At 60.1% G+C, this 56,629-nt stretch carries 56 protein-coding genes and 1 pseudogene; 26 read left to right on the top strand and 31 right to left on the bottom strand.

The features are described from left to right. Positions 1–110 precede the first annotated feature (110 nt). From urtD to T18_RS21610, 5 genes are all read right to left on the bottom strand, one after another. Positions 111–872: an urea ABC transporter ATP-binding protein UrtD gene (gene urtD / locus T18_RS21585; RefSeq protein WP_003513917.1), complete on the bottom strand. Its 762-nt coding sequence runs from the start codon at positions 870–872 to the stop codon at positions 111–113. A gap of 7 nt (positions 873–879) precedes the next feature. Then, positions 880–2,058 carry an urea ABC transporter permease subunit UrtC gene (gene urtC / locus T18_RS21590; RefSeq protein ID WP_003513919.1) on the bottom strand — a complete coding sequence of 393 codons (1,179 nt, stop codon included), beginning with the start codon at positions 2,056–2,058 and terminating at the stop codon, positions 880–882. Continuing rightward, complete coding sequence (gene urtB / locus T18_RS21595; RefSeq protein WP_025594332.1) at positions 2,055–3,668, bottom strand: urea ABC transporter permease subunit UrtB; 1,614 nt, start codon at positions 3,666–3,668, stop codon at positions 2,055–2,057. The genes urtC and urtB overlap by 4 nt, the downstream gene beginning before the upstream one ends. A 283-nt stretch (positions 3,669–3,951) precedes the next feature. Then, positions 3,952–5,241, bottom strand: coding sequence for an urea ABC transporter substrate-binding protein (urtA, locus tag T18_RS21605; RefSeq protein ID WP_003513924.1), 1,290 nt, complete (start codon positions 5,239–5,241; stop codon positions 3,952–3,954). Between the two features lie 341 nt (positions 5,242–5,582). Then, complete coding sequence (locus T18_RS21610; protein ID WP_019565109.1) at positions 5,583–5,789, bottom strand: DUF2735 domain-containing protein; 207 nt, start codon at positions 5,787–5,789, stop codon at positions 5,583–5,585. A 481-nt stretch (positions 5,790–6,270) separates the two neighbouring features. Between T18_RS21610 and T18_RS21615 the strand changes: the two genes are divergently transcribed. The 5 genes and pseudogenes from T18_RS21615 to T18_RS21635 all read left to right on the top strand — a co-directional run bounded on the left by T18_RS21615 (position 6,271) and on the right by T18_RS21635 (position 13,387). Then, positions 6,271–7,305 carry a glutamine synthetase beta-grasp domain-containing protein gene (locus T18_RS21615; RefSeq protein ID WP_003510168.1) on the top strand — a complete coding sequence of 345 codons (1,035 nt, stop codon included), beginning with the start codon at positions 6,271–6,273 and terminating at the stop codon, positions 7,303–7,305. Positions 7,306–7,523: 218 nt separating this feature from the next. Continuing rightward, positions 7,524–8,294, top strand: coding sequence for an SDR family oxidoreductase (locus T18_RS21620; protein ID WP_038492026.1), 771 nt, complete (start codon positions 7,524–7,526; stop codon positions 8,292–8,294). A gap of 43 nt (positions 8,295–8,337) precedes the next feature. Further along, the gene (locus T18_RS21625; protein ID WP_025594335.1) at positions 8,338–11,733 is read left to right on the top strand and encodes an ATP-binding protein; all 3,396 of its coding nucleotides are present in this window, start codon (positions 8,338–8,340) and stop codon (positions 11,731–11,733) included. Next, entirely contained in the window at positions 11,730–12,659 is a 930-nt protein-coding gene (locus tag T18_RS21630; RefSeq protein WP_038492029.1) for a response regulator, read from the top strand. The genes T18_RS21625 and T18_RS21630 overlap by 4 nt, the downstream gene beginning before the upstream one ends. Before the next feature lie 196 nt (positions 12,660–12,855). Continuing rightward, a pseudogene (locus T18_RS21635) lies at positions 12,856–13,387 on the top strand (AAA family ATPase). A gap of 203 nt (positions 13,388–13,590) precedes the next feature. On the opposite strand, the gene T18_RS21640 reads toward T18_RS21635, so the two are convergent. The 6 genes from T18_RS21640 to T18_RS21665 form a co-directional block, all read right to left on the bottom strand. After that, a complete protein-coding gene (locus T18_RS21640; protein WP_003513936.1) occupies positions 13,591–14,709 on the bottom strand; it encodes a branched-chain amino acid ABC transporter substrate-binding protein in 1,119 nt (372 codons plus the stop codon). Between the two features lie 118 nt (positions 14,710–14,827). Beyond that, positions 14,828–15,181, bottom strand: a complete 354-nt coding sequence (locus T18_RS21645; RefSeq protein ID WP_003513938.1) for a DUF6867 family protein — start codon at positions 15,179–15,181, stop codon at positions 14,828–14,830. Positions 15,182–15,352: 171 nt separating this feature from the next. Next, entirely contained in the window at positions 15,353–16,081 is a 729-nt protein-coding gene (locus T18_RS21650; protein WP_003513939.1) for an ABC transporter ATP-binding protein, read from the bottom strand. Beyond that, complete coding sequence (locus tag T18_RS21655; protein WP_038492032.1) at positions 16,081–16,959, bottom strand: ABC transporter ATP-binding protein; 879 nt, start codon at positions 16,957–16,959, stop codon at positions 16,081–16,083. Before T18_RS21655 ends, T18_RS21650 begins: the two co-directional genes overlap by 1 nt. Further along, entirely contained in the window at positions 16,959–18,311 is a 1,353-nt protein-coding gene (livM, locus tag T18_RS21660) for a high-affinity branched-chain amino acid ABC transporter permease LivM (protein WP_370647612.1), read from the bottom strand. The genes T18_RS21655 and livM overlap by 1 nt, the downstream gene beginning before the upstream one ends. A 49-nt stretch (positions 18,312–18,360) precedes the next feature. After that, positions 18,361–19,263, bottom strand: coding sequence for a branched-chain amino acid ABC transporter permease (locus tag T18_RS21665; protein WP_038492036.1), 903 nt, complete (start codon positions 19,261–19,263; stop codon positions 18,361–18,363). 335 nt (positions 19,264–19,598) lie between these two features. Here T18_RS21665 and cysQ point away from each other — a divergent pair, with 335 nt between their 5' ends. From cysQ to T18_RS21685, 4 genes are all read left to right on the top strand, one after another. After that, entirely contained in the window at positions 19,599–20,393 is a 795-nt protein-coding gene (cysQ, locus tag T18_RS21670) for a 3'(2'),5'-bisphosphate nucleotidase CysQ (protein WP_038492040.1), read from the top strand. Positions 20,394–20,794: 401 nt separating this feature from the next. Beyond that, complete coding sequence (locus tag T18_RS21675) at positions 20,795–21,838, top strand: DUF2793 domain-containing protein (RefSeq protein WP_038492042.1); 1,044 nt, start codon at positions 20,795–20,797, stop codon at positions 21,836–21,838. Between the two features lie 191 nt (positions 21,839–22,029). Beyond that, positions 22,030–22,305: a DUF1153 domain-containing protein gene (locus T18_RS21680; protein ID WP_003513963.1), complete on the top strand. Its 276-nt coding sequence runs from the start codon at positions 22,030–22,032 to the stop codon at positions 22,303–22,305. A gap of 229 nt (positions 22,306–22,534) precedes the next feature. Beyond that, a complete protein-coding gene (locus T18_RS21685) occupies positions 22,535–22,816 on the top strand; it encodes a GNAT family N-acetyltransferase (protein ID WP_003513965.1) in 282 nt (93 codons plus the stop codon). A 210-nt stretch (positions 22,817–23,026) separates the two neighbouring features. Here T18_RS21685 and T18_RS21690 read toward each other — a convergent pair whose 3' ends face one another. Further along, positions 23,027–23,230: a DUF1059 domain-containing protein gene (locus T18_RS21690; protein WP_038492045.1), complete on the bottom strand. Its 204-nt coding sequence runs from the start codon at positions 23,228–23,230 to the stop codon at positions 23,027–23,029. 312 nt (positions 23,231–23,542) lie between these two features. Next, positions 23,543–23,893 (bottom strand): flagellar export protein FliJ, encoded by a 351-nt coding sequence (locus tag T18_RS21695; protein WP_013636730.1) that lies wholly within the window; start codon positions 23,891–23,893, stop codon positions 23,543–23,545. A 481-nt stretch (positions 23,894–24,374) separates the two neighbouring features. On the opposite strand from T18_RS21695, the gene ctrA reads away from it, so the two are divergent. Both ctrA and T18_RS21705 read left to right on the top strand, forming a co-directional pair. Beyond that, positions 24,375–25,079, top strand: a complete 705-nt coding sequence (gene ctrA / locus T18_RS21700; protein ID WP_003491823.1) for a response regulator transcription factor CtrA — start codon at positions 24,375–24,377, stop codon at positions 25,077–25,079. A gap of 82 nt (positions 25,080–25,161) precedes the next feature. Next, positions 25,162–25,677, top strand: a complete 516-nt coding sequence (locus tag T18_RS21705; RefSeq protein ID WP_038492047.1) for a GNAT family N-acetyltransferase — start codon at positions 25,162–25,164, stop codon at positions 25,675–25,677. 50 nt (positions 25,678–25,727) lie between these two features. Here T18_RS21705 and T18_RS21710 read toward each other — a convergent pair whose 3' ends face one another. From T18_RS21710 to chpT, 3 genes are all read right to left on the bottom strand, one after another. After that, complete coding sequence (locus T18_RS21710) at positions 25,728–26,774, bottom strand: alpha/beta hydrolase family protein (RefSeq protein WP_038492051.1); 1,047 nt, start codon at positions 26,772–26,774, stop codon at positions 25,728–25,730. Between the two features lie 122 nt (positions 26,775–26,896). Beyond that, complete coding sequence (locus tag T18_RS21715; RefSeq protein WP_013636733.1) at positions 26,897–27,424, bottom strand: GNAT family N-acetyltransferase; 528 nt, start codon at positions 27,422–27,424, stop codon at positions 26,897–26,899. 86 nt (positions 27,425–27,510) lie between these two features. Further along, entirely contained in the window at positions 27,511–28,158 is a 648-nt protein-coding gene (chpT, locus tag T18_RS21720; RefSeq protein WP_003513974.1) for a histidine phosphotransferase ChpT, read from the bottom strand. A gap of 250 nt (positions 28,159–28,408) precedes the next feature. Between chpT and T18_RS21725 the strand changes: the two genes are divergently transcribed. Next, complete coding sequence (locus tag T18_RS21725; RefSeq protein ID WP_003513975.1) at positions 28,409–29,005, top strand: DUF1134 domain-containing protein; 597 nt, start codon at positions 28,409–28,411, stop codon at positions 29,003–29,005. A gap of 143 nt (positions 29,006–29,148) precedes the next feature. After that, positions 29,149–30,348, top strand: a complete 1,200-nt coding sequence (locus T18_RS21730; RefSeq protein WP_038492054.1) for a hypothetical protein — start codon at positions 29,149–29,151, stop codon at positions 30,346–30,348. A 213-nt stretch (positions 30,349–30,561) separates the two neighbouring features. Here the strand turns inward: T18_RS21730 and T18_RS21735 are convergent, their stop codons facing one another. After that, entirely contained in the window at positions 30,562–31,434 is an 873-nt protein-coding gene (locus tag T18_RS21735; RefSeq protein WP_038492057.1) for a TrmH family RNA methyltransferase, read from the bottom strand. Beyond that, positions 31,424–31,816: a hypothetical protein gene (locus T18_RS21740; protein ID WP_038492060.1), complete on the bottom strand. Its 393-nt coding sequence runs from the start codon at positions 31,814–31,816 to the stop codon at positions 31,424–31,426. The genes T18_RS21735 and T18_RS21740 overlap by 11 nt, the downstream gene beginning before the upstream one ends. 38 nt (positions 31,817–31,854) lie before the next feature. Here T18_RS21740 and T18_RS21745 point away from each other — a divergent pair, with 38 nt between their 5' ends. The 4 genes from T18_RS21745 (at position 31,855) to rpoH (ending at position 35,054) form a co-directional block, all read left to right on the top strand. Continuing rightward, positions 31,855–32,877 (top strand): RluA family pseudouridine synthase, encoded by a 1,023-nt coding sequence (locus T18_RS21745; RefSeq protein ID WP_003513979.1) that lies wholly within the window; start codon positions 31,855–31,857, stop codon positions 32,875–32,877. Between the two features lie 2 nt (positions 32,878–32,879). Beyond that, positions 32,880–33,128 carry a hypothetical protein gene (locus T18_RS21750; RefSeq protein ID WP_038492062.1) on the top strand — a complete coding sequence of 83 codons (249 nt, stop codon included), beginning with the start codon at positions 32,880–32,882 and terminating at the stop codon, positions 33,126–33,128. 33 nt (positions 33,129–33,161) lie between these two features. Then, a complete protein-coding gene (locus T18_RS21755) occupies positions 33,162–33,986 on the top strand; it encodes a class I SAM-dependent methyltransferase (RefSeq protein WP_025594353.1) in 825 nt (274 codons plus the stop codon). A gap of 165 nt (positions 33,987–34,151) precedes the next feature. Then, positions 34,152–35,054, top strand: a complete 903-nt coding sequence (gene rpoH, locus T18_RS21760; RefSeq protein ID WP_003491840.1) for an RNA polymerase sigma factor RpoH — start codon at positions 34,152–34,154, stop codon at positions 35,052–35,054. 253 nt (positions 35,055–35,307) lie between these two features. On the opposite strand, the gene T18_RS21765 is transcribed toward rpoH, so the two are convergent. After that, positions 35,308–37,611 carry a hypothetical protein gene (locus T18_RS21765; protein WP_038492066.1) on the bottom strand — a complete coding sequence of 768 codons (2,304 nt, stop codon included), beginning with the start codon at positions 37,609–37,611 and terminating at the stop codon, positions 35,308–35,310. A gap of 70 nt (positions 37,612–37,681) precedes the next feature. Continuing rightward, positions 37,682–38,980, bottom strand: a complete 1,299-nt coding sequence (locus T18_RS21770) for an adenylosuccinate synthase (protein WP_003513983.1) — start codon at positions 38,978–38,980, stop codon at positions 37,682–37,684. Between the two features lie 240 nt (positions 38,981–39,220). Here T18_RS21770 and T18_RS21775 point away from each other — a divergent pair, with 240 nt between their 5' ends. Then, entirely contained in the window at positions 39,221–40,108 is an 888-nt protein-coding gene (locus T18_RS21775; RefSeq protein ID WP_013636740.1) for a DMT family transporter, read from the top strand. A gap of 53 nt (positions 40,109–40,161) precedes the next feature. Here T18_RS21775 and T18_RS21780 read toward each other — a convergent pair whose 3' ends face one another. After that, positions 40,162–40,695: a transglutaminase-like cysteine peptidase gene (locus tag T18_RS21780; protein WP_013636741.1), complete on the bottom strand. Its 534-nt coding sequence runs from the start codon at positions 40,693–40,695 to the stop codon at positions 40,162–40,164. A 682-nt stretch (positions 40,696–41,377) separates the two neighbouring features. Between T18_RS21780 and T18_RS21785 the strand changes: the two genes are divergently transcribed. Beyond that, positions 41,378–41,962, top strand: coding sequence for a transglycosylase SLT domain-containing protein (locus T18_RS21785; RefSeq protein ID WP_013636743.1), 585 nt, complete (start codon positions 41,378–41,380; stop codon positions 41,960–41,962). 117 nt (positions 41,963–42,079) lie between these two features. On the opposite strand, the gene T18_RS21790 is transcribed toward T18_RS21785, so the two are convergent. The 5 genes from T18_RS21790 to T18_RS21810 form a co-directional block, all read right to left on the bottom strand. Then, positions 42,080–42,694 carry an alpha/beta hydrolase gene (locus T18_RS21790; protein WP_038492068.1) on the bottom strand — a complete coding sequence of 205 codons (615 nt, stop codon included), beginning with the start codon at positions 42,692–42,694 and terminating at the stop codon, positions 42,080–42,082. A gap of 169 nt (positions 42,695–42,863) precedes the next feature. Continuing rightward, positions 42,864–43,808: a VOC family protein gene (locus T18_RS21795; protein WP_038492070.1), complete on the bottom strand. Its 945-nt coding sequence runs from the start codon at positions 43,806–43,808 to the stop codon at positions 42,864–42,866. A gap of 165 nt (positions 43,809–43,973) precedes the next feature. Beyond that, positions 43,974–45,050: a siderophore-interacting protein gene (locus T18_RS21800; protein WP_038492073.1), complete on the bottom strand. Its 1,077-nt coding sequence runs from the start codon at positions 45,048–45,050 to the stop codon at positions 43,974–43,976. 120 nt (positions 45,051–45,170) lie between these two features. Then, on the bottom strand, positions 45,171–45,863 hold the full coding sequence (gene ung / locus T18_RS21805; protein WP_038492076.1) for a uracil-DNA glycosylase: 693 nt from the start codon (positions 45,861–45,863) through the stop codon (positions 45,171–45,173). A gap of 14 nt (positions 45,864–45,877) precedes the next feature. Next, positions 45,878–46,273, bottom strand: coding sequence for a VOC family protein (locus T18_RS21810; protein WP_003514001.1), 396 nt, complete (start codon positions 46,271–46,273; stop codon positions 45,878–45,880). A 259-nt stretch (positions 46,274–46,532) separates the two neighbouring features. Between T18_RS21810 and T18_RS21815 the strand changes: the two genes are divergently transcribed. Next, entirely contained in the window at positions 46,533–46,889 is a 357-nt protein-coding gene (locus T18_RS21815; protein WP_003514002.1) for a YbaN family protein, read from the top strand. A 71-nt stretch (positions 46,890–46,960) separates the two neighbouring features. Here T18_RS21815 and T18_RS21820 read toward each other — a convergent pair whose 3' ends face one another. The 3 genes from T18_RS21820 to T18_RS21830 are packed head-to-tail and all read right to left on the bottom strand — an operon-like array spanning position 46,961 to position 49,718. After that, positions 46,961–47,743 carry a heme ABC transporter ATP-binding protein gene (locus T18_RS21820; RefSeq protein ID WP_038492079.1) on the bottom strand — a complete coding sequence of 261 codons (783 nt, stop codon included), beginning with the start codon at positions 47,741–47,743 and terminating at the stop codon, positions 46,961–46,963. Continuing rightward, the gene (locus T18_RS21825; protein ID WP_038492083.1) at positions 47,740–48,828 is read right to left on the bottom strand and encodes a FecCD family ABC transporter permease; all 1,089 of its coding nucleotides are present in this window, start codon (positions 48,826–48,828) and stop codon (positions 47,740–47,742) included. The genes T18_RS21820 and T18_RS21825 overlap by 4 nt, the downstream gene beginning before the upstream one ends. Further along, positions 48,825–49,718 carry a heme/hemin ABC transporter substrate-binding protein gene (locus tag T18_RS21830; protein WP_038492086.1) on the bottom strand — a complete coding sequence of 298 codons (894 nt, stop codon included), beginning with the start codon at positions 49,716–49,718 and terminating at the stop codon, positions 48,825–48,827. Before T18_RS21830 ends, T18_RS21825 begins: the two co-directional genes overlap by 4 nt. A gap of 196 nt (positions 49,719–49,914) precedes the next feature. Here T18_RS21830 and T18_RS21835 point away from each other — a divergent pair, with 196 nt between their 5' ends. The 5 genes from T18_RS21835 to T18_RS21860 all read left to right on the top strand — a co-directional run bounded on the left by T18_RS21835 (position 49,915) and on the right by T18_RS21860 (position 53,241). After that, positions 49,915–50,262 (top strand): antibiotic biosynthesis monooxygenase family protein, encoded by a 348-nt coding sequence (locus T18_RS21835; protein WP_003514016.1) that lies wholly within the window; start codon positions 49,915–49,917, stop codon positions 50,260–50,262. 9 nt (positions 50,263–50,271) lie between these two features. Continuing rightward, entirely contained in the window at positions 50,272–50,793 is a 522-nt protein-coding gene (gene hutX / locus T18_RS21840) for a heme utilization cystosolic carrier protein HutX (RefSeq protein ID WP_003514017.1), read from the top strand. 154 nt (positions 50,794–50,947) lie between these two features. Beyond that, positions 50,948–51,724, top strand: a complete 777-nt coding sequence (locus tag T18_RS21845; protein ID WP_038492089.1) for a YbaY family lipoprotein — start codon at positions 50,948–50,950, stop codon at positions 51,722–51,724. 204 nt (positions 51,725–51,928) lie between these two features. Beyond that, positions 51,929–52,813, top strand: a complete 885-nt coding sequence (gene purU / locus T18_RS21855; RefSeq protein ID WP_003514019.1) for a formyltetrahydrofolate deformylase — start codon at positions 51,929–51,931, stop codon at positions 52,811–52,813. A gap of 98 nt (positions 52,814–52,911) precedes the next feature. Further along, complete coding sequence (locus T18_RS21860; protein ID WP_038492092.1) at positions 52,912–53,241, top strand: hypothetical protein; 330 nt, start codon at positions 52,912–52,914, stop codon at positions 53,239–53,241. Positions 53,242–53,283: 42 nt separating this feature from the next. Here the strand turns inward: T18_RS21860 and T18_RS21865 are convergent, their stop codons facing one another. Both T18_RS21865 and T18_RS21870 read right to left on the bottom strand, forming a co-directional pair. Then, positions 53,284–54,660, bottom strand: a complete 1,377-nt coding sequence (locus tag T18_RS21865; RefSeq protein ID WP_038492093.1) for a sensor histidine kinase — start codon at positions 54,658–54,660, stop codon at positions 53,284–53,286. Next, entirely contained in the window at positions 54,657–55,337 is a 681-nt protein-coding gene (locus T18_RS21870) for a response regulator transcription factor (RefSeq protein ID WP_025594373.1), read from the bottom strand. The genes T18_RS21865 and T18_RS21870 overlap by 4 nt, the downstream gene beginning before the upstream one ends. 69 nt (positions 55,338–55,406) lie before the next feature. Here T18_RS21870 and T18_RS21875 point away from each other — a divergent pair, with 69 nt between their 5' ends. Continuing rightward, the gene (locus T18_RS21875; RefSeq protein WP_075807818.1) at positions 55,407–56,486 is read left to right on the top strand and encodes an ABC transporter substrate-binding protein; all 1,080 of its coding nucleotides are present in this window, start codon (positions 55,407–55,409) and stop codon (positions 56,484–56,486) included. The last annotated feature ends 143 nt before the right edge of the window (positions 56,487–56,629 follow it).

The following is a 56,629-nucleotide window of genomic DNA, read 5'->3' on the forward strand; positions in this document are numbered from 1 at the left end:
GCCCATCTCGACTCTAGAGTACGAAGTGGTGGAAGAGAGTCTTGCCGATCTCCCCCTGGTGGGGGAGATGCCCGGCAGGGCAGACGGGGGTAAAGCCGCAGACGCTTCCATCACCGCCCCAGATAATTCTCGATCACCTTCGGATCGCTGGACACAAAATCGATCGACCCTTCAGCCAGCACCGAGCCCTCGGCAAGACACGTCACCTTCACGCCCAGCTCGCGGATGAAGCCCATGTCGTGCTCCACCACCACGACCGAGCGGGTCTTGGCGATTTCCTTCAGAAGCACGGCGGTTTCGGCTGTCTCCGCATCCGTCATGCCGGCCACCGGCTCGTCCACCAGAAGCAGCTTCGGCTCCTGCGCGAGCAGCATGCCAATTTCCAGCCACTGTTTCTGGCCGTGCGAGAGGTTGGCCGCAAGATCGCCGCGGCGGTGGCTGAGACGCACGGTGGCGAGGATTTCCTCGATGCGCGCCTTGTCCTCCGCTGTCAGCCTGTAGAACAGCGTGGCGAAGACGCCGCGTTTGCGGTTCAACGCCAATTCCAGATTGTCCCAGACGGTATGGCTTTCAAACACCGTTGGCTTCTGGAATTTACGCCCGATGCCCAGCTGGGCAATATCCGCCTCGTCCTTTTTCGTGAGGTCGATGCTGTCTTCGAACAGCACCGTGCCGGTATCCGGCCGGGTCTTGCCGGTGATGATATCCATCATCGTCGTTTTGCCGGCGCCATTCGGACCGATGATGGCCCGCAGCTCGCCCGGCTCCACCACGAAGGACAGGGAATTGAGCGCCCTGAACCCGTCGAAGGAAACGGAAACACCGTCGAGATAAAGCAGGCTTTTGGTTCTGTTTTCGGAAACCGTGTTCATATCAGCCTCACTCCGCCGCCTGTTGCGCCGCTGTTGCAGCACTGTCATTGCCCGGTTGTCCGGCCGCACTTGCCGCCCGCGCAACACGCTTTTCGCGCCGCCCGACCAGATAATGCTGCACGGTGCCGACGATGCCCTTGGGGAAGAACAGCGTCACCGCGATGAACAGCCCACCCAGTGCAAACAGCCAGAATTCGGGGAAAGCGCCGGTGAAATAGCTCTTGCCGCCATTGACCAGGAGCGCGCCGATGATCGGCCCGATCAGCGTGCCGCGCCCGCCGACTGCGGTCCAAACCACCACCTCGATGGAGTTGGCGGGGGAGAATTCGCCAGGATTGATGATGCCCACCTGCGGCACGAACAGCGCACCGGCAATGCCCGCCATCATGGCCGAGACGACGAAGGTAAAGAGCTTGATGTTTTCCACCCGGAAACCGAGGAAGCGCACCCGGCTTTCGGCATCGCGCACGCCCACCAGCACCTTGCCGAATTTGGAATTGACGATGCCGGATGCAATCAGCAGCGAAAGCGCCAGCATCACGGCCGTCATCGCAAACAGCACGGCACGGGTGCCATCCGCCTGCACGGAAAAGCCGAGAATATCCTTGAAATCGGTGAGACCATTGTTGCCGCCGAAACCCATGTCGTTGCGGAAGAAGGCAAGCAGCAGGGCGTAGGTCATGGCCTGCGTGATGATGGAGAGGTAAACGCCGTTGACGCGCGAGCGGAAGGCGAACCAGCCAAACACGAAGGCGAGCAGGCCGGGCACAACCAGCACCATCAGTGCTGCAAACCAGAACATGTCGAAGCCATGCCAGAACCACGGCAGTTCCTTCCAGTTGAGGAACACCATGAAGTCAGGCAGCACGGGATGGCCGTAAACACCGCGCGTGCCGATCTGCCGCATCAGATACATGCCCATAGCATAACCCCCGAGCGCGAAGAAGGCGGCGTGGCCGAGCGAGAGAATGCCGCAATATCCCCAGACCAGATCAAGCGCCAGCGCCAGCAGCGCATAGGCCAGATATTTGCCGAGCATCGACATGATGTAGGTCGGGATGCGGAACGCGCTGTCAGCCGGCAACAGCAGATTGGAGGCGGGCACCAGCACGGCGATGGCCAGGATGATGCCGATGGCGATGGAAATGCGGCGATCGAGCGCGCGCAGGAGGAAGCCGGTAATCATGCTTCGATCGCCCTTCCCTTGAGTGCGAAGAGACCACGCGGCCGCTTCTGGATGAACAGGATGATGAGAACGAGCACGAGGATCTTGCCGAGCACGGCGCCCACCGTCGGCTCAAGGAACTTGTTGAGCACGCCGAGCGACAGCGCACCCACGAGCGTTCCCCAGAGATTGCCGACCCCGCCGAACACCACCACCATGAAACTGTCGATGATGTAGCTCTGGCCGAGATTGGGCGAGACATTGTCGATTTGCGACAGCGCTACCCCGGCAAGGCCGGCAACGCCGGAACCGAGCGCGAAGGTGAAGGCATCCACCCAGGGCGTGCGGATGCCCATGGAAGAGGCCATGCGGCGGTTCTGGGTCACAGCGCGCATCTGCAAGCCGAAGGCGGAGCGCTTCAAAAGCACCAGCAGCGCGAAGAAGACGGAAAGCGAGAAGCAGACGATCCACACGCGGTTCCAGGTGAAGTTGAGGTAACCAACGCTGAAGGAGCCGGACATCCAGCTCGGGCTGCCGACCTCACGGTTGGTCGGGCCGAAGATGGAACGCACGCCCTGTTGCAGGATCAGCGAGATACCCCAGGTGGCGAGCAGCGTTTCCAGCGGTCGCCCGTAGAGATAGCGGATGACGCCGCGCTCCATGATGAGGCCGACGCAGGCTGTGACCAGAAAGGCGGCCGGCAGGGCAATCGCCAGTGACCAGTCGAACAGGCCGGGGAAATGGCTGCGGATCAACTCCTGCACCATGAAGGTGGAATAGGCGCCGATCATCACCATCTCGCCATGCGCCATATTGATGATGCCCATGACGCCGAAGGTGATGGCAAGACCGATGGCGGCGAGCAGCAGCACGGAACCGAGCGACAGGCCGTACCAGACATTCTGTGCGTAATCCCAGAAGGCAAGGGAACTCTCGATGCTCGAAATCGCCTCGTCCACATCCGGCTTCAGGCTCGGATCAACCGTGGGCGTCGCCGCCATCAGAATGCTGATCGCATCGCGCCCGCCAAGCGCCTTGATGGTGGCGATCGCTTCTTTCTTCACCTCAAGGGGGCGGTCGGAAGAAAGCAGCGAGACAGCCCGCGCCTCCTCCATCCGCGTCCGCACCTCTTTGTCGGTTTCCTTGGATATGGCCGCTTCCAGCAATTCCAGATTTTCGGCACTGGGGGCTTTCAGAACCGCATCGGCGGCGGAAAGCCGCACCGAGCGTTCCGGACTGAGCAACGTCAGGCCGCCCATCGCGGCGCGGATGACGCGACGCAGATTGTTGTTGACCCTGATCTTGGTAACCGCCGCCTTCGGCGCTTCGCCAGCGCTTTCGCCGGTCAGCGGATCGATGAGCGTGAAATTGGAACCCGACGGCTTGGTCATGAACACCAGATTGTCGGCCTTGCGCACGTAAAGATCGCCTGATGCAAAAGCCTCAAGCGCCGGCACCACCCGCGCGTCGCCGGTGGCAGCAATCTGGCCGATCAATGTTTCGGCCTGCTTGAAGTCAGCCGTGCCGAGCTGGTCGATCAGCGCCTTCGGATCGCTCTGCGCGAGGGACTGGGCGGCGATCCCCAGGGTGAGCCAGAGGAAGATGGCTCCGAGAAAAGATCGGATCGTCATGTCGGGTTCCTTGGAGCGGTTTGCGACTCTGCGGTTGCGTGTGGCACGACCTGAATATGCGGCTTCACCCCCCTCTGCCCTGCCGGGCATCTCCCCCTCAAGGGGAGAGATCGACCCGTGGCAAGGTCCCGTCCATCTCGACGTTCAAGGATGAAATGGCGGGAGAGCATCTTGCCGATCTCCCCCCTTGAGGGGGAGATGTCCGGCAGGACAGAGGGGGGTAATTCTGGCTCAGTTTGTAAACAATCCGCCCCTCCAAAGAGGGGCGGCGTTCTTTTCCTTATCAGCTACCCTTGCCGCCGCACTTACCGGTCGCAACGTTGAAGTTGCCGCAGGACATCGGCTTGCGCCAATCCGAAATCAGATCCTTCGAGTCAGGCAGATAATCCGACCATTCGTCACCCACGACCTGTGGCGTCTGCTGCACGATTTCGAACTGACCATCGGCCTGGATTTCACCGATCAGCACCGGCTTGGTGATGTGGTGGTTCGGCATGACGGTGGAGTAACCGCCAGAAAGGTTCGGCACGGAAACGCCGATGATGCTGTCAAGAACTGCGTCCGTATCGGTCGTACCTGCGGTTTCGACAGCCTTAACCCAGGCGTTGAAACCGATATAGGCGGCTTCCATCGGGTCGTTCGTCACGCGCTTGTCGTTCTTGGTAAACGCATGCCAGGTTTTGATGAATTCGGCGTTGACCTCGGTATCGACAGACTGGAAGTAGTTCCAGGCGGCAAGGTGGCCGACCAGCGGCGCGGTATCGAGACCGGCAAGCTCTTCTTCACCGACCGAGAAGGCGACGACCGGAATGTCCTCGGCCTTGATGCCCTGGTTCGCAAGCTCCTTGTAGAAGGGCACGTTGGCGTCACCATTGATGGTGGAGACAACGGCGGTCTTCTTGCCGGCCGAGCCGAACTTCTTGATGTCGGACACGATCGTCTGCCAGTCGGACTGGCCGAACGGCGTGTAGTTGATCATGATGTCCTCTTCCTTGACGCCCTTCGACATCAGGTAGGCCTTCAGGATCTTGTTTGTGGTCTGCGGGTAGACATAGTCGGTACCTGCCAGAACCCAGCGCTCGACGCCTTCGGTCTTGGCGAGATAATCGACGGCCGGAATGGCTTGCTGGTTAGGCGCTGCACCCGTGTAGACGATGTTGCGGGAGGATTCTTCACCCTCATACTGCACCGGGTAGAACAGCAGGGAATTCAGTTCTTCGAAAACCGGCAGCACGGATTTGCGCGACGAAGATGTCCAGCAACCGAAAACGGCCGCGACCTTGTCCTGCGAAATCAGCTGGCGGGCCTTTTCGGCAAACAGCGGCCAGTCGGAGGCCGGGTCGACCACGACGGCTTCGAGCTTCTTGCCGAGAACGCCGCCCTTCTTGTTCTGCTCGTCGATGAGCATCAGCATGGCATCCTTCAGCGTCGTCTCTGAAATCGCCATGGTGCCGGAAAGAGAATGCAGCACGCCTACCTTGATCGTATCGTCGGCGGCAAATGCGCCATGGAAGGCGGTGGTGGACATGATTGCGCCGAGCAGCGCGGCGCTAAGCGTCTTGCGGAATGTCATCGGAAGAACCCCTCTCCTTGTTTAGCCCTCATGGGGCTTCAGCGGCATCGTTGACCGCTGCTGGAAAGGACTATCGATCTCGCGGGCGAGAAACCGTATACGTCAATTGACGTAGGCGGGGTGGCGAAAGCTGCAGGGAGTGTTGGGGAGAGGGAAATCCGGCCGGGGCAATCGATGTGAAACTTGGCGTTTCAACTTGCTTCTTCTCCGGCAGGCAAGACGAGAGCGGCGCGGGTCGAGGGTGCGAGGTCGGAGACAGACTGAGAAGTCGTCCCTTTATCCGGCGCTTCGCGCCACCTTCTCCCCGGCAGGGGAGAAGAAACGATCAGCGACGCTTCACATCAGGCGTGCGGCTTGTCTTCCCGCTCTTCGTCGCGGATCGCATCGTCATGATACCAGGAGCCGAAATCGACATGCGGCTGACGTGCCTCGCGCTCCAGATCGCTCAGCCCGATGTTACGGAACTTTGAGAGCCCCGCGCGTCCGCCGACCGGAAATTGAAAGATCGTTGCCGTTTCACGATGAAAGCCAGTTGCCATATCGAACATCTCACTTTGTTTGCATCGAAGCACTTTGGTTGTGAAGCAAACCCGTTAGCTCTGGTTTAGCTCCATCTGATTAAAAAAAAATCACGTTGCGAAAAATATAGGCATTAAATGGTCATTCAGCAAGAAAAACCATTCCGGAAGCGCCGGTTTTTGGGGCAAATGCCGATCCGTCGTTCGCAATCGAAAACATTGCACCGCAACAGGGCATTTTGAGCGATGCCACCCGCTATCTGTTAGGAATCACTGACGAAACATTAGGGTTCGATTTACCTGCCGCAGTGCAGCATGAGCGGTTAATGGCCATATGGGCCCCCTCGGCCCTGAGCATGCCTGAAAGATTTTTCGAAGAATTCGCAAAACATCGCCAATCTGGCACGCGGCATGCATCTATATGGCCAGCCCTTGAACGCGAATGTGCTTCCGGTGGCGAAAGCCACGGCAAGCCTCAAGGCTTCGCATTGTTACCTATGAGAGGTTCGTAATGACTAAGTTCAAACTCGAGTACATCTGGCTTGACGGTTATAAGCCGGTCCCCAACCTGCGCGGCAAGACACAGGTCAAGGAATTCGATGAATTCCCGACGCTCGAGCAGCTGCCGCTTTGGGGTTTTGATGGCTCGTCCACACAGCAGGCCGAAGGCCACTCTTCGGATTGCGTGCTGAAGCCCGTCGCGATCTATCCCGATCCGGCCCGCACCAACGGCGTACTGGTCATGTGCGAAGTCATGATGCCTGACGGCGTCACCCCGCATGCATCGAACAGCCGCGCGACCATCCTCGACGACGAGGACGCATGGTTCGGCTTCGAACAGGAATATTTCTTCTACCAGGACGGCCGCCCGCTCGGCTTCCCCGAGCAGGGTTATCCGGCTCCGCAGGGTCCGTATTACACCGGCGTCGGCTTCAAGAACGTCGGCTCGGTTGCCCGCGAAATCGTTGAAGAACATCTCGACCTCTGCCTCGAAGCCGGCATCAACCACGAAGGCATCAATGCCGAAGTGGCCAAGGGCCAGTGGGAATTCCAGGTATTCGGCAAGGGCTCCAAGCGCGCCGCCGACCAGATCTGGATCGCCCGTTACCTGCTGCTGCGTCTTTGCGAACAGTACGGCATCGACGTCGAATTCCATTGCAAGCCGCTCGGCGATACCGACTGGAACGGTTCGGGCATGCATTGCAACTTCTCCACCAAGTTCATGCGTGAAGTTGGCGGCAAGGAGTATTTCGAAGCCCTCATGGCAGCTTTCGCCAAGAACTGGCAGGAGCATATCGACGTTTACGGTCCGGACAACCACCTGCGCCTGACCGGCAAGCACGAAACCGCTCCGTGGAACAAGTTCTCCTACGGCGTTGCCGACCGTGGCGCCTCGATCCGCGTTCCGCACTCCTTCGTCAACAACGGTTACCGTGGTTACCTCGAAGACCGTCGTCCGAACTCGCAGGGCTGCCCTTACCAGATCGCTTCCGTCGTTCTGAAGACGATTGCAGAAGTGCCGCTCGCAAAGTCGGCTGCTGCCTGATAACCCAAGACATGGCGTCGCCCGCAACCGGGCGACGCCATTTTTATGTCCACCGAACGGCCGGACCGGACAGGCGACCTTTCGCCCTCTGCCCTGCGTGGAATATTCTTGCCTATGCGCAAACTCGAAGACGTTGCGTGGCTTTGACCAACCGCATCGGCTTTTCCGAAACCGCGACACGGTTTTCGGTCCGATGCTCTAAAGCAAGAAGGTGAGCGATGGGCATTCTCAAAAAATTCTCTCTCGAAAACCGCATCTCCATCATCACCGGCAGCGGCCGCGGCCTCGGTTTCGAAATCGCCAGGGCCTTTGCCGAGGCTGGCGCCCATGTGTGGCTGACCGGCCGTAACGCCGAGGCGCTGGAACAGGCAGCAGGCATACTTCGGCAAGCCGGCGGAAAAGCCGATTATGCCGCTTTCGACATTGCCGATACCGCCGCCGGAACTGCCCTCGTCCACCGCATCATGGACGAATTCGGCCATCTCGATATCCTCGTCAACAATGTCGGCGCACGCGACCGCCGCCCACTTTCCGAATTCAGCGACGAGGACGTGCTGGAGCTTATCCGCACCGACCTCACCTCCTCCGTCTCGCTGTCGCGAGATGCCGCGCAAGCCATGAATACCAACAGTTACGGCCGCATCATCACCATCACCTCCATTCTCGGCCACATCGTCAGGCCGGGCGATGCGATCTATCCCGTTGCCAAGCAGGGGCTGACAGGGCTGATGCGCGCAATCGCTGTCGAATATGGTGCGCGCGGCATCACCAGCAACGCCATTGCACCCGGCATGTTCGCCACGGAAACCAATGCGGCCCTTGCCGAAAACCCTGACATGGTCGCCTTTGCCAAACTGCGCGTGCCGCTGGAACGCTGGGGCAGGCCGGATGAAATCGCCGGTGCCGCCCTGTTTCTGGCCAGCGACGCGTCCTCCTTCGTCAACGGCCATGTGCTGACGGTGGATGGCGGCATGTCGGTGCGGCTGTGAGAATGGCAAAACACCTTTTGCGGAAAGGGGCTGGATCCTAGGCATGGCCGCACGGCAACGCATCATCCCCGTCAGGCGCGAATATAACCGCTGGGTCGCCAACCAGACGCTGGAAGATTATGCGCTGCGCTTCACCGCTAAAAGCGCCCGGCAATTTTCGTCCAACCGCATCTCCCACACCGCCATCGGCGCTATTTCCTTTCTGGCACTGGAAGCCATCGGCGGCGCGATCACGCTGTCATACGGCACCACCAACGCCTTTTACGCCATCATCGTCGCGGCCATTGCCATGCTTGCCGTCGGCCTGCCGATCAGCCGTTACGCCATCCGTCACGGCGTCGATATCGATCTCCTGACACGCGGCGCGAGCTTCGGTTACATCGGCTCCACCATCACCTCGCTGATCTACGCCGCCTTCACCTTCATGCTCTTCGCCATAGAGGCGTCGATCATGTCCGGCGCGCTGGAGCTGGCGCTCGGCATTCCCCTGTGGATCGGCTACATCATCTCTGCCGTCATGGTCATTCCGCTCGTCACCCACGGCGTGCGCCTCATCAGCCGTTTCCAGATCATTACCCAGCCCTTCTGGATCGTGCTGAACGTATTGCCCTTCATCTTCATCGCTTTGATGGACTGGGAAAAATACGATCTGTGGCGGGCCTTTTCCGGTATTCATCACGCCTCCGGTCCGCCGGGCACCGTGGCCCATTTCAATCTGGTGGAATTCGGCGCGGCGTCTGCCGTCATCCTCGCGCTGATGTCGCAGATCGGCGAACAGGTGGATTTCCTGCGCTTCCTGCCCGCGGAAGGCCAGAGCCGTCTGCGCCATCGCATCGCGGTCTTTCTGGCGGGTGCCGGCTGGGTCGTCGTCGGCGTGCCGAAGCTGCTGGCCGGTTCCTTCCTCGTGGTCTTGACCTTCAGTTCCGGCGTCTCGGTGGACCGCGCCGCCGATCCCGCCCAGATGTATCTCACCGCCTTCGGCTACATGATCCCCAACCATACGGCGGCCATGCTGCTGATGGTCGCCTTCGTGGTGGTCTCGCAGCTGAAGATCAACGTCATGAACGCCTATGCGGGCTCGCTCGCCTGGTCCAACTTCTTCTCCCGCCTCACCCACAGCCATCCCGGCCGCGTGGTCTGGCTGGTCTTCAACGTGGTGATCGCGCTGCTGTTGATGGAACTCGGCATCTATCGCCTGCTGGAAGAAACGCTCGGCATTTTTTCCATCGTCGCCATGGCCTGGCTCTGCACCATCTCGGCCGATCTGTTCATCAACAAGCCGCTCGGCCTTGCCCCACCGGGCATCGAGTTCAAGCGCGCCCATCTCTACGATATCAATCCCGTCGGCGTCGGCTCCATGGCTCTTTCGGCCACCATTGCGCTGATGGCGCATTTCGGCACCTTCGGCGCACTCGCTGCCTCGCTTGCGCCCTATCTCACCCTCATCGTCGCCTTCATCGCCTCGCCGCTGATCGCCTGGGGCACGAAGGGCAAATTCTATCTCGCTCGCAAGCCGCGCCAGAAATGGCGCGAGCTGAGCGCCATCACCTGCTCCATCTGCGAACACCCGTTCGAGCCGGAAGACATGGCATGGTGTCCAGCCTATGCGGCACCGATCTGTTCGCTCTGCTGCTCGCTGGACAGCCGCTGCCATGACATGTGCAAGCCGAAGGCCAAGCTCAACTATCAGGTAGCGACGGTCGCAAAATCTTTCCTGCCCCACCAATTGGTTGCAAAACTCGCCACAAGGCTCGGACGTTATGGCATGGCGGCGGCCATCGCCGTCACCGCCATTGGCGGCATATTGGCGCTCATCGCCCATCAGGTCGGCACCGCCTCGCCGGCAACGGCTGACGTGGTCAACCGCACCATCCTCATCGTGTTTTTCGTCTTTGCCGTCATTGCCGGCATCGTCTGCTGGTTTCTGGTTCTTGCCCATGACAGCCGGGTGGTCGCGGAAGAGGAATCCTCACGCCAGAACACGCTGCTGTTGAAGGAAATCGCAGCCCACAAGAAGACCGACGCCGCCCTTCAGGACGCCAAGGAAACGGCTGAGGCCGCCAACCGCGCCAAGAGCCGCTACGTGGTCGGCCTCAGCCACGAATTGCGCACGCCGCTCAACGCTGTTTTGGGCTACGCCCAGATCCTCGAACGCGATGAAACCATTCCCGCACCGCGGCAATCGGCAATCAAGGTCATCCGCCGTTCCGCCGACCATCTCTCCGGCCTGATCGACGGGCTTCTGGATATTTCCAAGATCGAGGCTGGCCGCCTGCAGGTCTATTCCAACGAGATCAATATTCAGGATTTCCTCGACCAGATCGTCGATATGTTCCGCCCGCAGGCGCAGGCCAAGGGTCTGGAATTCCGGCATGAACGCGCCCATTCCCTGCCGCAATATGTCCGCACGGATGAAAAGCGTCTGCGCCAGATCCTCGTCAACCTGCTCTCCAACGCCATCAAGTTCACCGACGAGGGCAGCGTCACCTTCGATGTCGCCTATCGCAGCCAGGTGGCAAGCTTCACGGTGTCGGATACCGGGCGCGGCATTGCCGAAAAAGATCTTGCCCGCATCTACGAGCCTTTCCAGCGCGGCGAGGCCGAAAGCGTGCGCCCCATGCCGGGCCTTGGCCTCGGCCTCACCATCACGAGGCTTCTGACCAACACGCTGGGCGGCGAGATTTCCGTCTCCAGCGAAAAGGACAACGGCTCCACCTTCCGCGTTCGTCTCATGCTGTCGGCAGTGCACCGGCCAAGTACCGCACCTGCGCCGGAAAAAACCATTCGCTCCTATTCCGGCCCACGCCGCACCATCGTGGTGGTTGATGATAACGAGGATCACCGCGAGCTGATGCGGCAGGTGCTTTCGCCGCTCGATTTCGTGGTGCTGACCGCCCAGAGCGGACCGGAATGCCTGACACTCATCGAAGGCGTGCAGCCCGACCTCTTTCTCATCGATATCTCCATGCCCGGAATGTCCGGCTGGCAGCTTGTGACAAAGTTGCGTGAAGCAGGGCAGACGGCTCCGCTCATCATGCTCTCGGCCAATATCGGTGACGGCACTGTAGCGGGTGCCGGAGAAGACAATCACAACGACGCCATCGCCAAGCCGGTCGATATCCGCCACCTGTGCGACAGGCTTGCGGTGCATCTTGGCCTGAAATGGATTTACGATACCGACCTTCCCCCGGCACCCATCCCCCAGCCGCCGGCGCAGATCGTTCATCCCGGCGCAATTCATATCAAGGATTTGCAGAGGCTCGGCGAAATAGGCTACATACGCGGCATAGAGGCAAAACTCGCAGATCTCGCCCGCAACACCAACAACCTGCCCTTCACGCAAGAGCTTGGCACCTATGTGCAGGCCTTCGATCTGGCCGGTTACGCCCATTTTCTAAAGCGGTTTGAAGAGAACGACAGGGGAGACGGCAAGGCATGAGCGGGCAAGGCGCAGCACTGCCGAGAGACATTGTATTGCTGGTGGATGACAGTCCCGAAGCGCTGGGGTTCCTCACCGATGCGCTGGAACAGTCAGGCTTTTCGGCGCTGATCGCCACATCCGGTCAGGCCGCGCTCAACATTGCCGAACGCATCACGCCCGATATCATCCTGCTCGATGCCGTCATGCCGGCCATGGACGGTTTCGAAACCTGCCGCCGCCTGAAGGCCAACGCCGCCGTGGCCCAAGTGCCTGTCATCTTCATGACCGGGCTGACGGAGACCGAACATGTGGTGCGGGCGCTCGAATCCGGCGGTGTCGACTATCTGACCAAGCCGATCAACATCGATGAGCTGCGCGCCCGCATCCGTGTGCATCTCTCCAATGCCCGCTCGGCGCAGAGCGCCCGCGTGGCGCTTGATGCCGCCGGACGCCACCTGCTTGCCGTGCGCGCCAACGGCGCGATCCACTGGTCCACACCACAGGCAACCCGGCTGGTCAACGCCGCCACCGGCCGTGATGATGGGCTGGAGATCGTCGTTGCCCATATTTCCGGCTGGCTGGCCGACAGGACAACGGTGGATTCCGCCCGCGATGCACCGCTGACGATCACCGAGGCCGGGCGGCCCGCTTTGCAGCTCTCCTTCCTCGGCGCAATGGGACCGGACGAATATCTCTTCCGTCTGACAGCCGCCAACGAGAAATCCGACGACCACCTGCTGAAGGAACACTTTGCCCTGACAACGCGGGAATCGGAAGTTCTGCTGTGGATTGCCAAAGGCAAATCCAACCGCGATATCGGCGATATTCTCGGCCTTTCCGCCAGAACCGTAAACAAACATCTGGAACAAATTTACGTCAAACTCGGTGTCGAAAACCGCGCCTCCGCCGCCGTCAAGGCCGCGCATATTTTGCATCAGGGGTGACGGCTGCAACTGATGTGATACGGTTGGAAAAACATATATTTTCCGCTTAAGCATAGAGCATCGACTTATTCGCCGAGCGAGTGCAGCATATTTCTTCTCCCCTCGAGGAAAAGAAACAAGCGGCAACGCCGCAATCCAAGTCCCCCCAAAAAACATCACGTTCCATCCAACCCAAACCCCGCGCAGGGAGGTTCCCATGCACCATTTCATTATTCTCTCCGGCTGCTCCGGCGGCGGCAAATCAACCCTGCTCGCCGAGCTTGCTCACCGTGGTTTCGCGACCGTCGAGGAACCGGGACGGCGCATCGTGATTGAGGAAACGAGAAATAACGGCACCGCCCTCCCCTGGATCGACCTGGAAGCCTTTGCCCGCCGGGCGATCGCCATGGCAGGACCGGCAAAGGGCGCCAGCGGAAGGCTTCGTCTTCTTCGACCGCGGCCTGATCGACGCCGCCTCAGCACTTCATCATATTAGCGGCGATGGCTTCATCGAAACGCTGCGGCGCACGCACCGTTACAACCCGCTGGTCTTCCTCACACCGCCCTGGCCGGAGATCTACCGAGGCGACAGCGAGCGCAAGCACGGTTTTGAGGTGGCAGTTGAGGAATATCAACGCCTGCTGCACGACTATGCTCGTCTGGATTATGAGACGATTGTGCTGCCGAAAGCCCCCGTCACGGAACGTGCCGATATTGTGCTGGAGAGGCTGGCGGCTGAAGCTGGCTGAAGGGGCGATCGGAGCCAAGTGTTTCGAGCCTTTCCCATCACCGTCACTCCGTCTTTGAGACGGAATCCGTCTGACGTGCTGCTCGGAAAGTGTTTTCGCCCAAGGACTTGGGCTGGCTGGGTGCTGACGCCGAAAATGCCTCGCACCAGAAAGCAGAAAGCCCGGTCTTGCGACCGGGCCTCCATATTGCAGTCCAGTAAGACTTACGTCCCCTGCTGGATGTAGGTGAACTTGCCGTCCGGGCCCTTCTTCCACTCGTACATGACGTAACCGGGAAGCTTCGGGTCGCCCTTCTCGTCGAAGGAGATATCGCCGAGTGCGGTCGGGAAGGTGCCCTTCTTCAGAGCTTCGGCAACCTTTTCCGGCTCAACGGAACCGGCAGCCTTGGCAGCACCGGCAATCGCCTGCAGGGCGGCGTAGGAGTAGAGTGTGTAGGCTTCCGGGTTGAAGCCGGCGGCCTTGAACTTCTCTACCAGTTCCTTGTTTTCAGGACGCAGCGTCGGATCGGGACCGAAGGTGTTCAGCGTACCTTCGACGGCGTCGCCGGCGATGGAGGCAAGTTCGTTCGAGACGATACCGTCGCCCGAGATGAGCTTCGCCTTCAGACCCTGGTCAGCCGACTGGCGGATGATCAGACCGGCTTCGGTGTGCAGGCCACCCCAGTAGATAACGGAAACGCCGGCTTCCTTCATCTTGGAGATCAGTGCGGAGAAGTCCTTGTCGCCGACATTGACGCCTTCATACATGGCTTCCGTCAGGCCGGCCGCATTGGCTGCCTTCTTGGTTTCGTCGGCAAGGCCCTGACCATAGGGGGTCTTGTCGTGAATGATGGCGATCTTGGCGTCCTTGTAGTGGTCGGCCAGATACTTGCCGGCAATGCCACCCTGCTGGTCGTCACGACCGCAGGTACGGAAGGTGTTCCACAGGCCACGCTCGGTGAAAACAGGGTTGGTCGCAGCAGGCGTTACTTCGAGAATGCCGTTTTCGGCATAAACTTCGGAAGCCGGAATGGAGACGCCGGAGTTGAAGTGACCGACGACGAACTTCACGCCATCAGCAACGAATTTGTTGGCAACCGAGATACCCTGCTTCGGGTCGGAAACGTCATCGCCGAGAACGATCTTGATCTGCTCGCCGTTGATGCCGCCTGCAGCATTGATATCCTTCGCAGCCTGTTCAGCACCCTTCTGAAGCTGAGCGCCAAATGCGGCGTTCGGGCCTGTCAGCGGGCCGCCGACAGCGATCACGATATCGGCCCAGGCCGAACCGCTGAAGGCGACCATGGCGGTCAGCGCAACGGCGGAAAGAAGAGACTTCTTCATTACTATACTCCCAGTTCCTTTGGATGGGTTGACTACCAGGACCTGTTCAGTACCCACCTTAACCGAACAGGAAACGTTCCACTCACGCGAGTATCGTGCAGCCGGAGGAATCCGGCTGTCAATCTTTCTTTTTATATGAAAATGCCGACGTCCGATCGTAGAGCCAATAGTAGTTATTGACCATCTGGCTCGTCCTGCGCATGCGGAAACCGATGCTGGAAAAAGCCAGAAGAAGAACGACGTCAAACACGTAGTAGAAGCCGTTGATGAACGGCCCGTTGAAAAGCGCGAAATGCAGAAACCGCATCACGAGCCCCAAAGCCAGCGTATAGATCACCACACGCGGGAAATCGCCCCAGCCATCGGCGACGGATCTGCCCGTGCGCCACGCCGTCCAGAAACCAAGAAGAACAACCAGTGCGCGCAGAATATAACGCACGCCGCTATCGGTCTCGAATAAAAGGCCCTGCATCTTCTTTCCCCATCAGCGCCGGGATGCAAATGTCCGGCCCTGCCTTGTTTGTCGTCCCGCCGTTTTTCCGGCAGGCATTTTATTGTTTGCCACCGGCCATTTCCCCTTCGAAAACGGCCGGCGGCGGTTCGTTATCTTGCGCCGCAAAATTTCCGGCGCAAGTAAAATCTTTCAGTGCCGGCCGCCTTCGAGATAGGCCGCGCGTACCTGCGGATCAGCCAGCAATTCCCTGCCCGAACCGCTCATCGTCACCTTGCCGTTGACCATCACATAGGCGCGGTCGGAAAGCTTCAGTGCCGCAAAGGCGTTCTGCTCCACGAGGAAGACGGTCAGGCCCTCTTCCTGGTTGAGCTTCTTGATGGCCTCGAAGATGCCCTTGACGATCAGCGGGGCAAGGCCCAGCGACGGCTCGTCGAGAAGCAGCAGTTTCGGCCGTGCCATCAGCGCGCGGCCGATGGAGAGCATCTGCTGCTCGCCGCCGGAAAGCGTGCCACCACGCTGGCTCTGACGTTCTTTCAGCCGCGGGAACATGACGAAAATCTTCTCGACGTCCTCTTTGAAATATTTGAGGTTGTCGAGATTGGCGCCCATCTGCAGGTTTTCCAGCACCGTCATGCGCGGGAAAATCCGGCGGCCCTCGGGTGACTGGGCAATACGCTTGCGGGCGATGAGGTGCGTCGGCAGGCGGGTAATGTCTTCGCCGTCGAACGTCACCTGGCCAGTGCGCGCCTGCGGGCTGCCGCAGATGGTCATCATCAGTGTCGATTTGCCGGCGCCGTTGGCGCCGATAAGGCTGACGATCTCGCCCTTGTTGACCTCGACATCGACACCGGCCAATGCCCGGATGTTACCGTAGTAGGTTTCGACACCTTGTACTTTGAGAAGCGGTTCACCGGACATCAGGCCACTCCTCCGTCGAGTTCTTCCGCAATCACGTCTTCCACTTCATCATCCTCGACACCCAGATAGGCGGCGATGACCTTCGGGTCGTTCTTCACATGGTCCGGCGAACCGTCGGAAATCTTCTGGCCGTATTCGAGAACCACGACGTGATCGGAAATCTGCATAACCACCGACATGTCGTGCTCGATCAGAAGCAGCGACGTGCCTTCGTCGCGGATACCGCGCAGCAGCGCATTGAGCGCCAGCGATTCCTTCGGGTTGAGACCGGCCGCCGGTTCATCTAGGCACAGAAGTTCCGGCCCCGTGCACATGGCGCGGGCGATTTCCAGGCGGCGCTGCGCGCCATAGGGCAGATCGCCGGCCGGGTCGTCGGCGCGGTCGGTCAGATCGGCCTTGTCCAGCCAGTATTTGGCCTTATCGATCGAACTGTTGACCGCCTTCTTGTAGGCGGGCAGGCCGAGAAGACCGAGAATGGTGTAGCCCGATGCCTTCATAAGCGCATTGTGCTGCGCCACCAGCAGGTTTTCCAGAACCGTCAGACCCGAAAACAGGCGGATGTTCTGGAAGGTACGCGCCACCTTCGCCTTCTTGGTGATCTCGAAATCCGGCAGGCGCTCCAGAAGATGCGCCTCGCCGTTTTGCTGACGCATGGTGATCATGCCCATCGTCGGCTTGTAGAAGCCGGTGATGCAGTTGAAAACAGTGGTCTTTCCAGCACCGTTCGGACCGATCAGCGCCGTGATCTCGCCGCGCTTCGCCTCGAAGGAGAAGTCATTGATGGCCATCAGGCCGCCAAACCGCATCGAGAGATGTTCGACCTTGAGGATCGTGTCGCCAGTTAGATTGGGTGTCATGTTTGTCGTTCCGGAAGCCATCAACCGTGACCTTCCTTGGTAAAGCTGCCCGAGACGGCCTTGCGTTCCCTGAGGAAGGCCGTCGGTTCTCGTGAGCCGACAAAGCCGCGCGGCTTGAACAGCATGACGATGACCATGGCGAGACCGAACAGCAGCATGCGGTAGAGTTCTGGCGTGAAATCAGGCCCGAAGACATGCTTCAGGAATTCCATTTCGCGCAGCAGTTCCGTTCCGCCGACCATGACGAGGGCGGCAATGGCGATGCCCGTGAGCGAACCCATGCCGCCGAGAACGACAATGGCGAGGATGACGGCCGATTCCAGGAAGACGAAGCTTTCCGGCGATACGAAACCCTGACGGGCGGCGAAGAACGAACCGGCGAAACCGCCAAACATCGCGCCTGTCGCAAAAGCGGTAAGCTTGGTTATGACAGTATCGATGCCGAGCGAGCGGCAGGCGATTTCGTCTTCACGCAGAGCTTCCCACGCCCGGCCGATCGGCATGCGGCGCAGCTTGATGGTGACGTAAGCCGTCAGCATGCACAGAAGCAGGATCACGTAGAACAGGAAGATCTTGTAATAGGCCGACGACATCGTCAGGCCGAAGGCCTTGGCGAAATTGTTCGGCGCGCCGACATCGAAGGACCAGATGCCGAAGATAGACGCCTTGGCGATGCCGGAAATGCCGAAGGTGCCCTTGGTCACATCCGTCCAGTTCAACAGCACGAGACGGATGATTTCACCGAAGGCGAGCGTGACGATGGCAAGATAGTCGCCACGAAGTCTGAGCACCGGGAAGCCGAGAATGATGCCCCAGAAGCCCGCGAGAATGCCGGCCACCGGCAGAAGCACCCAGAAGGACAGGCCGAGATGGCTTGACAGCAGCGCGTAGGAATAGGCGCCCACCGCATAGAATGCCACATAACCGAGATCGAGCAGGCCCGCGAGGCCGACGACGATGTTGAGGCCCCACGCCAGCATCACATAGATCAGGATCTGGATGCCGAAATTGTCGACGAATTTCAGCGAGCCCTGAAAACCGAACAGCTGCACGGCGACGACGGGATAAAGCAGCAGCAGGACAAGCGCGAGCTTCAGGAAGTGCTTGTGGAAAAAGCCTTTTTCCTCGGAGATTTCCAGAATGCCGCTTTTGGCCTTGGCAAGCTTGCGGCGATCCATCGACGGCCGGATGAAGCCGACCATCAGGAAACGGCCGATGGCGGCGACGCCGACGAAGATCGACAGAAGCCCCCAGCGGGTGCCCCAGATAAGCTGGTTGTTGATGTCCTGATAGGTGACGATACCGACGTAAAGAATGAACATGCCGAGCGAGACGATGCCCGCAAAGATGCCTTCCTTCACCGCCGTTGCCATCAGGCTCGGGCTGGAAGTGTCGTTTTCGGAAGCGATATTGGTCATGGGATCACACCTTCTCGACTTCCGGACGACCGAGAATACCGGTCGGCTTGAAGATCAGCACGAAAGCCAGGATGCCGAATGCCGCGACGTCCTTGTAGGCAATGGAGAAATAGGCGGACCAGAGAGATTCGATGAGGCCGATCAGGAGACCGCCGAGAACGGCGCCCGGAAGCGAACCGATACCGCCGAGAACCGCTGCGGTAAACGCCTTGACACCCGGAATGAAGCCATCGTTGAACGATGCGACACCGTAATACATCAGATACATCGTACCGGCGACCGCCGCGAGTGCGGCACCCATGATGAAGGTGATCGAGATCGTCTTGTCGACATCCACACCCAGAAGGGCCGCCATCTTGCGGTCCTGTTCCGTGGCGCGCTGCGCCCGGCCGAGCGGAGTCTTGTTGACGATGTACCAGAAGGCGAACAGCAGCACCGACGTCACCGCCATGATGATGAACTGCTTCAGCGAGACGGTGATGGAGCCGAAATGGTAGCTGTCCGTCACCATTGACGGGATCGGCTTGTTACGCGGACCCTGTGTCACCTGGATGAAGTTGGACAGCGCGATCGACATGCCGATGGCGGTGATCAGCGGCGCAAGGCGGAACGAGCCTCTGAGCGGACGGTAGGCCACGCGCTCGATCACCCAGTTCCACAGGCCGGTCATCAGCATGGCGACGACCATCATCAAAATCAGAAGAAGCGCCGCCGGAATACCGGCAAAAAACGATGTTGCGATCAGAAAAACGATCAGCGCGGCGAAACCGCCAAGCATGAAAATATCGCCATGGGCGAAGTTGATCATGCCGATGATGCCGTAGACCATCGTATAGCCAATTGCGATGAGGCCGTAGATCGATCCAAGAGTCAGCCCGTTGATGAGCTGCTGGATAAAATACTCCATGTCTTTCCCCTGGGCATGACCTCTAATGAGCCACGCCTCGTTTATGTTAATTATAGGGGGAACCTTTTCGATTAGCCCCCACCTGCAAAATGCATATCGTGTTCGCTAAAAATGTGAAGTCAAAAACGGGCGATCCTGCACAAAATTTGGAATTTCCACATTCGTTGCCGTTTTCCCGATCAGAATAGCCAGGATTTCGGCAGTAAGTGCTAAAAAAATGGCGTTCGAATGCTTATTTCAGTGTTGCCTGACGCATTGTTTGACGGGTGGCGGGCAAAAGAGTAGCGAAATAGAGGGGTAAAGGATCCCCGGCACGAAATGGCAACGGCAACAAGATGATCGACATATTGACGAAAGCGGCGCTGGACGCCGGGCAGGCAATCATGGCGGTCCATCGCGCCGGGCCACACGTATCGTACAAGGACGATTGCTCACCCGTGACCGAGGCAGACCAGCGGGCGGAGGTGATCATTCTGCAGGCACTGGCTGCGCATTTTCCCCAAATCCCGGTCATTGCCGAAGAAGCGGTCTCGAACGGCATTCTGCCGGAGACAGGCACGGAATTTTTTCTGGTCGATCCGCTGGATGGGACCAAGGAATTCATTTCCGGCAAGGATGATTTCACCGTCAATATCGCCCTGATCAGAAACGGCGTGCCGGTTGCAGGCGTGGTTTACGCCCCCTGCCGCGGCCAGGCCTGGACCGGCAAGGACAACAGCGCCGAAAAGCTCGCAATATCAGGCGAAGGAGCGATCCTCGCGCGCCACCCCATCCGGGCACGCCAGCGCGGCGCCTCCCCCGTGGCGCTGATCAGCCGCTCGCACTGTACCGCGAAAACGGAAGCCTTCGTGGCCGAACACGGCCTGAAAGACTGCATTTCCGTTGGTTCCTCACTGAAATTCTGCATGCTGGCGGAAGGTGCTGCCGATATCTATCCCCGCTTCAGCCGCACCATGATGTGGGATACGGCGGCAGGCGACGCCGTACTACGCGCCGCCGGTGGCAGAACGCTGGATTGCGAGGGCCGGCTGCTTGCCTATGAGGTGAGAGGCGATGGTGAGGATGCACTCGCCAACCCGGATTTCATTGCCGAGGGCGCAATGGCGCTTGCGGCGGATATCGCGCGATAGGACGGCGGCGACGCCGGAATGTGGTGATTGCGCTTTTCTAGACGTCCGCTTCGGTGTTTGCGGCTTCACCCCCCTCGCCCTGCCGGGCATCTCCCCCACAAGGGTAGAGATCGACTCGTGGCGGGGTCCTGCCAATCTCGACGTTTGAGAACGAAGCGGGGGTAGCGCATCTTGCTGATCTCCCTCCTTGTGGGGGAGATGCCCGGCAGGGCAGAGGGGGGTGAAGCCGCAGGCACCGAATCAAAGACTGCTCGCCCGCTCGCCCACAGCCACCCATCTCCGCAACCACGGAACGCACTCCCCACCGAAGCCGCAAAAATAATTTCATCCCCGCTCATCCCCGCCCCGCCGTGCCGCATCACAATCGCCGGCGAACAGCCACGGAGCGCGGAAGATACATCATGACTGAACAGACGGCGAGACTTAGGCTTCCTTATATCCTGCCCTCGCAGGCACAGAAACACGTCACCCACAACGAGGCGCTGCAGCGGCTGGACGCGATCGTCCAGCTGGTCATCAAGGACGTGGTCGCCGCCCCGCCCGACAATGCGTCGGAGGGAGACTGCTTCCTGCTCTCGCTTGACGCCGCTGGCGACTGGGCGGGCAAGGGCGGGAAGCTTGCCTTCCGGCAGGACGGTGCATGGCTGCTGATAGCGCCGCAACCCGGCTGGACGGCATGGTTTGCCAGCGAGGGTAAACATCGCGTCCTACGGGAAAGCGCATGGCGGGACGTGCCGCTGCCTGCCGCGGCGACCCTCGAAAGGCTTGGCATTGGCACACAGGCCGATGCCACCAACCGTCTGGCGCTTGCCGCCCCCGCCAGCCTCTTCACCCACACAGAAGAGAACGGCAACCACCGCATGGCGATCAACAAGGCGGCAAAGGCCGATACCGCCTCGCTGCTGTTCCAGTCCGGCTGGAGCGGCCGGGCGGAAATGGGCCTTGCAGGCAATGACGGTTTTTCGATCAAGACCAGCGCCGACGGCATTTCCTGGCAAACGGCCCTTTTGTGCAGCGGCGACGGCAGGGTCACGATGCCGAACCGGCCCGTGGTTCTGGCAAGCCTGCCTTCGGGCACGACGAGGCCGGCCAACGGCTCGTCTTCAGGGTTTTCAATGCTCTTCATCGACGAGGGTGGTTTTGTTCTCGGCGACGCGGTCGGCACAGGCGGCGGAAGAGAACTCGTCGTTCCCGTGAAAGGTCTTTATCTGGCCACCCTGTCGCTTGCCGTGGTGTCCTCATCCGGGCACCGGGTTTCGCTTGCCGTCAACGGCGCGGCTGGCGGCCTCACTGTAGCGGGCAACGCCTCCAATGCCGGCACCTCGCAGTCGACGACCCTTATCCTGCCCCTCAATGCCGGCGATCGCCTGCGGCTGGTGCATGAGGGAACCGCGGAATTCGCCCACGGCAGCGGGAAAACGTGCCTTTCGCTTGCGGCGCTGTGAGGAAAACAACCGATGGACGATAAAAAACACGATTTTTGGAAAAATTTTTTCCCGACAAAATAAGGCGACTCGAACAGATCGGGCGAAACCGTTCAAATTCTTAATAAATTGTCACGAACTGCTTAGGCAATTTTTAAAGGTACGGGGCTAAAGTTCCCGTCATATGGTCTTGAGTTTGTATAGAGTGTCCAATGACCGAAATGATACGCCCACGAGTTAAATATGTCATCGGCCCCGATGGCAGCCCTCTGACGATTGCGGATCTTCCGCCGTCAAATACCCGTCGATGGGTTATTCGCAGAAAGGCAGAGGTCGTCGCCGCCGTGCGCGGAGGACTTCTGAGCCTTGAGGAAGCCTGCGAGCGTTATACGCTCACCGTCGAAGAATTCCTGTCCTGGCAGTCGTCGATTGCCGATCATGGCCTTGCAGGCCTGCGCACCACGCGCATTCAGCAATATCGCCACTAAACCAGTGCGCCGGCGCGGCAACGCGCCCAAACCGAACTTCCAAAACGCCCCGTCGCATCGACGGGGCTTTCGGTTTGATTTTGGATTTCCCCTGAAAATTGCCAGACACAGCCGGTGACTGTCACCGGTTTGTGTCCACTGCGTTCGCTATCCCGCTGTTTCAATTCAGGCGCAGGCCGTTACAGTGGAAAAAACGAAAAGCAATGCGAAGGCAGAGATCATGGAGATCATGGATATCAAGACAACCGAAACCGGATCGCGCGGCGAATATTCGGCAACCATCGACGGCCACAAGGCCGAGATGACCTATTCGCGCACCTCCCCTTCCCTCATCATCATCGACCATACCGGCGTGCCGGATGCCCTGCGCGGCAAGGGTGTCGGCCAGGCGCTCGCGGCCCATGCCATCGATGAAGCGCGCAAGGGCGGCTGGAAAATCATTCCGCTCTGCCCTTTCTTCAAGGCTCAGACGCTACGCCACCCTGACTGGGCAGATGTTATCAAGGGGTAACTAGCCAGACGGGCTGAGGCTTGGGACAAAACCTCAAGTTTGTTTTTTAGCGAAAACGGAGCCCACACGCTCCGTCACCCCGGCCAAGAGCCGGGGTCCAGCCAGCTCAAATCCTTGAGCTTAAGGGAATCTTCCGCCGCGCAGACGCGCGTCGGCTGGATGCCGGATCAGGCCCGGCATGTCGACGGATAGATTTCAGGCTGCCAGCAATCACGCCACCTTCAGCGGCGGTGTTCCTGCATGTATGCTCCTTCGAACTTCGGCCCGAAATTCCGGCGTATCCTCGGCGCCGTGCACCGCAACGGCGTGCTGCACGGCCGCCTCCAGAAGCTCTTCCTGAGAATCGGCTGAGATGGCGATCGAGCATTTGCTGTCGCTCGGGAATTCGCGGCAATCGATATATTGGCGGGCCATTTGTTTCCTCCCCGCTTCTGGCCCACCCGCGTCCGCGCAGGGCGCGCGTGGGACAAGCCTCCGGCTCTTAGTCGGAACTTCACCAAATTACGCCTTTCCCCGGTCCCGGACAATCGAAAACGCAGGGATTCCCTGCGTCCCTGCCCCGCAAGAAACCAGCAGGGCAAGGCGCTGCGGTGCGCCAAAGCAAAAGGCCGCCAACGAGGGGCGGCCTTCCAGAAAAAAGCATGGGCATCCCGTCATTGAAAGCCGCCTCCTGATCCACCGGCAGCCGTCAATGAGGACGATCCTTATATGATCTTGCGCCAATACCTAGGCGCGGGCGCGGATCGCTCCGTCGCGGTTTTCCAGTGCCGCCGCCTTTTCATATTCGGCCTGCACCTCTTCCAGAGAAGCCTCTGCGGCTTCCTGCTGGGTCTTCAGCTCCCGGATCGAGACCTGAAGATTGTCCGCACGCTGACGCGCGGCCTTGGCGAAGGTCGGATATGCGAAGTGGGTCGGATCGGTAATGCCGGACTTGCTCTCTTCCAGCGATATCTGATGCACCAGTTCCTTTGCCATCCGCTCAAACTCGGACATCATCTGCTGCAACTGGCTAAGTTGCCGGCGTTTTTCATTAACCTGAAATTCTTTCAGGCGAACCAGGCTGTCACGCGACTTCATACGCAATACTCCATGGATAGCGAGACCCGGATCAAAAAGGCACTATGCCCCCTCGATCGGCCCGTTTAACCCGCCCGCTCAACCGGCCCGGTTAACCCGTTGTGCCGGAATGATTCCCAAAAGTTACCCGGCGTTAATAAAAAAACGCCGCCGTTAACCTTTCGTTTACGGGCATCGTTAATGATAAACACGATCATTTAAGGGTCGGTAAATGCCAGGTCCAAAAAAACGGGCCCGACGATGTAAGAGTCGATTGAATCACTTAGCGAGATATCCTCACGTTAAGCTTCAATTTTGGCGATGGTGGATTCACGTGCAAAAACAGCGAAATGCCAACTTTGCTTAATAAATTCGATACACCTTGCCAAAGGCAATTAGAATTTGTTAACCATTTGGTGGCAGCCTGCAAATCAGGCAACGTCTGGATCCGCATCGCGCGAGGCAATGATTTACCAATCTGCGGGCGGCAAAGGGGATAATTATGCGGGTTCTACTTATTGAAGACGACAGCGCAACAGCGCAGAGCATCGAACTGATGCTCAAGTCGGAAAGTTTTAACGTCTACACGACCGACCTCGGCGAGGAAGGCGTGGACCTCGGTAAACTCTACGATTACGACATTATTCTTCTCGATCTCAACCTGCCCGATATGTCGGGTTACGAGGTCTTGAGAACCTTGCGCCTTTCCAAGGTCAAGACACCCATCCTCATCCTCTCCGGCATGGCCGGTATCGAGGACAAGGTTCGTGGTCTCGGCTTCGGCGCAGACGACTACATGACGAAGCCGTTCCACAAGGACGAGCTTGTTGCCCGTATTCACGCAATCGTCCGCCGTTCCAAGGGCCATGCGCAATCGGTCATCTCCACCGGCGAGCTGATCGTCAATCTCGATGCCAAGACGGTTGAAGTGGGCGGCCAGCGCGTTCACCTGACCGGCAAGGAATATCAGATGCTTGAGCTGCTTTCGCTGCGCAAGGGCACGACGCTGACCAAGGAAATGTTCCTGAACCACCTTTATGGCGGCATGGACGAACCGGAACTGAAGATCATCGACGTCTTCATCTGCAAGCTGCGCAAGAAGCTCGCAAATGCCGCAGGCGGCGCAAACTACATCGAAACCGTCTGGGGCCGCGGTTATGTCCTGCGCGAGCCTGATGGAGCCACGGAATTTCTCGAAACCGCCTGATCCCCTTCAGGATATGGCAGTTTTTAAAAGACCCGCTGGCGACAGCGGGTTTTTTGTTGCGATTTCATGATTGGATAGTGCCATGGACCATTCTATCCCCACCCTCAGAACGGAACGCCTGATTTTGCGCCCGCAGATCATGGCGGATTTCCCCGCCTATCGCGACTTTATGGCGTCAACCCGCTCCATCGGCGTCGGCGGACCATATGACCTGCCGTCAACCTGGGGCGTTTTTTGTCACGATCTCGCCAACTGGCATTTTTTCGGCCACGGGGCGCTGATGATCGAACTTGGCGAAACCGGGCAATGTATCGGCCAGGTCGGCATCAATCACGGCCCGCTATTTCCCGAAAAGGAACTGGGCTGGCTGCTTTATGGCGGCCAGGAAGGCCACGGTTATGCTGCGGAAGCGGCCTCTGCACTGCGCGACTGGGCATTCGAGACCCTGAAATTGCAGACGCTGGTCAGCTATGTCTCGCCGCGCAACAGCAAATCAGCAGCAGTTGCACAGCGCCTCGGCGGTGTTATCGACCCATCGGCACCACGGTCTGATCCTGAAGACCTTGCCTATCGGTATCATCCGCAAAAAGTGACCTGACGGATCGGGACGTCGCGCAACGGTTCACCGAGACGTCCCGAACACCTGTCTTAATGCATTTCCACGTTCAGGAAGCCGACAATCGCCTCCGCGATCTGCCGGTGGATGGCCAGGCGGTCCCTGCCCCCGCCGTCACGGCAGACGAAACCTTCCCCCGGTGAAAGCTCCTCGACGATTTTTTCGCCGTTTGGCTTGCATGTCTGCATGAAGCTGAAATGGCTGGCATCCGGTATTTCGCGATAAACCGTGGTCGCCTTTGGCAGATTGCGGGCGATATATTCCGAATCAGCCTTGATGGCGGCAATCTCGGGCGTTTCCACACCGGCGGCCAGAACCAGAACCGGTACATCGACACGTTTCAGCGTTTCCGGCAGGAAACCGGCAGCCGGGCCAGCGTCGAGCGCAATCACCGCGCGGATGCGAGCATCGCGCAAATCCATCGAAAGGCGTGGATCGGCCTTGCCGCCGTTAGCGATTCCGACCTTGGCCAGCAACCGTGGCGCCTTGCATTGCGGCAGAACCTTCTCCGCATTGCAGTCTTTTAGCGCGAGATCGGCGCTGTAGCGGGCGCCAGTCAGCTCCATGGCGGTCCAGCCTCCGAGAGAATGGCCGATGACCGCGATGCGTGCCCTGTCGATTTTTCCAGCGAGTTGATCGTTATCGAGCAACGCCGTCAACGTTCGGCTGATGTCGCGCGGGCGTTCCCATAACGGCACGATCTCCATCGCATTCTCTTCAGTGAATGATTCGCCCGCGTGATCCGGCGCGGCCACGATATAACCCTGCTGAACAAGCTCACCGGCGATCCAGTTCAGATTGCGCCAGCTTCCGCCAAATCCGTGTGACAGCAACACCAAAGGACGGGAACCGGCCAGAAACGACGCATCAGGTTGAACCTCGAGACCATAAAAGGCAGCGTTTTCGCCCACTGTCTCAGTTTTTCCCGATGGTGCGGACGGATACCACAATGACAGGTTCAGCATTCGCGTGCCCGAATCATCGGGCAATTCCAGCTGTCTGAAACCAATGGCGTTCTCCGCCATCACTGGCGCAGCGGTGGAGAGGATGGCGATGGCAACCACAAGAAAATAGCGCATGTGAAGCTCCAAAAATTGATCTTGGATCAACCCTTGGTTCAAACCGCCACCGTCCGAGACCTCGAACAGGTTTCAGGACGCCCTGAAACGCGATTGAGACGACACGGTGGGAATGCGCAGTACTAAACCCCCACCACCCGCTCGAAAAGCCGGATGGGATTGCCCCGGAATGTCGAATCGCGAAACAGGCGGAAGCCGAAACGGGCGGCGATGACGAGCGAGGGGGTGTTGAGTGGATCAATCATGCAGACGGTCCGCTGCGAAATTCCGCTGCGATCAAACCACCCTGTTGCCGCCGCCACCGCCTCGGTCGCGACGCCCTTGCCGTTCAGATCAGCATCGATTTTCCACATCGCTTCTGGCACGCCATCGAAATCGGTGCCGTTTCCACGGCGCATATGGGCAAAGCCCACCTCGCCGACGATACGCCCGGAGCTTGCCTCCTCCACGACAAAGGGACCGAAGCCGAAGACCGACCAATGGCCGATGAAGCGCAAAAGACGGGCAAAGGCGATTTCGGGGTCCAGCGGCGTAATCGATGTGACCCCTTCGATGGGCCGGACATCCGCGCTCCAGAACGCACAATAAAGCGCTTCATCCGTGATGGCGTGCGGCCGCAGGACGAGGCGCGCGGTTGTCAGACGTGTCATGAACCTCTTCCCCAAAAGCAAAAAAGGCCGGCGCGTCGGAAAACGCTACCCGGCCCTTTCACAAAACTACCTCTGCAACTGAACGATCACGCGGCAACCGTCTTTGCGGTAAACACGATGCGATCCTCATGCACCTTGTATTCCACGGCCATATCGGCCTCCTCCGCCAGAAGCAGCGTGTAATAGGGCTGCACGGAATGGGCGTCGACCGCCTCTTCCAGCCTGCCTTCGTAGATCTCGGCGAATTTGGCCGGAATGCGCATCATCTTGCCCTTGACGGTGATTTCGAATTTGGCGTCACCCTCCGGATCTTCCAGCACCACATCCACATTACCCCCGCGCGGGATCGCGCTGTAGGACACGAGAAAGAGGTTGAGCAAAAGTTTGACACGATTTTTCGCGACGATGGCGCGCGGGCCGTTCCAGGTCACTTCGGCCTTCTTTTCGGCGGCAGCGAAATCCTTGGCGGCTTTTTCAGCCTCGCCGGTATCGATCGAAGCGCCAGCGGAGCCGGACGCGCCGAAAGCAAGGCGGGCGAACTTCAGCCGCACGGATGCGTTAAGAGCGGATGTGCGGATGAGATCCAGCGCATCGTCATCGGTGCCGCCCTCGTCCAGCAACTCGAGGCCGTTATTGATGGCGCCGACAGGAGAGATCACGTCATGGCACACACGACTGCACAGAAGAGCTGCCAGATCGGGACCGGACAGCGTGATATTGAGTTTGCTCGTCATAAAATTCTCTCCTGCGCAAGGGAGGCGCGGACGGTGTGGAAATTGTTAAGCCATAATGACACCATATTTGGTAAACCGATTGTTAATAGGATGGTTTCAAAATGCCAAATGCCTTAACAGGCCACCCTGGAGCGCCCTGCGTCCGTTCGGACGTATAAAGGATGCTCTGGAACTTTGAATCTTCGCATGGGCCCTGCCGAAAATCGATTCGGATTTTCGGGCTGATGCACCAACGAACAGACGGACGGACATGACGATGCGCCTTACGAAAACCCGCACCATTGCACGCCTCGGACTGGGAAAGATTTTTGCGCTCCTTGCCAGCCTTTTGATGTGGGCCGCACCGGCCTCGGCCCAGAACAGCGATCAATATTCTTTTCAGGAAGTCGTGGATGCAGGCCACGGATTCTTCGGTGAAACCACCGGCGGCCTCGCCAAGGTGGTAGAACGCGCCTTCCAGCAATACGGTCTTCCGAACGGTTATATTCTGGGGCAGGAAGGCTCCGGCGCTTTCGTCGCGGGCCTCACCTATGGCGAAGGCACGCTTTATACCAAGAATGCCGGCCAGCATCCCGTCTTCTGGCAAGGCCCGTCGCTCGGCCTCGATTACGGCGGCCAAGGCACCCGCGCCATGATGCTGGTCTACAATCTGCCTTCGGTCGATTCGCTTTATCGCCGTTACGGCGGCGTCAGCGGCTCGGCCTTCATCGTCGCCGGCGTCGGCATGACCTATCTGAAAAGCAGCGATGTCACGCTGGCACCCATTCGCACCGGCATCGGCGCGCGCCTCGGCATCAATGTCGGCTACCTGAAGCTTACCCAGGAACCGACCTGGAACCCCTTCTGACGCTGAGATGGGGAGGCACTCTTGCGGCTCCCCGCGCAATTGCCTTGGCGACACCCCTCCCAACGGTTGCAATAATAGCGTAACGTGCTCTCGCGCTCCTCTTTCCGAATGCGCGCGTATCTGAGTTTCGGAGACTGTCTCGCGTGATTGAATATGCCATTCTTTTCGGATTGGGTTTTCTCACCGCTACCCTGCTGGCCTTGCTGATCGCGCCCGCGATCCATCGCCGCATCGTTGCCTATACGGAAAACCGGCTGCGCGCGACAATGCCCATCAGCCCCCAGGAAGTTCGCGCCCAGAAGGACATGGCACGCGCGCTCTATGCCGCCGAAAACGCCAAGGTTCGTCAGGAACTGGACACCGAACGGGAAAAGAACACCTCGCTCCGCCTCGCCAACGAGGCAGCATCCAGCGATGCCTATCGCCTCGGCGAGCAGAACCGCGGCCTTTTGCTGAAAATCGAGGAATTGACGCTGGAAATCGGCGAATTGCGAGGCGCCCTCGACGCCAGCGAGGAACGCGCGAGCGCAATACAGGCAAACCTTCTGGAGCAGGAACAGGCCGCAAATGCGCGTGCCGGCCAGATGTCTGAGATCACCGCTCGCCTCACCAATCTGACCCGCGAGCTGGATGATTCGAAAATCCTCGCCGCCACCCGCGATCTGGAGGCCGAGCAGGCAAAACAGACCGCCTCGCGTTTCCGCAAGGAGGGCGAAACGGCGACCCGCGAATTGCAGGATGTCGCTGCCCGCAACAAGGAGGCCATGACGGCGGTTGCGCGCGAAAGCCGCAAGGTCACCCGGCTGGAAGAACAGATCGCCAGTGTCATGGCAAAAAATGCCGATCTCGACACCATGCTGACCCTGCGCAATCAGGAGGTTGCCCGCCTGAAGGAACAGCTTGCCGCAACCGGCGGCCGCGCCGACGACATGATCATCCGTCTGCCCAACCCCGCCGTACTGAACGGGGAAACCGCAAGCCAGCCGCAAAAGGCGCCCGTCCTGCCCGAAATCGCGCCCGTGGTTGCGGCAGACACTGCACCGGCCTCAACCGCCCTCGAACCGGCAGTGCCGCCGCCGGAAGGTCTGGAGCAGGAGATCGAGGATATCCGCAATCAGGGAACGGCACTCACCGAACGCCTGCTGAATGTGCGCGGCACCGGCAACGACGAACCGATCCGTCGCGAAATCGCCCGCATCGCCGCCAAGATGATCGCGCTCACCGCAGCGCAGGAGGGCGAGAAATCGCCGATCCCGGGGCTGCTTGCGAAGGCCAGCGCCTCGACCGGCCGTGAGAGCCTTGCGAAGCGGGCGAGTGTGTTGATGGAGAAGCGGAAGGGTTGATATTCCCTTCGGTGGGTGTGGTTTACCCCCCTCTGTCCTGCCGGACATCTCCCCCCCAAGGAGGGAGATCGGCAAGAAGCTTTACGTCACTTCATTCGCAAACATCGAGATGGCCGAGACCTAGCCTCAGGTCGATCTCCCCCCTTGTGGGGGAGATGTCCGGCAGGACAGAGGGGGGTGAGCGGCATTCGTCACGAGTAACATCGCGAAGACCTAAACCCGCCCTATCGCCCCCGCCATCTGATAAAGCGCCAGCCCCGAAGCCGTCCCCGCATTCAAACTGTCCAATTGCGGCGACTGCGCAATCCGGGCGGTATGGAACCGAGACAGTACCGATTGCGGCAACCCCTCACCTTCCGTGCCGATGACCAGCGCCATGCGCTCCGAACGTGGAATATCGCGAATCTCGGTCTCGCCATTCGGCGAAAGGCTCCAGATCGCAAAACCGGCCTGCGAAAGCCGCTCCAGCATCTGCACCGCACCACCGCCGCGATGATAGGGAACCGAGAGAACGGAACCGACGGACACCCGGAGCGCCTTGCGATAGAGCGGATCGCATGAAGTCCCGTCCAGAAACACCGCATCGGCATAAAAGGCCGCGGCGTTGCGGAACATCGCACCCAGATTGTCGTGGTTGGAAATGCCGCAGCCCACCAGCACCAGCGACGAGGCGGGAAGCGCGTCCGTCAACCCGTCCAGCGTAATGTCACGCACCCGGCGGCCGAGCGCCAGAATGCCGCGATGCAGGTGAAAACCGACAATGCAATCCAGCACCGGCGCTTCCGCCACATAGACCGGCACATCGGGTGGAAAATCGGCAAGGATATCCGCGACGCCGGAAAGCCGGTTCTTGAGGATGAGAATGCTTTCCGCCGCAAAGGCACCACCCGCCTTGTGGGCGGCGGCCAGCATGCGCAACACAACCGTGCCTTCCGCGATGAAACGGCCCTGGCGACCGGTGAGATCACGCTCGCGAATATCGCGAAAGGCGGCAATGCGCGGATCGGCCGGGTCTTCGACCGGGATCAGAGCCCGACCGTCCAGAAGCGCATGCGCGCCCGCCGGATCAATATCCTCACTGGGCATCGACCGTCACATCGGCGAGAAACCGGCCGGCCGCGACGTTGAAGACCAGCGCCTTGCGGGTGCCGTTGGCAAGCTTGCCGTAAAACAGCACGTCACCGCCGGAATAGCTGACATTGTCGATTGTAAAGCCCTGCGGCAGGCTGGCGGTCACGGCAAGCGGTCCGTTGCCGGTGGGAACCGCCAGATTTTGCGGTACGCTCTGCGTTACAACGGTTTTCGATGGTCCTACCGCCTTGTAGACAACCGCGCCGAACACAGCCATAAGGCTGATGAACATCACGGAGCCCGACACGATCTGCAAACGGATCATCTTGCGGCGAACTTTATCCATGGCCGGATCAAGCGGCTTGTCTTCCTGTTCGTCTTGCTCGATGTGCGTCATCGGGTTCCCTAGAATGCTGATTGATCGGAAAAATAAGAATGAACGACCCCTTTAAACAAGGCGGAGACGCAAGGAAAGTCCTGATTGCCGGCGAAGACGCCGAAGGCCGCATCGATGTGTGGCTGGCGGGCGAAGTTGGCGGCGATCTGTCGCGCAGCCGCCTGAAAGCCCTGATCGAGCAGGGTGCCGTTTTATTGAACGGCACGCCGGTGACCGAGCCGAAAAAGAAGGTGCACCCGCACGACCGCGTCGAGATCGTCATGCCGGAGCCGGAAGACCCCGAACCCAAGGGCGAGGATATCCCGCTCGATGTGGAATATGAGGACGACGACCTGATCGTGCTCGTCAAACCCGCCGGTCTCGTCGTGCATCCCGGCGCCGGCAACTGGACCGGAACGCTGGTCAACGCCCTCATATATCATTGCGGCGACAGCCTCTCCGGCATTGGCGGCGTGAAGCGCCCCGGCATCGTGCATCGGCTGGACAAGGAAACCTCCGGCGTCATGGTCGTGGCGAAAAACGACAATGCACACCGCCATCTCGCCGCGCAATTTGCCGATCACGGCCGCACCGGCCCGCTGGAACGCGCCTACAAGGCCGTCGTCTGGGGCCGACCGCGCACGCTGCGCGGCACCATTGACGCCGCACTCGGCCGCGGCGCCGACCGCACCAAACGCGCCGTCAAGCGCGAGGACACGGACGATGCCCGCGAGGCGATAACCCATTACGAGGTTATGGAACGTTTCCATGAAAAGGCGGATGCGTCCTGCCTCGCCTCGATGGTGGAGTGCCGCCTGGAAACCGGCCGCACCCATCAGATCCGCGTGCACATGGCCCATATCGGCCATCCGCTGATCGGCGACCCCGAATATGGCGCGGCCTTCCGCACCAAGGCGAACCTGCTTGAGGAACCGGCAAGAAGCACCGTCAACCGCTTTCCGCGACAGGCGCTGCATGCCTATCTCCTGGCCTTCGAACACCCCCGCACCGGCGAGGTGATGGAATTCGAAACAGACATGCCTGATGATATGGAAGAACTGCTCATCGCCCTGCGGAGCTGAAAATGCCGCACGGCGAGGTCAAAAAAACCACGCCGTGCATCTTGCCGGAAGCCACGGAAAATAAAAAGAGATTAGCGGATAGCGATATTCCCCACATGGTCTTTCTTGTAGACCGCCCCAATTCCGCTTCAATCGTCGCACCTCTTCAAACCCCGGAAAGCTTGAAATCGTCACCGCGAATGCCGTGGCCGGACCTCTGGCTTGCCGAAAGACAGACGTTGCAAGTAACGCCGTTTTATCCGCAGAGCTGAACGGAACCGGCATGACGACGGGATCTATCGCGCATGAACACCGATGAACGCCAGTTTATCTTTCAGGGATTACGAAGCGTCGAAGGCTATATCGACCCACCCGACGCGCTTGTCTTCAAGGCGCTGCTGCAGGCGCAGACAAGGGACGGCCTGAAGGGCGGCATGGCGGAGATCGGCGTCTATTATGGCCGCTCCTATTTTCTGCTGCGCAAATTCGCACAGCCGCAGGAAAAGGTTCTGGGCGTCGACCTGTTCGAACTCGACCCACCCTCGGACGGAAGCCTCGACCAATATGACCGCCTGATGGAAAACGGCAGGCGGTTGGGTTTTGCGATGGATGAGGACTTGATCATCAAGGGCGACAGCACCCGGCTCGCACCCACAGATATTACGTCGCGGACTGGTCCCGTCAGGTTCTTCAGCATTGACGGCGGGCACCACCTGCACCATGTGCTGGCGGACGCGAAACTGGCGCTGGAGGTGATCGCCCCGCACGGCGTCATCGTCTTCGACGATACCTTCAATCCCGCATGGCCGGAAGTGACCGTTGGCGTCGCCGATTTTCTGCGCACCCACGGCCACAGCCTCGCCTGCTTCGCCATGACGAAATACAAGACCTATGTCTGCCGCCGTGAATTTCACGCTGTCTACGCGGACGCGATTGCCTCTGGCCCCGACTTGCAGACACTCGATCATGTCGAAACGGAGTTTCTCGGCTCCCGGGTCGTTCGCCTGCACAACCCCACCCGCCGGCGGGTCATGTATGAGTTGATGGTGCGCTCCGGTCTCGGTGGTTTTTCGGAACGAATTTACCGTTCGAAAGTTAAACAGGTCAAAGAAGGTGTCGCCGGGACATAACGCATGTGTGAACGCTGTGTTCGCTTGAAACGCGGCGGGTGCATACATATTTGTTACGTGGGTTCGTGCGGGGTCGGTAACGACCCGCCACTAGCGGTGTGCCTTGGGCGAGTAATCGCCAATCGATGAGGGTGCCGTTCCAGACCATAGATAAGGGGGTGCTTTATGGCCCGCAATAGTTTGCCTACAATTACGGCCGGCGAAGCCGGTCTCAATAGATATCTCGACGAAATCCGTAAATTCCCGATGCTGGAGCCGCAGGAAGAGTACATGCTTGGCAAGCGTTACGCCGAGCATGGCGACCGCGACGCCGCTCACAAGCTCGTCACCAGCCACCTGCGCCTTGTTGCCAAGATTGCCATGGGTTACCGCGGTTACGGCCTGCCGATTGGCGAAGTCGTGTCCGAAGGCAATGTCGGCCTGATGCAGGCGGTGAAGAAGTTTGATCCGGAACGCGGTTTCCGTCTGGCCACCTACGCCATGTGGTGGATCAAGGCTTCGATCCAGGAATATATCCTGCGTTCGTGGTCGCTGGTGAAGATGGGTACGACTGCCAACCAGAAACGCCTGTTCTTCAACCTGCGCCGGCTGAAAGGCCGTATCCAGGCGATCGACGATGGCGATCTGAAGCCGGAACACGTCAAGGAAATCGCCACCAAGCTGCAGGTTTCCGAGGAAGAAGTGATCTCGATGAACCGCCGCCTGCATGGCGACGCATCGCTGAATGCGCCCATCAAGGCATCCGAAGGCGAATCCGGCCAATGGCAGGACTGGCTGGTGGACGACCATGAAAGCCAGGAAGCCGTGCTGATCGAGCAGGACGAGCTGGAAACCCGCCGCCGCATGCTGGCCAAGGCCATGGGCGTGCTGAACGATCGTGAACGCCGCATCTTCGAGGCCCGCCGCCTTGCCGAAGACCCGGTAACGCTGGAAGAACTCTCATCCGAGTTCGATATCAGCCGCGAACGCGTGCGCCAGATCGAGGTTCGCGCCTTCGAGAAGGTTCAGGAAGCGGTCCAGAAGGAAGCCCTCGAAGCCGCCCGCGCGCTGCGCGTGGTGGATGCGTAAGGCTCGGTCTTTTTAAGAGGGTGGGGCTGAACTTATCGGCTACGTCATCTTCGGGCCTGTCCCGAGGATGAGGTCGGAGTAATTGGCTCAACTGCCATCCCCTCTCACTCCCCTTGATGTCCGGCGTGACGAAAGAGTGAGATTCTTTGCCAGGAAATTTCTTAGCCCGCAGATCGCGAGATCTGCGGGCTTTTTATTTGCAAGACATAAGGAAGAAATGAGGGGACCGGCTTTAGCCGATCCCCCACACAAATCACTGACCGGTCGCGGGCTTTGCAGCCGCCCATTCGCGTAGCGCCGTGTCGAAGGCGGCGATGCCGTCATTGCCCTTTTGCAAGGTCAGAAGCGCACGGCGGCCGTTGCGGTAGGAAACCGGGATGTCGATCCAGTTGCGGCTCTTCAACAGCTCCAGATTGGTCTTCATCGCATCCGGGAAGTCGTTAAGCGCGATCATGTGGAAATCGTCGGTGATCTTGGCCGGAACCGCGATCAGGGCGTTACCACGATCCTGCTCCGTGCTCTTCATCGCGATACGCTGGACGCTGTCGATCGCGCCGCCTTCGAAGCCGGGCGAAACCGAGAAGACGATCTCGATCAGATGGCTTGCCGGAAGCGAAGGATCGGTGTTGCGCTTGAAGGTGATGAGCGCGCTGAGGCCACGTCCTGGAACCGTGATCTGGCCCTGCACCGTTGCGGACGGACGACCCTCATTGTCGTTCTCCTGCTGCAAGGACCAGGAAACGCTGCCCTGAATGGCGGTGGGAACCGTCTGGCCCAGCACTTCCTCGTAGAGGAACATGCGGTCGCCCGTGGCGGCAGCGGCCGCAGCAGGCGGCTGTGCCGGCGGCGTACCAGCCGGAGTACCCGCAGCCGTATTGGCCGGAGCCTCGCCCGCAGGTGGCGGCGCGACATTCTGCTCATAGACCGACTGCCCTTCCGCCGTGACGGGCTGGCCATTGGCGCCCTGCGCCGGCCCGTCATCGCGCTCGGTCCCGTCGGCCAGAAGCCGCTGGGTGAACTTGGTGCCGGTGACGGACCCGTCATCGGCATGCGGCTGCGCCTGATGGTTGGTGGGGCTTGTCGTCGGCTGCTGCCCGCTGGCGGGCGGCTGCTGGGCAGCTGGCGGTGTGGATGTCGGCGTCTGCGCCGTATTGGCTGGAGGCGTCTGGGTGCCGCCATCCTTCTGTGCCGATTGCACCAGGCCACCGACCATGTCGTTCAGCGCATCACGGTTCAACCAGAGCGCATAACCACCACCGGCAAGAAGCCCGGCGCCCACAAGCGCAAGTACCAGCGAGGCATAATTCCGGCGCGGCTTCTTCTTGACCATGTAAGCGGGCGTCGCGGCACCAGCACCGAGAGCGGGCATTTCGTTCGTCGTTGCCCGGCTGGAAGATGACGCACCGTCATAACCGATCAGCTCGTCCAGATCGTCCCAGGGCGTGCGCTCCTTGTTGTCCTTGGAGGCACGGTCATCGAAGGGATCGTTATCGGCGCGCGGCAACGCAGGCGTGGCCTTCGGCGGGATCGCGAGATCCGTGTCCTCGAAATAGGACGAGAAGTCCTCGACGACGGCAGCCTTCTTCGGGGCCGCGTCTTCGGTCTGCCGGGGTTCGGAAAAATCGTCGTGCCCGCCAAAAATCGGATCGTGATCGGCAGCAGCGCGGTAACCGGCAGGCTCGTTCCCGTCGCGCCGCTCCGGCTCGAAGCTGACATCCGGGGCCTGATAGTGCTGCGCGGAATAACCGGCGACGGCGGAATGGTCGTCCCTCTCGTGGCGCACTTCGGCCTCGGCAGCCGGGCGAACATCCTCGTCCTGCGCTTCTTCGAGCTTGCGCCAGTCATCCTCGTCAACCGGCTGCGCCCAATGGGGCGGCACGGAATCATCGGCATGGGGGGCCGCCGCTTCAGGCGCGATATCGTCAACGCGCTCGTCCTCCGGCTGATAGGCCGGCTCTTCATGCGCGCGGGTGAAATAGGTACCGGCTTCCTCGTGAGGACCGGCTTCATGAACCGGCGCGACACGGGCCGGTTCGGGTGCGTCGTAAAGCTCCTCCGGCTCACGCGCGCCGTAATGCTGCTCGTCATGCGGGATTAAAGCGGCGACGGGTTCCTCGGGGAGAGGCTCCTCTTCGCGGGCCGGTTCTTCATAAACCGGCTCTGGCTGGACAGGATAAACCGGCTCCGAATGTGCGGGCACAACCGGAGCAGGCTCTTCCTCCACCGGCTCGTACCGCTCGGCGGCATGAACGGCAGGCTCTTCGGCAACGTCCTGCGGATGATAGACAGCATCCGCCTCTTCCGCCACGGGGGAGAAAGCATCATCCTCCTCCAGTGCCGGCAAGGCCTCGGCATATTCGCTGTCCACCTCGGCTATGGCGGCGTCCAGCTTGGCGATCTGCCGGCGCAACAATTCTTCCGGCGGACGTGGCTTCATATTCTCGAGCTGGCGCACAACCGCACTGCGCGCCTTGTCGTAAACCTTCGCCCGGTTTTCGGGAGTATTGTTCGCCAAGCCATCCACGGCCTTGCGAATGACTGCTACAAAATCCGCCATAAGCACTTTCTCGTCGTGACCGGCGACGTACCGGCCCGATATGGTTTATGAATCTAGATCGCCGAGGACATTAGTCCTCAAACGGATCAGTCACAAGTATGGTGTCGTCACGCTCCGGACTTGTCGACAGAAGCGCGACAGGCGCCCCGATCAGTTCTTCCACCTGACGGACATATTTAATTGCCTGAGCAGGCAAATCCGCCCATTTTCGGGCGCCGACGGTAGATTCTTTCCAGCCTTCCAGCGTGACATAGATCGGCTCGACACGAGCCTGCGCACCCTGGCTTGCGGGAAGATGATCGATTTCCTGCCCGTCGAGCTTGTAACCGACGCAGATTTTCAGCTCGTCCAGACCGTCGAGAACGTCAAGCTTGGTGAGCGCGATGCCGGTGATGCCGTTGGTGGCGACCGACTGGCGCACCAGCGCTGCGTCAAACCAGCCACAACGACGCTTGCGGCCGGTGACAGTGCCGAACTCATGGCCCTTTTCGCCCAGGAACTGGCCGATTTCGTCATGCAGCTCGGTCGGGAAAGGACCTTCGCCAACGCGGGTCGTATAGGCTTTGGTGATGCCGAGAATATACCCCAGCGAACCCGGACCCATGCCCGAACCGGCAGCGGCCTGACCGGCAACCGTGTTGGAAGAGGTGACATAGGGGTATGTGCCGTGGTCGATATCGAGCAGCGAGCCCTGCGCGCCTTCGAACAGGATGCGCGCACCGGCGCGGCGCTTCTTGTCGAGCAGCAGCCATACGGTTTCGCTGAACGGCAGGATGCGTTCTGCAACCGAGCTCAACTCTTCCATGATGGTTTCATGCGAAACTTCAGCAGCGCCGAAGCCGCGACGCAGCGCATTGTGATGCGTCAGGATGCGATCGACCTTGGCGGACAGCGCCTCCATGTCGGCCAGATCCATGACGCGGATGGCGCGGCGGCCGACCTTGTCTTCGTAGGCCGGGCCGATGCCGCGGCGCGTGGTGCCGATCTTGGTGCCGCTGTTGGAGGCGGCGTCTTCGCGCATGCCATCAAGTTCGCGGTGCAGGGAAAGAATGAGCGTGGCATTGTCTGCAATGCGCAGGTTTTCCGGCGTAACCTTTACGCCCTGCACTTCCAGACGGCCGATTTCAGCGATCAGCGCATGCGGATCGACCACGACGCCGTTGCCGATGACGGCGAGCTTGCCCGGACGCACGACGCCGGAAGGAAGAAGCGAAAGCTTGTAGCTGATGCCATCGATGACAAGAGTATGGCCGGCATTGTGGCCGCCCTGATACCGCACGACGACATCTGCCCGCTCGGACAGCCAGTCGACAATCTTGCCTTTGCCTTCGTCGCCCCACTGCGAGCCGACCACCACAACATTCGTCATTTCTTGCTTTCCTGCTCATGGCGCTTGCGCGCCCGATAACCCGATGGGAAACCCAAACCCGCGAATGTATACTGCGTTGTTTTACGGAAAGCGACCCTGTTTCTTATGGTGAATTTTGCTTTTTCCGTGACAAAACGTCGAATTCCGCATTATCTCGCCCCGTGGGGGGACAAGCGCGGACACAAGGCCGCTATTCACCCCTTAGCCTTTTCCCGCCCCTTGAAGAAGCGAAACATCAGCGTGCCTTCGAAAGCCTATCTCGCCCTCATCATCGCCACGCTCTGCTGGGGTGGCAATACCGTTGCCGGAAAGCTCGCCGTCGGCCACATCAGCCCCATGGCGTTTACCTTCCTGCGCTGGGTTTTGGCCGTCGCCATCATCTTCGCCATTTCCGTGCCGCAGCTCATCAAGGACTGGCCGGTGGTGAAAAAACGCCTGCCTTACTTCTTCGTGCTCGGCAGTATCGGTTACACCGCCTTCAACGTCTTTCTTTATACCGCGCTTCAGCACACCTCCGCCATCAATGCCGCCGTCATCCAGGCCGGCATTCCCATGGTCATATTCGTGCTGAACTTCATCCTGTTCCGCACCCGTGTGCTGTTCGGCCAGATCGCCGGTTTCTGTCTCACCATTGCCGGCGTGGCGCTTCTCGCCTCGCATGGTGATCCGGTCTCGCTGCTGCAACTGGAGATGAATGCCGGCGACGCCATCATGCTGCTGGCGGTGCTGGTCTATGCCATCTACACCGTCATCCTGCGCTGGAAACCAATTGTGGACTGGCGCACGCTGATGGCGATCCCAGCCTTTTTCGCCCTCCTCACCTCAGTCCCGCTGGTCTTTTGGGAAATCTCACGCGACAACGTCGTCTGGCCCGATCAGAGGGGTTGGGTGCTGGTGGTCTATGCCGCCATCTTCGCGTCGCTCATCGCCCAGATCCTGTACATCAAGGGCGTGGAGCAGATCGGCGCCAATCGCGCCGGTCTTTTCATCAACCTCGTCCCCGTCTTCGGCACGCTTCTCTCCGTCATCGTCCTCAGCGAAACCCTGCATCCCTACCAGATCGCGGCGCTGGTGATGGCGCTGGCCGGCATTGCCGTGGCGGAACGAAAAAAATCGCCGGCTTCCTGATCCCGTAAGGGTCTGGAAAACCGGCGCAGTCTGGCAGGCATGAAAAGTTCGGGTTAGAGCGCGGTTTCGCGCTCAACCGGAGAGAAAGCGGCGTTGCCGAGCACGATATCGCCCTTGTCGGTGGTGACAACAAGCACCTTTTCGAGCGATCCGTCATCATCAAGCAAAAAGGCAAGGCGCAGTGCTGCGGAAGACCAGCCGGCACCGGCCAGTGCCGTGCGCTTGATCGCGGCACAATCGCCACAATCATTGGCGCTTACCGAAGGCGTTGCCGGAACATCGGCTGAAAAGCCGGAGAAATAATCATCGAGTGCGCCCATGGTGGCGTTCACATCGCGGTTGACGCGCAGCAGTTCATCGCGGCGTTCGCCGGTCAGCGGCGCGGCAATCGTCGAAACGCATTGGCCGGCGGACAGAACGCAGCCATCAAAACCGCCGGGCGCCGAAATACCGATCTGTGTTACGGCGCTCTTTTCGGCTGCGGCAAAGCTGCGGGCAAAACCGGCGGCACCAGCCGCATCGGCATGAGTGGACATGGAAGCAATAGCAATTCCGCAGATGGCGGCAGCGATAATCTTCTTCAGCATTTTCATACCCCGTTTGACGATCCGCCGGCTTGTGCCGGTCTCGATTTCTGTTTTCCGCAGCGGCCCCGTCCTTGCAGGTTGTCCGCTCCTTGTCTGTGATCCCACAATGGCACAACACTGTTTTCAGCCGCTTTAAGCCGATTGCTACAATTTTATCGGTTTTCATTTTTGTACAGGGGGCAGGCTCTCCGGAAACATAGCCCGCGCCCGTCGCCCCGAAACCGAGGCAACGCTTAGAAGCGATAAAGGGGCCGCATCGCTGCGGGAGTATCAAATGGTGTAGTAGGGTTTTGCAGACGATGCGGCCCCGGCTTCAACATGTGACCCGCCCGCCAAACCGGTTCCTGTTTGGAGGATGAGCACATGCCGGCCGCCTCAACCGTGACATCGGGAAACTCCCCGGTTTTGGCCGCCTGCCCCGCCCACCTTGCGCCGCGCGCACGCTGGATGACCGGTATGGGATAAGCATAAGCGGCTTTGTGAGACCGGGGATGTGCGGGGATGCCGGCAATGCCATTTCCGGAAAAAAACGCCACTCACCCCATGGTTTTGCCGCATCCCGGACACAGGAATTTTCAGCGGGTTAACAGGCGCTTGATCGGCGGCATTTGAATTAACCTTGTCTTAAAACCCGACGTTAATGGTTAGCAATTTAAGAATAGCGGAACGAAAGGGTTCCGCGATGCGTGGCGTGTTTGCCGTTGTTTTACTGATGACTGTTCTGGCCGGTTGCGCAACCGCACCGTCGCAGGTCACCAATGCCTGTGCGATTTTCGAGCAGCGGAACGGCCTCTTCAACAATTGGCGACGTGACGCGAGGGCAGCCGAAAGGGAGTTCGGCGTGCCGGTGCCGGTGATGATGGCAACGATCTACACCGAATCTGCCTTCCGCCCCTATGCCCGCCCGCCGCGCACCAAACTCTTCGGCTTCATTCCCTGGACGCGCCAGTCCACCGCTTACGGTTATGCCCAGGCGCTGGACGGTACATGGGAAGTCTACAAGCGCGAAACCGGCCGCTGGTCGGCAAGCCGCACGGATTTCACCGACGCGATCCATTTCGTCGGCTGGTATCACGCCAAGAGCCGCCGCGAAAACGGCATTGCGCTGAACGATCCCTATAACCTCTACCTCGCTTATTATTCCGGCCATGCCGGTTACGCCAAGGGAAGCTGGCGCAACAATTCCGCCGTTCAGAAAGCCGCCCGCCGCTCCGCAAACATGGCCCTGCGTTACGAGGCGCAGTTGCAGCAATGCGGATATCGCTGAGGCGAGTGTAGCAGTATCGTTCTGCCTGGATGCGATGCGGAAAGGCGGATCACCTACCCTCACCGTCACCCCGGACTAGATCCGGCATGCCGGTGAGGAAGGAGGCCGGGCAGAAAGCTACTCTCCATAAGGCGCTAGAAACTCCCGCACCGCCTCGATCTCGTTCGAACGGATTTCATGCCCGCCCGGATGCCACACCGTTTTCACCGTGCCGCCCTGCGCTTCAAGGCTCTTTTCCAGCGCCTTCGTCAGCGGCACCGGGCAGATGGGATCGCGTTCTCCGGCCGTGATCAGCACCCGGCGCGAGGATTTGGCCGCAGCCGCCTGCGGCTCGAACGGGATGAGCGGATGCATCAGCACGGCGGCATCAAAAAGCTCCGGCTGTTCGATCAGCACATTTGCGAGAATATTCGCGCCGTTGGAAAAACCGAGACCGATAACCGGACCAGCCTGATAGTGCTCCCGGTTGGCTTTGACGAAATCCGCCAACTTGGCTGTTGCCCGCTCTAGATCGGCCATGTCGTAAACGCCCTCACCCGTGCGCCGGAAAAACCGCGCAGCGCCATGTTCGGCGACATCGCCGAGCGGCGAGACAATCGTGGCATTCGGCAACAGGCCCGAGCCGAAATCGAAGAACTGGTTTTCATCACCGCCGGTGCCGTGCAGCACGACGAAAAGCGGTGCACCCGCAACGCCGGCACGGGATTTGTGGAAATATGTGTCTTTGGTCATTGGATAATCCTTTCTGAAAGGAGAAATTCAGCGATACCGAACTCACTCTGCCGCAAGGCATTGGGCATCACATGTCGAGCGAGAGGTTTCAGCGTGTCGTCTTCTCCCCGGACGGGGAGAAGAAAAGAGTGGCAAACGTCCTGCCAAAGGATGGCCAGGTCCGATAGGGTTAAACCGCCTTCTCGTCACCCAGCGGCTCCAGCTGCTTTTCCAGCTGGGCGCGCAGATGCGCGTGCTGGGTCGGCAGCTTCAGCGCCTCGCCGAGATGCGCCGTATCCTCATCGCGGTCGAAACCGGGCTCGTTGGTGGCCACTTCGAACAGCACGCCGCCGGGCGTGCGGAAATAGATCGCCCAGAAATAATCGCGGTCGATCACCGGGGTCACCTGATAGCCCGTATCCATCAGCGCCTTGCGGACTTCGAGCTGCTTTTCGCGGTTTTCGACCGCAAAGGCGATGTGGTGCACCGAACCCGCGCCGAGGCGCGCGCCGGAGATGTTCGGCATGGTTTCGATGTCGATGACATCAGCACCGTTGCCGCCGGGCATGCCGAGACGCAGCACGCCATCCTGGCGGTCCACTTCCTCATACCCCATGAACTTCAAAAGCTCGGCGGTCGCACCTTCGTCACGAAGGCGCAAGGAGGCGCCCTGAAAACCGTGGATCGCCTGATCCGCACTGACCCCATTGCCGGTCCACTGTGCACGGGCATCATCCTTGACCTCGACCAGCGCAAAACCATCACCATCGGGACCTGCAAAATGCAGGCGCTTGTTGCCGAATGCCTCGTCAGCCTTCAGACCGTCCACGCCCGCCTTGGAAAGACGATCCTGCCAGTAGCCGAGCGAGCCTTCCGGGACGGAAAACAGCGTTGTGCCCACTTCGCCGGTGCCGGGACGACCACGGGCAATGTGCGGGAACGGAAAATAGGTCATGACGGAGCCGGGCGTGCCGACCTCATCGCCATAATAGAGATGGTAGACATCCGGTGCATCGAAATTGACCGTCTTCTTCACCCGGCGCAGGCCGAGCGTATCGGTGAAAAAGTCGTTGTTCTGGCGCGCACTACCGGCCATGGAGGTGACGTGGTGCAGGCCCTTGATCTGGTTCAACATGATAAACCCCTTTTCGCCTTGGCGGCCCGTCAATCGGGCCAGCCGTGTTCATGGCGTGAAGATGGGGTAAGAAGTGCTGCAGGCATAGACCGGCAACAGGAACGGATTGTTCCCGATTGGTGAACGATAAAACCGACTGTTCAACCCAGTCGATAGAGGCATGCCTCAATGATCGTCGGCGAGGCCCATGCTCCAGTAACCGACGGCGCGCAGCGATGCCTTGGGGAAGGCGATCTCATCAGTGAGGAAGGATTTCGCCGCCCTCGCCTCGGACTTCTCGCAGGCGACGAAAACATGCAGGCCGTCATGCTCGCCCGTCCAGGCATGGCCGCGCAACGCCTGTTCGATAAGGCCCGATGTGCCGGCGGGCTTGCCGCGACGATAAAGCCATGTCCATTCGACATTGGCGGCGCAGACGATCTCCTGCCGTTCCGCCTCGTTGTCGATCTCGGCATAGACGCTGAGCGTCTTGCCAACAGGCATTTCCGCCGCCATGCGCAGCATCACCGGCAGCGCGGTCTCGTCGCCGGCAAAGACGTAACGCTCCGCTTCCGGGCAAGTGCCGCTCGGACCGATGATGCCGAGAACGTCGCCCGGCTTTGCCGTCGCGCCAAAATTTGCGCCCGGCATGTCATCGCCCTCATGCATGACGAAATCGATATCCACCTCACCGCGGCCGACATCGCCGGAGCGGATGGTATAGACGCGCCGCGTCAGAAGATCGTCGCCCGCCGGCCAGACGATCGCGCCGGTGGGCGCGAGGTAAGGCCAGACCGCAGCGCGCGCCTGATCGGGAACGAGCAGCAGGCGAACATGCATGCCGCCGGTGACAAGCCTTTCAATACCGCTTTCGACGGACACCACGAGACGGCGCATATGCGGCGTCAGATTATAGGCGCGGGCAACCTTGCCGACGAAGAGATTGGGTAGCTCGCGCTGATAGGCGCCGTGTCCGCTCCAACGGAAATCGAGTCCCGTCTTGCCGGAAAACTCAACGATATGCTCAGCCACCATGGCCTTGACCGACGTCAATATATGTTCCGAAACGCAGCTTACCCGGGCGGCGAACTGGCCACCTTCGGCGCTGAAGCTGCCATGGCCATATTCCGCCTTGAAACGCACCGTCGTCCCTTCCCGCTCCATCTCCATATGCTCCGAAAAATGATCCTCGAAAGCATCGACGATCGATGCGGGATCGGGCAGCGAGACAGAGGTTTCTGCAGACAGGAGAGACACGGGCACAAATCCTTCACTTTGTAGTCGAGTATTCTTAAACCGGACCCGACTGCGCTGTAAAGATGTTTGCTGCACTCCCCGTCATGCCCGTCTTGAGCCGGCATGACGGGGAGGCTGGAAGGTTGCTTAAGCAGTTTCCGGCAATTGCCAGTCGATAGGCTCACGGCTATGGGATACCAGGAAGGCGTTTGCCTTGGAAAAATGGCCATTGCCGAAAAAGCCGTTATGGGCCGAAAGCGGCGAAGGGTGCGGCGAGCGCAGCACGAGGTGTTTTTTCTGGTCCACGAAAGCCGCCTTCTTCTGGGCATAGGAGCCCCAGAGCAGGAACACCACATGCTCGCATTCGTCATTGACGGCGCGGATGACGGCATCGGTGAACTTTTCCCAGCCCTGCCCCTGATGCGAGGCAGCGCGCGATTCTTCCACCGTCAGCACGCTGTTGAGCAAAAGCACGCCCTGTTTCGCCCAGCTTTCCAGAAAACCGTGACTGACGGGGCGGATGCCCAGATCGCTCTGCAATTCCTTGTAGATATTGACGAGCGAGGGCGGAATGCGCACGCCGGGCTGCACCGAAAAGCAAAGCCCATGTGCCTGGCCAACCCCATGATAGGGGTCCTGCCCCAGAATGACGACCTTGACCCTGTCGAGCGGGGTCAGATCCAGCGCCCGGAAATATTCGGCACCCTTGGGAAAGATGTGCTTGCCAGCAGTTTTCTCGGCAAGCAGGAAATCTTTGAGCTTCTGCATGTAGGGGCTGGCGAATTCGGTGGAAAGAACACGTTTCCAGCTGTCTTCGAGTTTGACGCCTGCCTCTGCCATGTTGTGCCTCTTTGTTACTTGAACCGGTTGCCGCGCTGCAGCACTTCGATCTTGTAGCCATCCGGATCGCAAATGAAGAAATATTTCGCGAAAGGCTGACCTTTATGGTCGGCTTCGATGATCTTGCCCGGAGACAGGCCAAGCTCGATGAAACGCTGATGTTCGGCATCCACATCGGCAACGCTGACCGCGAGATGGCCGTAGCCGTCACCCAGCGCATAGGGCACTTCGCGACCCCGGTTGACAGTCAGCTCCAGCTCGAAATCGCCTTCGGCATTGCTGAGATAGATCAGCGTGAAATTTTCGAACTCGGCACGTTCCGCAATCTCAAGCCCGAAAGCCTGCTTGTAAAACTCCACCGAACGCTTTTCTTCCAGCACCCGGACCATCGAGTGGATCAGCTTGGCCATGGTGTTTTCCTTCTGCTTCTTATCTCGTCGTCGTCCGGTTGTGCTCCGGACATTGCGGACCAAGGGGATAAAGACAGAGTGCCGTGCTTTCAACCCTAAAGACGGATTAAGGAGCAGGGGAAACCGCCCGATCACGGCAAATGTGATGGCGAAACAGTTGGCGCATGACCTGGACACGCGGGCTTTCCGGTCAAAATGGCCCTCACATTTCGCCCCGCCGCTCTATCCTGAGTAGAGAACTCATGATACCGGCATATCCATGCGCCTTCTGTACCTCTGTCTTGGCTGGCTTATGGTCGCGACCGGCATCGTCGGCGCGTTTCTTCCCGTTTTGCCCACCACGCCATTTCTGCTGCTGGCGCTCTGGTGCTTTTCCCGCTCATCACCGAAACTCGAGGCATGGCTTCTGACCCACCCCCGATTCGGCCCGTCGCTTCGGCAATGGCGCGAACGCGGCGCAATTGCCCGCAAGGCGAAGATTGCGGCCCTGTCGGCCATGTGTGCGAGTTATGCCGCCTTCTGGTTCCTGAGCGACCCGCCGGCTCTGCGCGCGGCAATCGTTGCCGCCGTCATGCTCGGCTCTGCACTCTTCATCGTCACCCGGCCGGAAAGCTGAAGCGACATCACCTTCAGAGCCTTGTCGCATTTCCTGACGGAAAACCGGGCTCCACTTTTCCTGGAAATGCTCTAGCGATGCCTCGACTGCGGCAGCACATAAGGAATATGCCGCGCCGGCAGACGTCCGACGACGCCGCCAATGCCATAGACCCTTGCAATCGTCTCGTCGCTGATCGTGTCCAGCGATGGACCGCTCGCCGTTACCCGACCGCCATGCATGACGATAAGTTGATCGGCAAATTCTGCCGCAAGGTTGAGATCGTGCAGGATGGCAAGCACGAGACCGCCGCCAATAGCGAAATCCCGCGCCGTTTCCAGCACCGCGATCTGGTGGCCGATATCGAGACTGGCCGTTGGCTCATCGAGAAAGAGAGCCCGCACCTCGCCGTTTTCCACGGGATGCGGCACCTGGGCGAGAGCGCGGGCAAATTGCACGCGCTGCTGCTCGCCGCCAGACAGCATGTTGTAGGAGCGCTGCTCGAACCCGCGAAGCCCGGCCCTGGCGAGCGCCCGGCGGGCCTGCTCTTCCGGCGCGCGCGACCCTTGCGCGACAGCGCCCATGCGCACGATTTCGAGCGCGGTGAAAGGAAAGGCAAGCTGGGTATGCTGCGGCAGCACGGCGCGGATGCGCGCAAGTTGAACCGGCGTAAACAACGGCAGGGCAACATCATTATAGGTCACTGAACCGGCCTCGGCGCGCATCTCGCCGGACAGAACCTTCATCAGCGTCGATTTGCCGGCACCGTTCGGACCGATAATGACATTGACCTTGCCGGGCTTCAGATCGACGCAGACCTCGTCGAGCAGACGGCGGCCGGAGCGGATGAGGGTGAGGTTTTCGGCCCGGATCATGACATGTTCCGCATGGAAAATCCGCCGCGGCCGAGCAGCAGGAACAGGAACACCGGTGCGCCGATCAGCGCGGTGACCACGCCGATGGGCAATTCCGCCGGTGCCGCTACCGTGCGGGCAAAACTGTCGGCGAGAAGCAGAAGTGCGGCCCCGCCAAGTGCAGAGGCCGGCAGCAGGAAGCGGTGCGATGGACCAATGGCAAGCCGCAGCAGATGCGGCACGACGATCCCGACAAAACCGATGGAGCCGGCAGCCGCCACGCTTGCCCCGCAGGCAGCGGCAACGGCCAGAATGACGACTCGCTTCAGCCGCTGCACGGGAATGCCCATGTGAAAGGCCGCCGCATCGCCAAGGATCAGCGCATCCAGGCCCCTTGCGACAAAGGGAATGATGGCGAGCACGACGACGATGAAGGGCAAGGTGGCGAGAACCTTGGCAGGGGTGGCCCCACCAAGCGAACCGAGAGACCAGAAGGTGATGTCGCGGAGCGCCCGGTCATCGGCCACAAAAATCATCAGGCCGGTCAGCGCACCGCTAATCGCCGCAACCGCAATGCCGGCCAGAATAAGCGTCGTCGTGGAGGTGGCGCCATCCCTTGTGGCAATGACGTAAAGCAGCCAGGTGTTCAAAAGCCCGCCGAAAAACGCCATCAGCGGCAGAAAATGCGGGCCGAAAAATACGGCGACGGTTGCGAGCGCACCTTCCCCAAGAGAGATTGCCGCAACCGCAAAAAGTGCTGCACCCGAGGTGACACCGACAATGCCGGGATCGGCCAGCGGATTGCGGAAAAGACCCTGCATCATGGCGCCCGAGACGCCAAGCCCAGCACCGATCAACATGCCGAGCGCCGTGCGCGGCAGTCGCACCGCCTCGAGAATGACTTTATCACGCGCATCGAGTTGATCCGCGCTGCCAGTCAGATAGGCCCAGAGTTCGGAAATGCCCACACCCGTGGGTCCGCTGACGAGCGACACGCCGCAGGCAAACAGCAGGATGCCAACGAGCGCGGCAAGGGTAACAACCCCCTGACGGGATCTGTCACCGGCAACCCTGCCCTCCGTGGAACTCAAGGCAGCAAGGCTCACGGCTTCACCACATCAGGGTAGAGCTTGTGCGCCAGTTCACGACCGGCGGCGGGCGTGCGCGGGCCAAAACCGATGAGGTAAAGCCCGTCCATGCTGATCAGCGCCTTCTCCGCAGCAGCCGGCGTGGACTGGAACGCGGGCAGCGCGAAAATCTCATCCGCCTTGCCGGCATGGTCACCGCGCGCCATGGTCAGCACCACATCGGGCGCGGAGGCGATGACCGCCTCATCCGTCAACGGCTTGTACCCGCTGATTTCCTGCGCGGCATTGATGCCGCCGGCCATTTCGATGATCGCCGCCGCTTCGGTGCCCTTGCCCGCCGCCATGATGCGACCGCCCGCGCTGGAGAGCACGAAGAGCACACGCTTCCTGTTCTTTTCCGGCACGGCTGAGACGTCCTTGGCGAGCACATCAAGCCCGGCTTTGGTTTCCGCGGCCAATGCCTTTGCCTTGTCGGCAAGACCAACTGCCGCACCGACATCTTCGATCTTCCTGGGGATGGCGTCGCCGCTCGGCGGGGTATCGACGGTGACGAAAGGCACCGCACTGGCCTTGAGGATGGCAACGACATCCGCCGGGCCGGACCCGTCTTCAGACAGGATGAGATCGGGCTTCTGCGACAGAATGCCCTCCGACGAGAGCGCCCGCATATAGCCGATATCGGGCTTGGACAGCACGTCCGCCGGATAGCTGCTGGTGCTGTCACGCGCAACTATGCGGTCGCTCGCGCCAAGCGCATAAAGGATTTCCGTTACCGTACCGCCGACTGCAACGATGCGTTTCGCCTCCGGATTGCCCTTGTCCGAAGCTCTAGCTCCGGGCGCGGTAACGGCGATGACGGCGGGCACGAGGGCGGCGAAAACGAACGAGCGAAGGCTTAAATTCAACATGACGCTATCCTGAAACACAAGCTGGCACGGGCGGATACGGGATTGCCCATCTTATTTAACTTGAGTTATTTGCACATGTTTATAGAAGGCGCAATCGATAAGTGGAGTAAAATTGTTCGCTTTATCGTCAGCCTCTTTCCATCCACGCTTCGGCTGGATATCCTGACTGCAACTGTAAACTTAAAGGGAGACTTCCATGTTTATCGCAATGAACCGTTTTCGCGTCGTACCGGGCTATGAGGATACCTTTGAATCCATCTGGCGCGAGCGTAAATCGCACCTGAGCGAGCTGCCGGGCTATATCGAATTTCACATGCTGAAAGGCCCGAAGGCGGATGACCACACGCTCTATGCCTCGCACACCGTCTGGGCCACCAAGGACGATTTCCTGAGTTGGACCAAGTCCGAACAGTTCCGCGCCGCCCATGCCAAGGCCGGTGAGAACCGTGGCAAGGTCGAATATCTTTCCGGCCCGCATTTCGAAGGTTTTGACGTCATCATCCACGAAGACAAGAATGGCGAACGCCGTTCGATTGCCGCCTGAGGCTCGCCGATGAGCATTGCAGCCCAAAAGACCGATGACCGGCAGGCCCGCGCTGCCGCAGCACTTGCCGAAAAGCCTGACGGCATCGTGGAAGCCATTGCCGCCAAGGCAGAGGTGACATCAGCCGAAGTTCTGGCGATCCTGCCGCAAGGTGCGGCCGTTTCGGCTGGTTCCGATCAGTTCGACGCGATCTGGAACGAGATGCGCGGCTGGGGCGAAGTCCTGATGATCGTCCAGACCGGCGATATCGTGCTGGAGGTGCCAGGTGACCTGCCAGAGGGCAGCGAAAGCCACGGCTGGTTCAACATCCACGGTGACAGCCCCATCGGCGGCCACATCAAGAAGGACAATTGCGCCGGCATCACCTTCGTCGATCGCGGCTTTCATGGCCGACGCTCCTGTTCCGTCTGGTTCATGAATGCCGCCGGCGGCGCCATGTTCAAGATTTTCGTCCGTCGCGACGAAAACAAGGAACTGCGTGGCGATCAGCTGGCGAAGTTCGAAGCGCTGCGGGACAGTTTCCGTGGCTAAGTGAATGGGAGGCTGCTGGTGTGGCCTCCCTCCTTCCTCATCAATCCGCGATGGCTCAGCCCCACTCGTGAGGAAACATTCACCGGTTCATCGCCCGTTCAGTGCCGTTTTTTATCATCCGCTGAAATTCGATCAGCAGCACGGAGCAAGCACCATGAACGACCGCCAGCCACTTCTTTCGCGCCGGAATTTCGCAGGGCTCCTCGCGCTTGCACCGCTTTTTGCAGCGGGCGGTGCGGCTGCCGCACCCGCAAGCCTGCGCGGCAGCGTTTCCTATCGCGAGCGGATCGCCCTGCCGCCGGGCGCGACTGTTACGGTGCGCCTCATCGATGTCTCGCTGGCGGATGCGCCTTCGCAGACGATCGCCGAAACCACCATACGCCCGCGTGGGCAGGTGCCGGTACCCTTCGTTTTGCGTTATGACGACCGCGACATCCGTGGCCGCCGTTCCTATGCGCTGAGCGCCGAAATCCGCGAGGGCGACCGGCTGCTCTTCACCACCACGCGCCGTTACTCGGTTCTGGCCGGTGGGCGTGACGACACCGATCTCGTTCTGGAACGGGTGGCGGCGGCTCCAGGCAGGCCGGAGCCGCAGGCTGGCATTGAGGGGCGCTGGCTGGTGCAGGAAATCCGTGGCGAAAGGGTTCGCGGCCGCCGCGAGGCAACGCTGGAAATTTCCCGCGAGGGCCGCGTTTCCGGCAATGCCGGCTGCAACGGCATCGGCGGCGAGGTGAAGACAAGCCGCAACCGCGTCGATTTCGGCCGGATGATTTCCACCCAGATGGCCTGCGCTCCTGACATCATGCGCCAGGAAAGGCAGTTCATCGAAGCGCTGGAAGGCGCCCGCTCCTTCCGGCTCGAGCCGCGCCGCGGCACGCTGGAGTTGATCGACGGCCGCGGCCGCCCGGCCATGCGCCTGCGCCGCGCCTGAGAGTGGTAACGGCAGGCGACAACGCCTGCCGCCGCCGTGCTGGCCGTGGAACATTCCATGTCGCTTCCGGCACGGCGCGGCCCCTTTTCCCGTCTTATGACTTTGCTGCACTCGTCTTGGCGCTTTGCTCCGCCACAGAGCTGCGCTATGGAACGCGCCAACTGCGCCGGTTCTCGCCGGTGCAAAGTCTTTGAGGGAAAACGAATGACAACCTATGTTCTGACAGTAGCCTGCAAATCGACCCGCGGCATCGTCGCCGCGATTTCCGGTTATCTGGCGGAAAAGGGCTGCAACATCGTCGACAGTTCGCAGTTTGACGACCTCGAGACCGGCAAGTTCTTCATGCGCGTTTCCTTCATTTCCGAAGAGGGCGCGACGATGCAGGCCATCACCGAGGGCTTTCAGCCGGTGGCGGAAAAATTCGGCATGGAAGCCCGCATCTATAGCGACGGCCAGCGCATGAAAACACTTCTGATGGTGTCGCGCTTCGGCCATTGCCTCAACGATCTGCTCTACCGCTGGAAGATCGGCGCGCTGCCGATCGATATCGTCGGCGTCGTCTCCAACCATTTCGAATATCAGAAAGTGGTGGTCAACCACGATATTCCCTTCCACCACATCAAGGTAACGAAGGAAAACAAGCCGCAGGCCGAAGCGCAGCTGATGGACCTGATCGAGACCAGCGGCACCGAACTGGTGGTGCTGGCGCGTTACATGCAGGTGCTGTCCGATAACATGTGCCGCAAGATGTCGGGCCGTATCATCAACATCCACCACTCCTTCCTGCCATCCTTCAAGGGTGCCAACCCCTACAAGCAGGCGTATGACCGCGGCGTAAAGCTGATCGGCGCGACAGCCCATTACGTCACCGCCGATCTGGACGAAGGCCCGATCATCGAGCAGGACACGGTGCGCGTCACCCATGCCCAATCTGCCGAAGACTACGTCTCTCTTGGCCGTGATGTGGAAAGCCAGGTACTGGCACGCGCCATCCATGCCCACATCCACCACCGCACTTTCATCAACGGCAACCGCACCGTAGTCTTCCCGCCAAGCCCGGGCAGCTACGCTTCGGAACGGATGGGCTAATACGCCACGAAAACAACGCGGAATTATTTTTACCGACCGGCAACCGAGCATCCCATGTGACCGTTTCTTCACTGTAGCCCAACAGCGAGGTCTCTCACATGAAAAAACTCGTCATTGCCGGCGCCGCGTTTCTCATCGCGGCGGGGTCCAGCTTCGCCCAGCAGCCGCCACCACCGCCGGGACCAGCGGACGCTGGTTCAAGGGCGGACGCGCCGCCGCCACCTCCTCCGCCCGGCCCTGGCGGTCCGAGGGAAGCAGGCTGGCGGGACGGCCCGCATGGCAGGAGAATGCCACCCCCGCCCTCCAAGGCAGCGCATTTCAGGATTGAAGACGGCGAGCGCAAAATCGACGTCAAATGTGCCGATGACGAGCCGATGAAGGCCTGCGCTGACATCATGATGCAGATTATCGACAAGATGAACGAATAGGACCGCGAGTCTCATCCAAGGGGACGGCGCGGCAGTGCCGCCTCAGGAGAACTCCACCCGGGCCCTTAAGCCCCGCCCGCCCGCGCCGTCCTCCAGCGTCAGTCGCCCGCCGAACAGCCCGGCGATCTCCTCGATGATCGCAAGGCCAAGGCCGGCGCCGGGGGCGGCGTTGGCTTCGCCGCGGGCGAAGCGCTGGCGCACCATGGCGCGTTTTTCCGTGGGTATGCCGGGGCCGTTATCTTCCACTTCCAGCCAGACGGCGCCCGCTTGCCTACCGACGCGCACGGTGACTTCCGCACCACGCCCCGCGTAGTTGATGGCATTGGAAACGAGATTGCCGATCAGTTCACCGATAAGGAGCGGCTCGGCGAGAATTGTCGCTTCGCCCTCGCCTTCGAAACCGAGATCGATGCCGGCGTCGGCCGCGCGTGGCACGAAATCTGCCGTCACGCTTTGCGCCACCGCCACGAGGTCGATCTGGGAAAAATCATGTTTTTCGCTCGAACCGGCGGCATCGATATTGGCCATGCGCAGCAACTGGGCGAGGATGTGTTCGGCATGGGCCACCGAAGCGCCGCCCTTGCGCGCCGCCGCCTGCGCGTCTTCGAGACTTGCGGCGCGGGCGGAAAGCGCAAGCTGGGTGCTGATGATGGCAAGCGGCGTGCGCAATTGATGGCTGGCATTGCCGGTGAAATGCCTGAGCGCATCGAGCGCCGATTGCAGCCGCACCATGAAGGAATTGACCGTTTCCACCAGATTTTCCACCTCCACCGGCACGGATTGCCGGATTGGATGCAGGTCGTTAGGGCTGCGCTCGGCAATCGCTTCGCTGAGCCGGTAAAGCGGCCGGAGCGAAATCGTCACGGCGATCCAGACGATGATCGCCGCGCCCACGATCATGAACAGCAGGCGCAAGGCCGAGCGCAGGATGATGGCCTGCGCAAGCTGGCTGCGGGCGATCGTCGTTTCAGCCACCGTCACGGAAAAGGGCACGGAATTGATGCCGGTGGAGGCAAAACGGCGGATCGCGGCGATGCGGATCGGCTCGTCACGAAACACGGCATCGCGATAGGCAGGCGTTTCTCCGGCCGGATTCTCCACCGTCGGCAGGTTCTGGTAACCGGTGAGAAATTGCCCGTTTGGCCCGTCTACACGATAAAAAACCCGGTCCTGCGCCGCTGATGTCAGCATTTCCAGCGCGACATAGGGAATATCGACCTCCAGCGAGCCGTCTTCGGCCACCACCACCCGCTCGGCAATCGCAAGCGCAGAACCTGACAGCACCCGGTCGGAGACGACATTGGCCGTATTGACCGCCTCACGCCAGGTATCAGTGAGCGCAACGCAGCCGATGATGGCGGTGGAGATGAGAAGCCAGCCTAAAAGACGCCGCCTGAGCGAATAGGCGGCCTGTCTCATTCAGCCATCTCCGGCAGCTTTTCCAGATAATAGCCGATGCCACGCGCCGTCTTCACCGTCAGCCCGTGGGGGGCAAGCCGCTTGCGCAGCCGGCTGACATATTGCTCGATGGCGTTGCCTGATATCTCGTCGTCGAAACCGGTCAGCGATTGCACGATCGCCTCCTTGGCAACCACCTTGCCCGCCCGCATGAACAGCACCTCGAGCAGCGCCACTTCACGCGCCGGAATATCGAGCGGGCGCCCATCGGCTGAAAAGGTGCGGGATGTGAGGTCGAACAGGACTTTGCCGAAGCCGAGCGTAGAAGAGCGCAGGCCGGCATTGCGACGCAGCAGCACCCGCACCCTCGCCTCAAATTCGGTGATGTCGAAGGGCTTGATCATGTAGTCGTCGGCGCCGAGATCGAGCCCCTTGACCTTCTCCTCCGGCGTGCCACGCGCCGTCAGGATCAGCACCGCCGCCTTGTCCTGGCGCGAGCGCATGGAGCGCAGCACCTCGATGCCGTCCATTTCCGGCAGGTTGAGGTCGAGAATGACGAGATCGAAATTTTCCGCCGCAATCGCCGCGTCGGCGGAAGCGCCGTCTGAAACGACATCCACCGCATAACCGCTGCCGCGCAGAAGCGCACACAGCCCTTCCGACAGCACCTGATTGTCCTCGACCAGCAAAATACGCAATTCTTCCTCCCGCAACATTGCCGAGCTTATCCAAGCCCTTGGCGCTTGTGAATGGCAAGCGCGTGCGGCATGATCTTTTCCATGCGTATCGCCGTTTTTCTCTGTCTCTGTCTTTGCATGGCCTCACCGGCGCTTGCACAAGTCGCCGTTTTCCCTGCACCATCAGGCAAGGCGGATGCGGAAACGCTGGTGGTTTATTCCTCGCTGGACGAACCGCTGGCCACGCCGATGATCGAGGGTTTCCAGAAGGCCAACCCCGATATCGCCGTCCATTACGAGGACATGCTGACCGGCGAAATCTATGATCGCATCGTGAAAGAAACCGATGCGGACAAAAAGACCGCCGATTTCGCCTTTTCATCCGCCATGGATTTGCAGGTGAAGTTGAGCAATGACGGTTACGCCCAGCGCTCCGACCTTGCCATGAGCGCGCGCTGGCCCACCTGGGCCAACTGGCGCAACACCGCCTATGCGCTGACTTTCGAGCCGGCGGTGTTCGTGTATCACAAGCCGAGCTTCACCACCGAAAAGCCGCCCGCCACCCGTGCCGAATTCGTCGATTATCTTGAGCGCCACGCCAAGGAAGTGCATGGCCGCATCGCTACCTACGACATTGAGCGCTCCGGCGTCGGCTTCCTGTTCATGTCGCGCGATCAGGAGCAGTTCGGCGATATATGGAGCGTCATCAAGGCCATGGGCGCGGCCGGCGTGAAGGTCTATTCCACGTCATCCGCCATTCTGGAGCGTGTCTCCGACGGGCGCTTCGTGCTGGGCTACAATATTCTCGGTTCCTACGCGGCCGACTGGGCCTCGCGCCATCCCGATGTCGGCATCGTTCTGCCCAAGGACTATACCGTGGTCATGTCGCGCATCGGGCTGGTGCCGGAAGCCGCCGCCAATCCGGCGCTCGGCCGCCGCTATCTCGAATTCTTCATGTCCAAGGAGGGCCAGACGATCATGGCCCGGCAATTGCAGATCCCCGCCGTCAGCCCTGACGTGGCGGGCGAAAACACCGCCAACACCATGCAGGCGATCCACGGCGCACAATTGCGCCCTGTCCCCGTCAGCCCGGGCCTGATGGTCTATCTGGATCAGGTCAAGCGCAGCCGCCTGATCGAGCGGTGGAACGAGGCGCTACGCTCGCAATAGTAGACGGCAAGCACAAATTAATAGAGAGTAAATGCGCAAGGACTTGCGGTGCGTCAGTTAGATGACAGCTTTTTATGATGCTCTGCAATCCTTCTTCATTCCGTGGAGGCGGAAGAAGATGCGGGAGGAAATCTTGAGGACCG

Origin of the sequence: Rhizobium sp. TBD182 (assembly GCF_001950375.1) — a bacterium.
In the GTDB taxonomy this organism is placed as follows: domain Bacteria; phylum Pseudomonadota; class Alphaproteobacteria; order Rhizobiales; family Rhizobiaceae; genus Agrobacterium; species Agrobacterium tumefaciens.

Bases quoted from the DNA above. Each gene is read 5' to 3' on its own strand.
- T18_RS21860 (WP_038492092.1), top strand. From the start codon at position 52,912: ATGAAAAAACTCGTCATTGCCGGCGCCGCGTTTCTCATCGCGGCGGGG.
- ctrA (WP_003491823.1), top strand. From the start codon at position 24,375: ATGCGGGTTCTACTTATTGAAGACGACAGCGCAACAGCGCAGAGCATC.
- livM (WP_370647612.1), bottom strand. From the start codon at position 18,311: ATGGCAACGGCGGTGAAGGAAGGCATCTTTGCGGGCATCGTCTCGCTC.
- urtB (WP_025594332.1), bottom strand. From the start codon at position 3,668: ATGACGATCCGATCTTTTCTCGGAGCCATCTTCCTCTGGCTCACCCTG.
- T18_RS21685 (WP_003513965.1), top strand. From the start codon at position 22,535: ATGGATATCAAGACAACCGAAACCGGATCGCGCGGCGAATATTCGGCA.
- T18_RS21715 (WP_013636733.1), bottom strand. From the start codon at position 27,424: ATGACACGTCTGACAACCGCGCGCCTCGTCCTGCGGCCGCACGCCATC.
- T18_RS21875 (WP_075807818.1), top strand. From the start codon at position 55,407: ATGATCTTTTCCATGCGTATCGCCGTTTTTCTCTGTCTCTGTCTTTGC.
- T18_RS21620 (WP_038492026.1), top strand. From the start codon at position 7,524: ATGGGCATTCTCAAAAAATTCTCTCTCGAAAACCGCATCTCCATCATC.
- T18_RS21865 (WP_038492093.1), bottom strand. From the start codon at position 54,660: ATGAGACAGGCCGCCTATTCGCTCAGGCGGCGTCTTTTAGGCTGGCTT.
- T18_RS21755 (WP_025594353.1), top strand. From the start codon at position 33,162: ATGAACACCGATGAACGCCAGTTTATCTTTCAGGGATTACGAAGCGTC.
- T18_RS21695 (WP_013636730.1), bottom strand. From the start codon at position 23,893: ATGAAGTCGCGTGACAGCCTGGTTCGCCTGAAAGAATTTCAGGTTAAT.
- T18_RS21770 (WP_003513983.1), bottom strand. From the start codon at position 38,980: ATGACGAATGTTGTGGTGGTCGGCTCGCAGTGGGGCGACGAAGGCAAA.
- T18_RS21655 (WP_038492032.1), bottom strand. From the start codon at position 16,959: ATGGCTTCCGGAACGACAAACATGACACCCAATCTAACTGGCGACACG.
- urtC (WP_003513919.1), bottom strand. From the start codon at position 2,058: ATGATTACCGGCTTCCTCCTGCGCGCGCTCGATCGCCGCATTTCCATC.
- chpT (WP_003513974.1), bottom strand. From the start codon at position 28,158: ATGACGAGCAAACTCAATATCACGCTGTCCGGTCCCGATCTGGCAGCT.
- T18_RS21745 (WP_003513979.1), top strand. From the start codon at position 31,855: ATGAACGACCCCTTTAAACAAGGCGGAGACGCAAGGAAAGTCCTGATT.
- cysQ (WP_038492040.1), top strand. From the start codon at position 19,599: ATGATCGACATATTGACGAAAGCGGCGCTGGACGCCGGGCAGGCAATC.
- T18_RS21690 (WP_038492045.1), bottom strand. From the start codon at position 23,230: ATGGCCCGCCAATATATCGATTGCCGCGAATTCCCGAGCGACAGCAAA.
- T18_RS21640 (WP_003513936.1), bottom strand. From the start codon at position 14,709: ATGAAGAAGTCTCTTCTTTCCGCCGTTGCGCTGACCGCCATGGTCGCC.
- T18_RS21630 (WP_038492029.1), top strand. From the start codon at position 11,730: ATGAGCGGGCAAGGCGCAGCACTGCCGAGAGACATTGTATTGCTGGTG.
- T18_RS21725 (WP_003513975.1), top strand. From the start codon at position 28,409: ATGACGATGCGCCTTACGAAAACCCGCACCATTGCACGCCTCGGACTG.
- T18_RS21650 (WP_003513939.1), bottom strand. From the start codon at position 16,081: ATGTCCGGTGAACCGCTTCTCAAAGTACAAGGTGTCGAAACCTACTAC.
- T18_RS21705 (WP_038492047.1), top strand. From the start codon at position 25,162: ATGGACCATTCTATCCCCACCCTCAGAACGGAACGCCTGATTTTGCGC.
- T18_RS21750 (WP_038492062.1), top strand. From the start codon at position 32,880: ATGCCGCACGGCGAGGTCAAAAAAACCACGCCGTGCATCTTGCCGGAA.
- T18_RS21820 (WP_038492079.1), bottom strand. From the start codon at position 47,743: ATGATCCGGGCCGAAAACCTCACCCTCATCCGCTCCGGCCGCCGTCTG.
- T18_RS21735 (WP_038492057.1), bottom strand. From the start codon at position 31,434: ATGCCCAGTGAGGATATTGATCCGGCGGGCGCGCATGCGCTTCTGGAC.
- T18_RS21845 (WP_038492089.1), top strand. From the start codon at position 50,948: ATGAACGACCGCCAGCCACTTCTTTCGCGCCGGAATTTCGCAGGGCTC.
- urtD (WP_003513917.1), bottom strand. From the start codon at position 872: ATGAACACGGTTTCCGAAAACAGAACCAAAAGCCTGCTTTATCTCGAC.
- urtA (WP_003513924.1), bottom strand. From the start codon at position 5,241: ATGACATTCCGCAAGACGCTTAGCGCCGCGCTGCTCGGCGCAATCATG.
- T18_RS21675 (WP_038492042.1), top strand. From the start codon at position 20,795: ATGACTGAACAGACGGCGAGACTTAGGCTTCCTTATATCCTGCCCTCG.
- T18_RS21785 (WP_013636743.1), top strand. From the start codon at position 41,378: ATGCGTGGCGTGTTTGCCGTTGTTTTACTGATGACTGTTCTGGCCGGT.
- purU (WP_003514019.1), top strand. From the start codon at position 51,929: ATGACAACCTATGTTCTGACAGTAGCCTGCAAATCGACCCGCGGCATC.
- T18_RS21765 (WP_038492066.1), bottom strand. From the start codon at position 37,611: ATGGCGGATTTTGTAGCAGTCATTCGCAAGGCCGTGGATGGCTTGGCG.
- T18_RS21795 (WP_038492070.1), bottom strand. From the start codon at position 43,808: ATGTTGAACCAGATCAAGGGCCTGCACCACGTCACCTCCATGGCCGGT.
- ung (WP_038492076.1), bottom strand. From the start codon at position 45,863: ATGGCAGAGGCAGGCGTCAAACTCGAAGACAGCTGGAAACGTGTTCTT.
- T18_RS21815 (WP_003514002.1), top strand. From the start codon at position 46,533: ATGCGCCTTCTGTACCTCTGTCTTGGCTGGCTTATGGTCGCGACCGGC.
- T18_RS21645 (WP_003513938.1), bottom strand. From the start codon at position 15,181: ATGCAGGGCCTTTTATTCGAGACCGATAGCGGCGTGCGTTATATTCTG.
- T18_RS21680 (WP_003513963.1), top strand. From the start codon at position 22,030: ATGACCGAAATGATACGCCCACGAGTTAAATATGTCATCGGCCCCGAT.
- T18_RS21625 (WP_025594335.1), top strand. From the start codon at position 8,338: ATGGCCGCACGGCAACGCATCATCCCCGTCAGGCGCGAATATAACCGC.
- T18_RS21835 (WP_003514016.1), top strand. From the start codon at position 49,915: ATGTTTATCGCAATGAACCGTTTTCGCGTCGTACCGGGCTATGAGGAT.
- rpoH (WP_003491840.1), top strand. From the start codon at position 34,152: ATGGCCCGCAATAGTTTGCCTACAATTACGGCCGGCGAAGCCGGTCTC.
- T18_RS21780 (WP_013636741.1), bottom strand. From the start codon at position 40,695: ATGCTGAAGAAGATTATCGCTGCCGCCATCTGCGGAATTGCTATTGCT.
- hutX (WP_003514017.1), top strand. From the start codon at position 50,272: ATGAGCATTGCAGCCCAAAAGACCGATGACCGGCAGGCCCGCGCTGCC.
- T18_RS21665 (WP_038492036.1), bottom strand. From the start codon at position 19,263: ATGGAGTATTTTATCCAGCAGCTCATCAACGGGCTGACTCTTGGATCG.
- T18_RS21810 (WP_003514001.1), bottom strand. From the start codon at position 46,273: ATGGCCAAGCTGATCCACTCGATGGTCCGGGTGCTGGAAGAAAAGCGT.
- T18_RS21610 (WP_019565109.1), bottom strand. From the start codon at position 5,789: ATGTTCGATATGGCAACTGGCTTTCATCGTGAAACGGCAACGATCTTT.
- T18_RS21830 (WP_038492086.1), bottom strand. From the start codon at position 49,718: ATGTTGAATTTAAGCCTTCGCTCGTTCGTTTTCGCCGCCCTCGTGCCC.
- T18_RS21740 (WP_038492060.1), bottom strand. From the start codon at position 31,816: ATGACGCACATCGAGCAAGACGAACAGGAAGACAAGCCGCTTGATCCG.
- T18_RS21710 (WP_038492051.1), bottom strand. From the start codon at position 26,774: ATGCGCTATTTTCTTGTGGTTGCCATCGCCATCCTCTCCACCGCTGCG.
- T18_RS21615 (WP_003510168.1), top strand. From the start codon at position 6,271: ATGACTAAGTTCAAACTCGAGTACATCTGGCTTGACGGTTATAAGCCG.
- T18_RS21790 (WP_038492068.1), bottom strand. From the start codon at position 42,694: ATGACCAAAGACACATATTTCCACAAATCCCGTGCCGGCGTTGCGGGT.